The organism is Dysosmobacter sp. Sow4_B12, from assembly GCF_052116665.1.
Taxonomy (GTDB): domain Bacteria; phylum Bacillota; class Clostridia; order Oscillospirales; family Oscillospiraceae; genus Oscillibacter.
In genome coordinates, this window is sequence record NZ_JBQKKR010000014.1 from 1 (window position 1) to 56,345 (window position 56,345).

The following is a 56,345-nucleotide window of genomic DNA, read 5'->3' on the forward strand; positions in this document are numbered from 1 at the left end:
CTGAGCCAGGATCAAACTCTCTATAAAATGGTATCAACACGAACCGTAGTTCGAGCTAATCTTTTACAGAGCTATTTGTCATAGCTTCATGTTTTTTATAGTTACGGGCCCTGGTAATTGACTGAACCCGGCCCCGCAACTTTTTCGGTGCTCCTCTGCGATTTCTCACAGAAAAGCTTACCGTCTGGTGCTTTCTTTTCGTTACGTTGTTTAATTTACAAGGTACACGCCGTTCCCGGCGGAACATTGCTAATTTTACAAAATCTTTTCGAATTTGTCAAGTACTTTTTTCAAAAGTTTTTGATGTTTTCGACTCAATTTTGCACTTTCAGCAACTTTTTTAAGTTACCACAATCAGCTCGCTTTGTCAAGAACTTTTTCAGAAAGTTTTCAACATTGTTCGCTGTAAACTTGAGTGGCAACTTTCGATAAGTTACCACACTTTGTGGCTGCTGTCAAGTGTTTTTTCTTCCACTCTCTGGCGCAGTGCTTACCGCGCCGACAGCTTTGTTAGAATACCAAAGGCCGTCCAAAAAGTCAACCCTCTTTTTCGCGCTTTGTCTACTTTTTCTTTCGCCTTCTTGTTTTTTCCTATTTCCTGGAAATTATTCACCATATCCCTTAATGTTTCTGATATTTACTATTAGCAGATCTTATTGATTTATCTGTTTTTTCTCATTCCATTCGTCATTTTTACTGACTTGTCTCCTTTTTCTTGTTGCAAAAGGAGAGGGTTCCCCCTCTCCTTTCATCATCCATAGTTATGATCGCAGTAATACTGGCTGGAGCTGCTCCCCCCGCAGAGCTGCGTCCACGGTCTGCGGCAGCAATGTAAAGTCCGCCATTAAGGAGCAAGGTTTCAAAATAGCACTGTCCTGCCCAAAGGGGACAAAGTAGTAGTTTTTGCGCACCAATAGCTCGCCGATATTTTTCGCTCCCGCGGACAACCCGTCGTTGCTGGCCATGGCGATAACCACCGGCCGGCCATTGCGGAGATGGGCTTTGGCGGCCATGGTCACCGTCGTGTCCGTGATGCCGGCGGCTAATTTGGCGAGGGTGTTTCCCGTTGCCGGTGCGATGACCAGCACATCCAGCAATCCTTTCGGCCCGATGGGTTCCACCGAAGGAATATCCATCAAAGGCTCTCGTCCCGTTAGTTCCTGCAGCCGCTTTAACAGCGCATCCGATGCACCAAATCTTGTATCTGTGCTCCCTGTAATCTCCGATACGATAGGGATAATGGTTTCATATTCCTCTGTTAGTCCCTTCAGCGCCTCCAGGACCTTCGCGTGTGTACAGAAGGACCCGCACATGGCGAATCCGACTCGCTCCTTTCTCACACCAGGTCACCTCGTTCTTCCAGAATCTGATAGACCGTGTCCCGGATGATCTCCGCCGCAGCCAGGGGCACCAGCCGCCCCGGCAGGGACCGGGCCCACACCTGGGGCATGCCCCGGCGTTCTGCGGCCGCTAGGTCGATTCCCTGCACGGACGCCAGATCCACACACAGGCAATTCTCCGGCAGCTGCTCCAGCAGCCGCTCATCCAGGACCAGAGAGGGCACGGTGTTGAACACCGCCCGGAACCCAGACAGGTGTCCATCCAGCTTTCCGATCTCCAGGGCTTCACAGCCATAGGCCCGTATCCAGGCCAGGTCCTCCGGCTTTCTGGCGGCGGCTGTCACCAGCGCCCCCAGGCCCCGTAAACGAAAGGCCAGGAGCCTGCCGATGCGGCCGAAGCCCAAAACCAGACACTTTCCGCCCAACAGCAGCTGATCTGACTGCTCCATAGCCACCTGGATAGCTGCTTCCGCCGTGGCGGCGGCATTGGCTACCTTCAGTTCTTCCCTTGTAAAGTAGTCCACCACTTGTAAGCCTAGGCTTTCCGCCTCTCGGCGCTGCTCCGGCGGCACCTGTCCCGCAAGGACGGTCTGCCAAGGGGCCAGTTTTCGAAACAGCTCAGCGGTAGTCACCGGGTCCTCCCGGCAGTTGAGGACTTGCTCCCCTCTGCACAGCGGCAAAGGAAGAACCACGATCTCCTGGCCCGCCGCCTGGTCCAGTGTGGCCTCTCCGCCCGGCTTCCATTCCTGCAATCCGTATGTGACCACCCGGTGGCCGTCCCGGCGCAGGAGCCGTGCCAGTTCCGCCTGTCGCCGGTCTCCGCCGATGACGCCAAAGCGCTTGTTCATCCCCATCCCTCCCTGCTCCATGGTATGCTTTCACTCCAAGAGAGTGATTGCCTTTTCAGCCAGCGCATGATAAGATACATTATATAAATAAAAATGAAGGAGTCGTTTCATGAAATATCCCTATCTGCTCTTTGACGCAGACGATACGCTGTTTGACTTTCCGAAGGCCTCCGTCAGGGCCTTTACTCTCATGTGCCAGACCCATGGCATCCCCGATACACCCGAGGTCCGCCAGTTGTACCATGACATCAACCGGGAGCTGTGGGATGCCTTTGACCGAGGAGAGGTCTCCAAGGAGTATGTGACCCTGGAGCGGTACGTGCGCCTTTTGCGGGCTTTGGGGCTGGAGGACCGGGACCCCGCTCAGTGCAACGAGGACTACCTGTCCGCTCTGGGGGAAGGCGTCTATCCCCTGCCCCATGCGGAGGAGGTCTGCCGGGAGCTGGTTCACCGGGGGCATAAGCTGTACATCCTCACCAATGCCGTGGCATCTGTGCAGCGCAGCCGCCTGCGGGGCAGCGTATTCGCCGATCTCATCACCGCCGCCTTCATCTCCGAGGATGCCGGCGCCTCCAAGCCGGACAGGGCTTATTATGAATACGTCTGTGACAGAGTGCCGGAACTGACAGCGGAAAATGCCCTCGTCATCGGGGACTCCCTGGCAACGGACATCCGGGGCGCCAATAACGCCGGACTTCCCTGCTGCTGGTTCAACCCCAAGCGGCAGACACCGCCGCAGGGGTTGCGCATTGACTACATTGTTACAGACCTGCGGCAGCTGCTGGACATCGTGTAAAAACTCACCGCCGGAGGAACTCTCCTCCGGCGGTGAGTTTTGGATTCAAGGGATCTCCCAGGTGACAGTGGGTGCCGTACTGTCCTCCGTGGCGGTATACAGGTAACACTGGTTTTCCTGGAAGCTGAGGCGCATTTCGCCCCAGGAGTCTCCCTCCGCATAAGTGTCACGGAACACGCCGTCCTCCAGAACTTCTGTGCTGTCTGTGTAATTCAAGCAGTAGCCGTACACGGTGCCGCTTTGCTCGCTGAGGACCACAATGTACGCTCCGCCATAAGGGTCTCCCTGCGCCCGTTCCACCCACAACAGACATTCCCGCTGCCCGTCCCGGTCTGTGTCTACCCAGGCCAGCTTCGTCATACTGAGCGGTTGGTCCGCGTACTCCGTGATGCCGCCGGGCTGGAGGTAAGCCTCCAATGTCGTTTCCCCGGCGTCCCCGCCAAAGCCATCGGCAGTGACGGCGTAAAAGGGCCCTTCGTTTTCCAAGACCTCCCTAATAGCCGCCTGGGCCACATCATCCCGCTCCGGGTCCAGCGGTTCATCCAAAGGCACCTTTCCGTAATCCTGAATGGGCAGGGTCAGTGGAGACAGCTCCGGCAGCTGGACGGTGGTGGGTGTTTCCCGCAGATAGCGGCTGCCGGGTATCACATCCTCCGCCGCCGTATAGATTTGCACCGGCGCTTCTGTTCCCTCCTGGAAAAACTCCGTCTGCGCCAGCTCCCCATTCCCCAAGGTGATCTTGTCAATAAAATGTCCGCCCATATGGCCCCAGTCGTAGGCCAGGCCGTTTTCTCCCGGCCAGGTATAGAAGCTGGTGTGCCCAGTGGAAATATCTCCCAGCTCTGTCACGGTGCCGTCCCGGTAGCCGTACACCGTGGTGTGGTATCCCGCCTCTCCCAATCCGTAACGGATCAGCAGCTCCGGCGCAGCGTCCTGATCAATGTCATAGAGGACATACTGGCCGCTGACCTCTCCGATTTCCAAATCCACGTTATTGGGGTCGTAATCCGGCCGGTCTGTGTCCCGCAGTTCTTTTTCCCGCTGGCACAGGTCCTCCAAAAAGCCAATATAAGCCCCCCGCCAGGGCTCCGCCGGTTGGACAGGTTCTTCTGTTACAGGCTCTGCCTGTTTCCCGCAGCCGGACAGCAGCAGACACGCCACCAGGGTCAAAAGCACTTTTTTGTGCATAAATATACCACCTCTATTCTCGCTCTGCCGCCAGTATAGAGGTGGTATCATCATTCTTCAACCACAAAACGGTAACAGTCCCGCCGCCGTTTTCAGCAATATCTCCCGCTCATTGGGCACATCACCGTCCACCACCCGGTCCAGCAGAAGGTCCAGCATCCGCCCTATCGCCGGGCCGCGAAGCCCCAGGGCTGCCAGGTCGCCGCCCCGCACCGCCAGTTGCCCGAGGGACACACAGGCCCCCTCCGCCAGCAGGCGGTCCAAAATGGCCTCCGCTTTGTCAATCTCCCCCAGCAGGTCCTGGTGGGCCTGGGCCTGGTTGTCCGCCCGCTTCACCGCCAGTAAGCGCCGCAGGTCCGCCTCCCCCAGGTCCCGCAGGGCACGACGAAGGCCCTGGTCCGTCCGTGGGATGTTTCGGTCGTGCCATTCCACCAAACGCACCACGGTCTCCCGGGTAGCGTTATCCACCCGCAGGCGGCGGAGCATATCCTCCGTTAGGGCGGCACTCCGGGCGGGATGGCCCTTGAAATGGCCGTGGCCCCGGGCATCCAATGTGAAAGTCTCCGGTTTTCCCACATCATGGAGCAGCATGGTGCATCGCAGGACCACATCCGGCTCCACCGCCGCCAGGGCGTGGAGGGTATGCTCCCAAACATCATAGCAGTGGTGCCGTGTCCGCTGGTCAAAACCTATCATGGGCAGCAGCTCCGGCCAGAACACACCCACGACTTCCGGATACGCCCGCAGCACTTCATCAGCCCACCGCCCCGTCAGCAGGCGGGAAAGCTCTGCCCAGACGCGCTCCGGTGCGATGTCCCGCAGCAGCTCTTTTTTCTCTCGGATGGCAGACGCTGTTTTTTCCTCTAGGACGAAACCTAGGCAGGCGGAAAACCGCAGTCCCCGCAAAATCCGCAGGGCATCCTCATGAAACCGCCGCTCCGGTTCCCCCACGCACCGCAAAATTCCCCTCTCAAGGTCCCCAAGCCCCCCGAAGGGGTCCCGGAAGGTGCCCCGCAGGTCCAGGGCCATGGCGTTGACGGTAAAATCCCGGCGCCTCAGATCCTCCTCCAGAGAGTCCGTAAAAGTGACCGTCTCCGGCCGGCGATGGTCGCGGTACGCTCCATCCTTTCGGAAGGTGGTTACCTCTACCGGTTGGTCCTCCGTGCGGACGGTGACTGTTCCGTGCTTCAACCCCGTGGGGACAGCCCGTTCACCGAACAGGGCCATGGTCTCCTCCGGAAGGGCGGAGGAGGTCACATCCCAGTCCACCGGCGTCCTGCCCAGCCGCAGGTCCCGGACGCAGCCCCCCACGCACCAGGCCTGGTGGCCGGCGGACTCCAGGGTACACAGAAGATTTTTCACAAATTCCGGGATTTTTGCCATACTTCCTCCCGCTTTTAGTTGCATTTCTCTTTCACGTATACTATAATGAAGTGCTTAAATTATAGTATAGTGTCTCCGGTTTTGCAACCGGAAGGCCTTTTGAAAGGAAGTTCTTTCCATGATGAACAATCCCCTTCCCATCCGTGACCTCATCGTTCCCGGCAAGCGTGCCCATCTGGTGGGCATTGGCGGCGTGTCCATGTGCCCTCTGGCGGAGGTGCTCAAGGGCATGGGCCTGGAGGTCCAGGGGTCTGATATGAATGACAGCGACACCGTGGAGCATCTGCGCTCCCTGGGCATCCCCGTGGCCATCGGCCACAACGCCGATAACCTGGGAGACTGCGACCTGGTCATCCGCACCGCCGCCGTCCATGACGGCAATCCGGAGATCGCCGGTGCCGTGGCCCGGGGCATTCCTGTCTATGAGCGGGCCCAGGCCTGGGGCGCCATTATGCAGCGCTATCCCAACGCCCTATGCGTTTCCGGCACCCACGGCAAGACTACCACCACCTCCATGTGCACCCACATCTTCATGGCAGCCCAGCAGGACCCCACCGTTATGATCGGCGGGACCCTGCCCCTGCTGCACTCCGGCTACCGGGTGGGCAAGGGGGACACCATCATTCTGGAGTCCTGCGAATACTGCAACAGCTTTCTCAGTTTCTACCCCACTGTGGCCGTCATTTTGAACGTGGAGCCGGACCACCTGGACTTTTTCAAGGATTTGCAGGACATTGAGCACTCCTTCCACAAGTTCGCGGACCTGGTGCCCTCCACCGGCTCCGTCATCATCAACGCCGACAACCAGGGAGCACTGGACTCCGTGGCAGGTCTTTCCCATCCTGTGTTCACCTTCGCCCTGGACCACGAGGCCGACTGCACCGCCGCCAATCTGGGTGAGGAGGACGGCCGTCCCACGTTTGACATTATGATTCACGGAGAAGCATACGCCCACGTGAAGCTCCATGTCTACGGCCGCCACAATGTGCTCAACGCCCTGGCAGCCGCCTCTGCTGCATACGCCCTGGGCCTGCCCGGCGAGGCCGTAGAGGAGGGCCTGGCCGCTTTCACCGGAGCCGGCCGCCGCTTTGAGCACAAGGGCACCTACAACGGCGCCGAGGTCTATGACGATTACGCCCACCATCCCGATGAGCTCCACGCCCTGCTGGCCACCGCCCGTTCCCTGCCCTATAAGCGGCTCATTGTGGCCTTCCAGCCCCACACCTACTCCCGCACCGCCAAGCTGTTCGACCGCTTTGTGGAAGAGCTGAAGCTGCCGGACGTGACCATCCTGGCGGAGATCTTCGCAGCCCGGGAACAGAATACCCTGGGCATTTCCTCCTCCGACCTGTGCCGGAACATTCCCGGCGCGGTGTACTGCTCTACCCTGGATAAGGTAACGGAAGAGCTTCGCAAAGCCGCCCAGCCCGGTGACCTTATTCTGACTGTGGGCGCCGGCGACATTTACCGTGCCGGCGAGAAGCTGCTGAAGGAGGAATAAGTCCATGGAGATCTCCGGTATTTTCACGACCGCTCCTGCGGCGGACCGCTGCCAGGCGGAGATGGCCTCCTTCGCCCTGTTGGACCAACTGCACATTCCCTACCAGCGGGTGGAGCACTCCATTGCCAACACCATGGCGGACTGCGCCGCTATCAGCGACGTGCTGGGCATCCGCATCTGCAAGAACCTCTTTTTATGTAACCGGCAGAAAACGGACTTTTACCTTTTGACCATGCCGGAGGATAAGCCCTTCCACACCAAGGACCTCAGCCATCAGATCGGCTCCTCACGCCTGTCTTTCGCCCCGCCCGAGGCCATGGAGACGCTTTTGGGCTGCACCCCCGGCTCCGCCAGCGTGCTGGGGCTCATGAACGACACAGACCATCATGTCCGCCTTCTGATGGATCGGGAGGTCTATGAAGCCCAATGGTTTGGCTGCCACCCCTGCAAAAATGACGGCAGCCTCCGCATCGCCACCTCCGACCTGCTGAACGTTTTTCTCCCCCACACGGGACATCACGTCACCGTGGTAGACCTGTAAAAAAATGCGCGTGCCCTCCGGCACACGCATTTTTACACTTTATCCAGCAAGCTCCACTGTCAGTTGGACATCCTCCGGAAGGAGTTCCCCCACCATCAGCTGGACACTGCTTCGAGCCTTCTGCCCGGCCTCTTCCAGGAGTCCGCGGCTGACGGCTTTTTCTTCCACAATGGCTTTCTGCTCCGCTTGAAAGGCCGTGAAATCCTCCACGGTGAAGGGGTTGAAAATGCTGGCCTTTTCGTCAAAAATCTCTACGCTGTCCTCTTCGATCTCATGGGAGAGGACCTGCGCCTTTGGAAGCATGATTCGCACCGCTCCGCCGGAGACTTCCACCTGCGCCCGGCTCAAGTCGATTCCCGCTTTGATGGTCCCGTCATAGGTGAGAATGAACTTCTTCGTGGTAAAGGGAACCTTGACGCCGTAAAAGTCATTGCTGTTTTCAAATTGGGCCATATTGGTATAGCCATATGTCATGGTAGCCAGTTCGCTGATCTCCGCCAGGCGGCTCTCCAGCACCACGGCGGAAAGCTCCGGTGCCTTTTCGCTGTTTTCCGCGGCATACCGGCCTCCCAGGAAACCCGCCGCGCCGATGGCCGCGCAAAGCAGGATGGCCAGGCAGATGTACTTGATCGTTTTGCAGGGACGGAGCCTGTTTTTCTCCTGTGTCTGGCTCATTGTCATCTCTTCCTTCTTTGAATCGAATTGTTTTCGGCTTTTGCAAAAAGGAGCGGGCGAATGCCCGCTCCTTTTTCACGGTTTTTACTTGCTCAGCGCCTCGTCGATAGCCTTGGCAGCGGTCTTGCCGGCGCCCATGGCCAAAATAACGGTAGCAGCGCCGGTGACGGCGTCACCGCCGGCGTAAACATTCTCCTTGGAGGTTAGGCCGTCCTCGTTGACCACGATGCCGCCCTTCTTGTTGATCTCCAGGCCCTTGGTGGTGTCCTTGATCAGGGGGTTGGGGCTGGTGCCCAGAGCCATGATGACGCAGTCCACGTCCAGGTCGAACTCGCTGCCGGGGATCTCCACAGGGCGGCGGCGGCCGGAGGCGTCGGGCTCGCCCAGCTCCATCTGGATGCAGCGGATCTTGTTGACGTTATCGTTCTCGTCAGCCAAAATCTCCACGGGGTTGTTGAGGGTCTTGAAGATGATGCCCTCTTCCTCGGCGTGCTCCACCTCTTCCTTACGGGCGGGGAGCTCTTCCATGCCGCGGCGGTACACGATGTACACCTCGGCGCCCAGGCGCTTGGCGCAGCGGGCGGCGTCCATAGCCACGTTGCCGCCGCCAACGACCGCCACCTTCTTGGGATGGACGATGGGGGTGTCGGACTCGGGCTTGTAGGCCTTCATCAGATTGATGCGGGTCAAGAACTCGTTGGCGGAGAACACGCCCTTGTAGTTGACGCCGGGGATATTCATGAACATGGGCAGGCCGGCACCGGAGCCAATGAACACGGCCTCAAAGCCCTGCTCCTCCATCAGCTCGTCCACGGTGATGGTACGGCCCACCACGGTATCGGTGGCGATGGTGACGCCCAGGGCCTTCAAGCCGTCCACTTCCTTCTGGACGATGGACTTGGGCAGACGGAACTCGGGGATGCCATAGACCAGCACGCCGCCGGCCAGGTGCAGGGCCTCGAACACGGTGACCTCATATCCCTTGCGGGCCAGGTCGCCGGCGCAGGTCAAGCCTGCGGGGCCGGAGCCCACGATGGCCACACGGTGGCCGTTGGAGGCAGGCTTTTCGGGCGCCGTATGGCAGTTGGCATTGTGCCAGTCGGCCACAAAGCGCTCCAGACGGCCGATACCCACGGGCTCGCCCTTCTTGCCCCGGACACAGTACTTCTCGCACTGGTTCTCCTGGGGGCAGACACGGCCGCAGACGGCGGGCAGAGCGGAGGTATGGGAAATGATCTGATAGGCCTCCTCGAAGTTGCCCTTGGCCACCTCGGCGATAAACTCGGGGATATGTACCATAACAGGGCAGCCGGTCATGCAGGGCTTGGCCTTGCAGTTCAAGCAGCGCTGGGCCTCGTCCAGAGCCTGCTCCTCGGTATAGCCCAGTGCCACCTCCTGGAAATTCTTATTGCGGACGTTGGGGTCCTGGGAGGGCATGGGGTTTTTCACTAAAGACATATTGGCCATATTATTCGGCCTCCTTCTTGAACAGGTTGCAGGTCTCCTCGTGCTTGTGCATCTCGAAATCCCGATACATCTGGTTGCGCTTGACAGCCAGGTCCCAATCCACCTTGTGGCCGTCGAAGTCGGGGCCGTCCACGCAGGCGAACTTCATCTCACCGCCGACGCTGAGGCGGCAGCCGCCGCACATGCCGGTGCCGTCCACCATGATGGGGCTCATGGAGACGGTGGTGGGGATGCCGTAGGGTTTGGTGGTCAAGGAAACAAACTTCATCATGACCATGGGGCCGATGGCGAAGACCTCGTCATACTGGTTCCCGGCCTCGATGAGCTCCTTCAGAGCATCAGTGACCAGACCCTTGCGGCCGTAGGAGCCATCGTCGGTGCAGACGATCAGCTGATCGCTGGACTTCTTGAAGTCCTCCTCCAGAATCACCAGGTCCTCGCTGCGGAAGCCGACGATGGCGTGGACCTCGGCACCGTCATCGTGGAACTTCTTCAGCACGGGATAGGCGATGGCGCAGCCAACGCCGCCGCCCACCACGCAGACCTTCTTCTTGCCCTCGGTCACAGTGGCCTTGCCCAGGGGGCCTACAAAGTCCTGGAGGCAGTCGCCCTCGTTGAGGTGGCTCAGCTTCTCGGTGGTGGCGCCCACGGTCTGGACGATGATGGTAACGGTGCCCTTTTCGGGGTCGTAATTATTGATGGTGATGGGGATGCGCTCGCCGTTCTCGTCCACCCGCAGGATGATAAACTGGCCCGGCTGCGCCTTCTTGGCGATCAGGGGAGCTTCGATCTCATACAGCGTAACGGTGGGACGGAGAGCCTCTTTTCTCACGATGCGATACATATTTTTCCTTCTTTCCCAAAGTCTGAATTTTAGGAGTACGCAGACCTGCATCCTATGAAATGACACATTGTTTACATTTTAACATATGGATGTTCGTCCGTCAACGGATTTTTCCCGTTGTTTTGCCAAATTTTTAACGTTCCTTTTGGAATATTCGCTGACCAGCGCCGTTTATGTACAAAGTGTGATCTTCCGCCCCTCACTGCGGATGACCCCCTCCTCCCTTAGGCGCTTCAGCTCCCGCATCATGGCGCTGCGGTCCGTGGCGATATAGTCAGCCAGGGTGCTTAGAGAGAAGGGCAGCACGACGGTGTTGCTGCCCGCCTTTTCGCTGAGTTGGCGGAAGTAGCAAAGGAGCTTTTCCCGGATGGTGCGGCGGGACAGCACATCCACCCGCTGGCTGAGCTTCTGGGCCTTTTCTACCAAAAGGCCCAGCATGTTCTGCACCAGCAGGCTGTGGTGGGTGCAGGCCCGTTCGCACCGTTTCAGAATGTGATAGTAGTCAATAAAGAGCACCTCGCAGCCGGAGCGGCTGACCACCTCCAAGCTATCCCCGCCGGACACGGCAAAGGCCAGACTCCGTCCAAATACACTGCCGGGACCCAACTCCTCCAGCACGGTGGCCATGCCCTCCTCGTCGATGCGGATGAGGGCGGCACTGCCCCGTTCCACGATGCCCACCGCGTCCCCGGAGGAGGACGTGAAGTCGCAGATGAGCTCGTCAGCACGGAAGTTCTTTTGCGTTGCCCGGAAACAATCCATCATCCGCAGATACTCGTCATAGGTGATATTCCGGAACAGAGGGCTCTGCTCCATCTCTTTCTGCGTCAGCATCGCGATCACTCCTTACTTGTTGCATATACAACATCAATGCTATCATACCAGCCTCCGCAGCAAATGTAAAGAGGAGGAATTGGCAAATTTCATAGATTATTCACCATTTCACCAGGTCTTTCCTGTATACTGTAACCATAGACCGGGGTCGGTCAAATACGGGCGGTCTTCCGCCCCGAGAAATGAGGCATTGCAGTGAATATTGCTTATTTTCTGATCCCCAAGAGCAGTGTGGCCTATCTGTACGATGACTTCACCTTCCGCCAGGGTCTGGAAAAAATGCGGCATCACGGCTATACCGCCATTCCCGTCATCACCCGGGACGGTCAGTACGTCGGTACCGTCAGTGAGGGCGATTTTCTCTGGCAGCTCCTCTCCGAGGAGCAAAGCTCCCAGCATCCCTGTTCCATGCGGGACTTGGAGCGGCTGCGGGTCCGGGACCTTCTTCGGAAGGACAGCTATCCCCCTGTCCGGATCACCGTCAGCATGGAGGAGCTTCTCCACAGCGCCATGAACCAGAATTTCATCCCCGTGGTGGACGATTTCGACTGCTTTATCGGCATCGTGACCCGCAAGGACATCATTCGCTATTTCGCCGGTGAAACCAAGGCGGAACAGCCTGGCTTTCTTCGAAAGATCGTATAAATCCGTACATGACTTTCTCACCTGGATAGACGCGGAAGGACCCCGGCAGCAGCCGGGGTCCTTCCGTGTCTGTTTTCTATAAGTTTAAGATGTGTATCACAGCAGCTCCTCTAGGCACAGCCGCCGCACCTCCCGACGCAGCCGCCCTTCAAAGGCCACGCAGGCAGCACATCCCGGAATTGTCTCCGGAAACCAGAGCCGCTCCTCCGGCGCCAGGGGACTTTCCGCTCCCAACTCCACCGGAGTGCCTGTTCGTTTGGCTCGTGCCTCCCGGCGGACCCAGCTTTCAAAAAACGCCGCCTCGGAGGAAGCGCCGAAACGCTTCATGAGCCCGGGCGAGGCCGGGCGGATTCGCTGAATGTCCACGCCGATGTCCCGCCTGCTCAGTCCCACCAGCACCGCCCCCTCCGTATGGCTGAGGTTGAAAGCCACTTCCGGGAAATCCGGGAAGCAGGGCTTTCCCAGGGGGCCGTATCCCATAGGCGGCAAAGCATCCCAACCCAATTCCTCCGCCAGGGCCAACGCCAGGAGACGGTAGGCGCAAAGCGGCTCCCGCCGCTGCTCCCTCTGGGGCAGACGCAAAAGCCGCTGATGCCGCTCCGGCGGCAGCACCGCCAGCAGATACGCTTCCTCCGCCTCTGTCAGCGGCCGGTCCAGCCGGGCCGCCCAAACTCCACCCTCCATGTCCGTTCCCTCCCCAGCCGTATGCTTGAATATTTATTGTACCCACCTATTGGAAGCCTTGTAAAGCACTTCCTACAAAATTTTTTTATTTTTTTGTGAAAAAAAAGAGGAAATTCAAAAGTTAGGGGGTATAAGTAATTAGTCTGCTCTGAAATGCCCTGTTTTTTTGGTATGAGAGACGGGAAAGATGGCAAAACTGACCGAAAGGAGGGGCCATTCCATGGCGTTTCCCCAGAATTTTCTGGACGAGCTCATTGCCCGCAGCGACATTGTGGATGTGGTGGGCAGTTATGTGCAGCTGACACGGAAGGGCTCCAACCTCTTTGGCCTCTGCCCATTCCACAGTGAAAAGACGGGTTCCTTCTCTGTCTCCCCGGATAAGCAGATCTATTACTGCTTCGGCTGCAAAAAGGGCGGCGGCGTAGTGAACTTTATTATGGAGGAGGAAAATCTCACCTTCCCCGACGCGGTGCGGTTTCTGGCCAAGCGGGCCGGTATGGAGGTCCCCGAGGAAGAGGGGGACCGGGAGGCCGGCCGCCGCAGGCAGCGTCTGCTGGATCTGAACCGGGACGCCGCCCGCTTTTACTATCAGCTGCTCCAACAGCCGGAGGGCCGGGCCGTCCAGGACTACCTGGACCGGCGCCAGATCAAAAAGTCCACCGCCGTCAAATTCGGCATGGGCGCCTCCCTGGATTCCTGGGACACCTTGCTCACCGCCATGACAAAAAAGGGCTATACCAAGGCCGAACTCCTGGAGGCTGGGCTGGTGGTGCAGAACAAAAACGGCGGCCTGTACGACAAATTCCGCAACCGCCTCATGCTGCCGGTCATCGACACACGGGGCGATGTGGTGGCTTTCGGAAGCCGGGTGCTGGATAAGTCAGAGCCCAAGTATATGAACTCCTCGGAAACGCCGGTATACTCCAAGCGGCGAGTGCTGTACGGACTGAATCTGGCAAAGAAGACCAAGCGGCCCAATATCATCCTCTGCGAGGGCAATCTGGATATTGTCACCCTCCACCAGGCGGGCTTTGACAACGCGGTGGCTTCCATGGGCACCGCATTGACAGTAGAGCAGACCCGCCTGCTCTCCCGCTTTACCAAGGAGCTGGTGCTGTGCTACGACAACGACAACGCCGGCAAGATCGCCACGGAGCGGGCACTGCAGCTTTTGAACAACTCGGAGTTTACCGTCCGGGTCCTGCAGCTGCCCCGGCGGTTGGTGGACGGCGAGTATGTGAAGCAGGACGCTGACGATTTCATCAAGTTCCAGGGACCGGACGCCTTTGAGCGTCTGCTCAGCGGCAGTGAAAACGGCATTGAGTTCCGCATGGCCCAGGTGGCCGGGAAATACGACCTGGCCGACGACCAGGCCCGTGTGGCCTACTGCGAGGAGGTCAGTGACCTTCTCGCAGGCCTCAGCAGCGCGGTGGAGCGGGAGATCTACACCGCCCACGCCGCCGAAGCCGCCAAAATCACGCCAGAGGCCATGAAGCTGGAGGTCCAGCGGGCCTTCAAGCGCCGTCTGGCCCACGAAAAGCGGGCAGAGCTGCGGCGGGACCTAAACCCCGCCGCTCAGATGCAGCCAAAGGAGCGGTCTTTCCGCTACGACAACCTCCGTTCCGCCCGGGCGGAGGAGGGTGTTTTGCGGCTGCTGACCATGGACGAATCCCTCTTCGGCATCCAGCCGCCTCTGCGGTCGGACCAGTTCTCCTCTCCCCTGCTGGGAAAGGTGTTTGGGCTTTTGTGGCAGGCCCACGAAGAGGGGCGGCAGCCCTCCGTGGCAGCCCTCGCCGGAGCGCTGGACCAGGAGGAAATGAATCACATCACAGCCATCTGCCAGCAGCCGGAATCCCCGCAGAACGCCCGGCAGGCGCTGGCGGACTACATACGCATCATACAGACAGAGGCTGAAAAACGTGCCGGTGGGACTGTTGATCCCCTGCTGGCGGCCACAGAAAAATATAAGAACAAAAAGGGTACTGGAGGAAAGCAGCATGGCTAAAGAATTGGAAGAAATGACTCCCGCGGAACTGAAGGCGCAGGCAGACGCGCTGCTGGCGTCTGCGGACGCGGAGGTGGAGGCCCCGGCTGCAAAGCCTGCCAAAAAAGCCGCGAAGAAAAAGAGCACGGAGGCAAACGCCGCCCAGGAGCCGCCCCGTGTAATGACAGATGAAGAGGCCAAAAAGGCCGGTATTGTCCGCCTGGATGACAAGCAGGTGGCCGCTCTGCCTGCTGCCAGCTGGCTTATCAACAACGAAAAGCTGCGGGAGCTGCTGGCCAAGGGCAAGAAAAAGGGCAAGCTGGAATCCGCGGAGCTGATGGAGGCTGTGGACGACTTGAATCTGGAGAGCGAGCAGATGGACCAGCTGTATGACTCTCTGGAGGCGCTGAACATCGACATCAGCACCGATGACGACCTGCTGCCGGACCTGCCGGATGACGAGCCTGCCGCCGAAGAGATCGCCGATGTGGAGGAGGAAGAGCTGGTCGACCCCAACACTCTGGTGAACAACTTCTCCATCGACGACCCCGTCCGCATGTACCTCAAGGAGATCGGCAAGGTGCCCCTGCTGTCTCCCGATGAGGAGATCAACCTGGCCCAGGCCATGTCCGCCGGCAACGAGGCCTCCCGCCATCTGGCCGAGCTGAAGCGCCAGCGGGAGGCAGGCGAAGAGGTCACCGCTACTGCCGAGGAGGAAGCTGCCTGGCAGGCGGATTATAAAAAGGGTGAGGCCGCCAAGCAAAAGCTGGCGGAGGCAAACCTCCGTCTGGTGGTTTCCATCGCCAAGCGGTACGTGGGCCGCGGCATGCTGTTTCTGGATCTGATCCAAGAGGGCAACCTGGGTCTGATCAAGGCCGTGGAGAAGTTTGACTACACCAAGGGCTACAAGTTCTCCACCTACGCCACCTGGTGGATCCGGCAGGCCATCACACGTGCCATCGCCGACCAGGCCCGCACCATCCGTATCCCCGTCCACATGGTGGAGACCATCAACAAGGTCATCCGTGTCAGCCGCCAGCTCCTCCAGGAGCTGGGTCACGATCCCACCCCCAATGAGATCTCCGCTGAGATGGGGATGCCCGTGGAGAAGGTCCGCGAGATCTTAAAGATCGCCCAGGAGCCCGTTTCCCTGGAGACACCTATCGGTGAGGAGGAAGATTCCCACCTGGGCGACTTTATCCCCGACGAGGGTGCCAGCGAGCCCAGCGAGGCCGCCTCTTTCACTTTGCTGAAGGAGCAGTTGATGGATGTACTGTCCACGCTGACGCCCCGGGAAGAAAAGGTTTTGAAGCTGCGTTTCGGTATCGAGGACGGCCGCACCCGCACCCTGGAGGAAGTGGGCAAGGAGTTCAATGTCACCCGTGAGCGTATCCGCCAGATCGAGGCCAAAGCCCTCAGAAAACTGCGCCATCCCTCCAGGAGCAAGAAACTGAAGGACTTCCTAAACTGAGGAAGCAAAAACTTTAAGTAAGTTAAGTAAAAAAGAGACCATCCCAAATTTTGTGTAAAGCTCCGATGTGGTGTAGAATAGAAGCACCACATCGGAGGTTTTACATAGGAAGAAAGCGGAAACACCACCGAGGTCTGGTATCTCTCTGACCCCGGACAATGGGCGGCCGCGGCCCAGGCCTTCACCGCCCATGACAACATTCTCATCGCCCTGCCGCTGTATATGGAAAACATTCCCGGCATCCTGCTGGAGTTTTTGTCGGGTCTGAAGCCCAAGACGGCCCTCGGCACAAAGCTGGCGTTTTTGCTGCAGGGCGGCTTCCCGGAGGCCTCCCAGAGCCGGTGCTGTGAGAAGTATCTGGAGACCTTGCCCGCGCAGCTGGGATGCTCTTACGGCGGCACGCTCATCAAGGGCGACATTTTCGGTCTCAGCCTTATGAACGACAAAAACCGCCGGAAGCTGCTAGTTCCCTTCACGGAGATGGGCCGGTATTACGCCCGGACCGGGTATTTCGACAAGGCCGCTGTGAACCGCTTTGCCGGCCCGGAATATCTGCCAAAAGCCCAAATTCGAATGTTCCGCCTCATCGGACAGCCCGTTCAGCGTCTCTTTATGGGGCATATGGCCGGGAAGATGGGCTGCCAGACGCGGCTGGACGCAAAACCCTACGGTGCCTTTGTCCGCAGGTAAGCGGTCTTTTTCAGAAATCAACATAAAAGTCCCGGGGCATGACTTGCGTCGTCCCCCGGGACTTTACTTGCCGAGACGGAAGCGGTCACTCCCGGTACTGCTGCATCCGCCAGACGATGGCGGAGATCTGGCCCCGGGTCAAGGTGTTGTTGGGCTTGAAGGTGCTGGTGCCGTTGGAGAAATAGCCCTCCACGATACCGGCGGCGTTCAGCGCCCGCACATAGGGGTCGGAGGTGTCCGTGAAGGGATTCACGCTGGACAGGTCGGAGATGCTCAAGCCCAGGGCCTTGGCGGCCAGCTGCGCCATCTGCTGGCGGGTGATGGCGGCGTTCAGGTTCACGCTGCCGCTGACCAGGCCGTCAGCCTTCGCGGCGGCCAGATAGCCGCTGAACACGTTGGAGTCCGTGGGCGCCTGGGTCTGGTATCCGGCGGCCAGCATAATGAGCTTCAGCGCCTGTCCCCAGGTGACCGACTTGTTGGGCTGGAAGGTGCCGTTGCTGTAACCGTCGATAACGCCGGCATCAGACAGCTCCGTCACGTACTTATAGCACCAGGTGGCGGAGGTGACATCAGAGAAGGTCTTGACCTTGTTCACCACGCCGATGGAGAACACACCGCTGGCCACAGGGCTGCCGCTGCTGCCGTAGGCCACATAGGGGATCTCCACAGAGCCGGTGAAGCCACTGGCGGGCACGAACTGCAAAGAGCTGATTTCCGAATAGCTGTACAGGCTCGTGGTGGTGGCCTTCTTGCTGGAGCCGGCATACACGGTGCCCTTGGAGGAGGCGGGCAGCTGCAAAAGCTGGATGCAGTCAACGCCGTCACCGGTGGCGCCGGCCACCGCGATGGAGATGGATGCCGCCGGGAAGGTCACGGAGCTACCGGAGGTGGTGGTGCCGTAGATTTCGGACATGCTCTTGGAGGTAACGCTGATGAGAACGCTGCCGGAGGCGGAGCCGCCGTCCGTGCTGTACGCGGTGAAGGGGATCTCCTCGCAATAGTTGCTGCCGCCGGGGATGTAGGTCAGCTCACTAAGAGCGTAATCACTCTTGGAAGAGGGGCTGAAATACAGGGAAATGCTCTTGCAGGTGGAGTCTGTGATCCGCTCCGAAGAGGTCCCGTAGGAACTGGCGCCAAAGAAGTTATAGTACAGGCTGCCCACGGCAGGCGCATCCGTGATGCGCACATACGCCAGCGTGCTGCCGGGGCGCGTTTTCTTCATGAAGCGGGCAAAGTCGTTGGCGTTCAGCTGGACGGAATTGCCGGAGGTGATGCGGTAGATGATGTCGCCTGCGGCGGCGCCATCAGAGGAAGAGCCGGAATCCGCCTCGCCGATGCGGATGACCAGCTTGCCGTCGGCGTAATCGTCGTCGCCGCAGGCACGGAACTTCATCGTCACCGTGCTGCCATCGGCGTCATCGTCCGCCACGAAGGAAAGACCCTTGATGGGATAGTCGCCGTAATCGTCGCTGCTGTAATAGAAATCGTAGTCCTCCAGTTCGCTCTTGCTGAAGGATTCCTCTCCCTTTTCATCATAATCGTAATACAGCACACCGTTGGAGGTCTTATAGGAGCTGTCGGGATAGAAGGTCACATACCGGAAGGTATCGTCACACTCGTCCTCGTAAAACTCCTTGAAGTCCGAGCGGTCAAAGGCCACCTCGTCACCGGCGTCCACATCATAAGTGATGTCGCCCTTACTGCTACTGCTGCTACTGCTGGAGCTCACTTTGCCGATGCGGATCTTCAGCACGCCGTCAGCGTAATCATCCTCGCCGCAAGCGCGGAACTCCAGTGTCACCGTGCTGCCGTCGGCGTCGTCGTCCGCCACGAAGGACAGCTTGTTGAGGGGATAGTCGCCGTAGGCGCTCTTGCTGTAATAGAAGTCGTAATCCTCCAGGTCGCTCTTGCTGAAGGATTCCTCGTCCTTTTCGTCATAGGCGTAATACAAAACACCGTTGGCGGTCTTATAGGAGCTGTCGGGATAGAAGGTCACATACAGGAAGGTGTCATCGCACTCGTCCTCGTAGAACTCTTTGAAGTCAGCGCGGTCAAAGACCACTTCCTCTCCGGGGTCCACATCATAGGTGATGTCGCCCTTACTGCTACTGCTGCTCTTGGTATCCGCCTCGCCGAGCCGGATCTCCAGCACGCCGTCGGCGTAATCGTCATCGCCCCAGGCGCGGAACTCCAGCGTCACCTTGCCGCCGTCGGCATCGTCATCCGCCACGAAGGACAGCTTGTTGAGAGGGTAGTCGCCGTAGGAGCTTTTGCTGTAATAAAAGTCGTAATCCTCCAGGTCGCTCTTGGTAAAGGATTCCTCGTCCTTTTCGTCGTAGGCGTAATACAAAACGCCGTTGGAGGACTTGTAGGAGCTGTCGGCCTCAAAGGTCACATACCGGAAGGTGTCGTCGCACTCATCCTCGTAGAACTCTTTGAAGTCCGCGCGGTCAAAGACCACTTCCTCTCCGGGGTCCACTTCATAGATGATGTCGCTGGAGGCCGCCGACGCCGCCGGGACCATGCCCACCACCAGAGCCGCCGCCAGCACACACGCCGTCAGCTTCTGCTTTACAATGCCTTTCATTTTGACTTGATTCCTCCGTTCCTGGATACTTCAGCCAACGGACAAGCCACTGGCTGATAGCTGGCTTTTATTATACATCAACCGCCTATGGACTGTCTTGCGAATTTGTAAATTTTTTTCATTTCTTTTCCCGGCGCTTGACTTGCCCGTTTCCATACGTCTGTAACCGCCGTGCCTCCCGCGCTTTTTTCCGCTAAATCCCCAACAGCCAGGAGGCCATCTGGAAATAGACCAGCAGGGACAGGGCGTCCACCACCGTGGTGATGAGGGGGCTTGCCATCACCGCCGGGTCAAAGCCCAATCTCTTGGCCAGGATGGGCAGCAGTCCGCCCACCAGGTCCGCCAGGATGACTGTGACCGCCAGCGTCAAGCTGACGGTAGCCGCCACAGCGGTGCCGACGCTGCTCATCACCAGCAGCCGAAGAAAATTCACCGCCGCCAGCGCCAGGGCGCACAGGCCGCTGACCCGCAGCTCCTTCCACAGGACCCGCAGCCAGTCGGCAAAGCGGACCTGGCCCAGGGATAAGCCACGGATGACAGTCACCGAGGACTGGCTGCCGCAGTTGCCGCCGGTGTCCATCAGCATGGGGATAAAGGCGGTCAAGGCCACCTGGGCGGCCAGCGCATCCTCAAAGTGGGAAATGATGCCGCCGGTGAGCGTGGCGGAGAGCATCAGCAGCAAAAGCCAGGGGATGCGGTCCAGGAAGAGCCGGGCCGCCTTGCTCTCCAGGTACGGCTTTTCCGAGGGCATCATGGCGGCCATGCGCTCCATATCTTCCGTGGCCTCCTCCTGCAAAACCGCCATGGCGTCGTCAGCGGTGACCACGCCCACCAGGCGGTTCTCTCCGTTTACCACCGGCAACTCCAGCAGATCGTACTCCTCCATCAGCTGGGCGGCCAGCTCCTGGTCATCCTCCGGCTGGAGGGTGACAAAGGGGTGGGACATGACGCTCTCCACCAGGATGCCGCCCCGGGTCAGCAGCAGGTCCCGCAGCGCCACCTGGCCCAGGAGGGTGTAATCCTCCCCCACCACATAGCAGTGGTTCATATTGGCATCCGGCAGGCCCACCTGGCGGATGCGCTCAATGGCCTCGTTCACCCGGCAGCGGGGCGGCAGTACCACCGGCTCCGTCCACATGATGACAGCCACAGTGTCCTCCCCCACGGGGCGGACAGATTCAAACAGCTTCTCGTTTTTCAGCATGATCGTACCTCCTTGTTTTCCGGGAGCCGCAGCTCCATTCGACAGGGAGGCCGGACAAACCGCGCCTAACCGGGACAGACGCCTGGGGGCAGACTGTCCTGACGGCTGTTCCGGTCAAGGGCTTTCCAGTTGTCTGGCCTTCGACTGCCCGCGTCCATCTCGTTCACCTCACTTGTTCTTAACATCAATCAAAAAGACGCATGCCCCAACGGTGGGCATGCGTCTTGCTTCTGCGCTGTCTTTGACCTGCCACCGTTCAAGCTTCAGCTTCGCCGGGCGGTGAAATCGCATTAGGTCATGCCTTGCTTTCGACAAGCCCTGTTCAAACCATCGCGTGATGTCTCCATCACTTTGCGGCAGCGATCCATATCCCTGCGGTAGCCTTACCTACCGGACGCATTTTGATTGTAAAAACACTATATCCGAATTTTCTCCCGCTGTCAACCCACAGCCGTTTTAAAACTTTCGGATCTCCTCCAAGAACTGTTTTCCATACCGCTCCGCCTTGGCGCTGCCCACGCCGCCCACGGCCCGCAGCTCCGCCATGGTGGCGGGACGGCGGACCGCCATCTCCCGCAAGGTCTTGTCGCTGAACACCATATAGGCCGGGATGCCCTGGAACCGGGCGGTCCTGGCCCGCAGGCTCCGCAAATGCCGGAACAGCTCCGCGTCCTCCCCCTCCAGCTCCATAGGGATGGGACGGGAGGCAGGCAGTTTCTCCCGGTCGGACCGCATCAGCAGCGGCGCGGCGCCGTACACCACGTCCTCCGCCTTCTCCGTCAGCCGCAGCACGGGATAGGGACCGGCACTGGCCTCCAGCACCCCCGCCTCCAGCAGGCAGCGGATGCGCTCCCGGACCTCTGCCTGGGTCAGTTCCTTTAAAGCACCGTAGGTGGCCTCCCGGTCCATGTGGTACTTGCGGACCTTGTCCGTCACAGCGCCGCAGAGGGTCTCCGCGATGACGCCGGCGCCGAAGCATTGGCCTGTCTCCGCGATGCAGCGGACGATGAGCTTCGCTTCCCGGGAGATGTCCACCTCCTCAAAGTTATGCAGGCAGTTATAGCAGGTGCCGCAGTAGTCCGGAGCGGATTCCCCGAAATACTGCAGGATGTACTGCCGCAGGCAGTGGCGGGTCTGGCAGTAGCCCGTCATCTGCCGCAGGCGCTCCCTGTCCCGCTCCCGCAGACGGGCCGCCGTCACGGCGTCCAGATCCTCCCGGGGCTCACTGTGCTCGATGAGGTACTGGGCCGTCCGCACGTCCTGGCTGCTGTACAGCAGGATGCAGCTGGAGGGAGCGCCGTCCCGGCCGGCCCGGCCGGCCTCCTGGTAATAGCTCTCCATGTCCTTGGGCATGTTGTAGTGGATGACATAGCGGACATCGGACTTGTCGATGCCCATGCCGAAGGCGTTGGTGGCCACCATGACCGCCGCCCGGTCATAGAGGAAATCCTCCTGGTTTTGCAGACGCTCCTCCGGCTCCAGTCCCGCGTGGTAGCGGGTGGCGGCGATGCCCTCCTCCCGCAGAAAATCGCAGACCTCCTCCACAGTCTTCCGGGTGGCGCAGTACACGATGCCGCACTTGCCGGGCCGGCTGCGCACCAGCTCCAAAAGCGCCGCCCTCTTGCCGGAGGGCTGGCGCACCTCGAAATACAGGTTCTCCCGGTCAAAGCCGGTAGTGACGGACAGCGGTGATCTCAGCTCCAGCAGCTTCAGAATGTCCGACCGCACATCCGGCGTGGCGGTGGCGGTAAAGGCCCCCACCGGCGGCCGCTTGGGCAGGGCGTTCACAAAGGCGGGGATGTTTAAATAAGACGGGCGGAAATCCTGGCCCCACTGGGAGATGCAGTGAGCCTCGTCCACCGCCACCAGGGAGATGTCCGCCGTTTCCGCAAAGGCCCGGAATCCCTCTGTTTCCAGCCGCTCCGGCGCCACGTAGATGATCTTGTACCGCCCGGCCTTGGCCCGGTCCAAGGCCAGCAGATACTGGCGAAAGGTGAGGCTGCTGTTGAGATAGGCTGCCGGCACCCCCATCTGCACCAGAGCCGTCACCTGGTCCCGCATAAGGGACACCAGGGGCGAGACCACGATGGTGATTCCCGGCAGCAGCAGGGCCGGGACCTGGTAGCACACAGACTTTCCCGCTCCGGTGGGCATGACGGCCATCACGTCCCGGCCGGAGAGCAGGGCGTCGATCACTTCCTTCTGGCCGCCCCGGAAGGCGTCGTATCCGAAATAGGTTTTTAAAGCTTCTTCCTTGGTCATGGTTCTGATTCCTTTCTGTTTCCGTGCCATTGTACCACAGGCGGCGGCAAAATGATACCGCCGCTCCCGTTTTTCCCGGAGCCGCTGTTGCATTTGGTACATTTCTGTGATACTGTAACATATGTAACCAAGGAGGTGGAAACCATGCAGGACAAGACGGACAAGCTGCGGCGGCTGGCACTGGTGGCAAGACGCTATTATTTGGAGGACAAAAAGCAAAGCGACATCGCCGCGGAGCTGGGCGTTTCCCGCCCTCTCATCAGTAGGATGCTCAGTGAGGCCCGGGAGCTGGGGGTAGTGGAGATCACCATTCACGCTCCCGGTGAGACCGCCAACGCCCTTTTGCGCCGCTTGGCGGAGACCACCTTCCTCCACGGCGGTGCCCTGGTCAGCGACGGCGGAGACGACGGCCAGACCAATCTCGCCCTATGCCGGGAAACACTGGCACTGCTGGAGCGACTGGAGGCCCGACAGGTGGGCATCGGCTGGGGGCATTTCATCGGCCAGCTGGTGTCCTTGGTGGAGGCGGAACCGCCGAAGCACAGCGGCGTGAAGCACCTGTTCCCCCTCCTGGGCAACGCGGGCTTTCCCATCCGCAATTACCACTCCAATGAAAATGTCCGCATCCTGGCGTCGGCCCTGGGGGCGGAGCCTCACTTCCTGTACCTGCCCGCCCTGGCGGAAAGCTGCGAGGAAAAGGAGGTCCTCTGCGCCACGGAGCTGTACCGCCAGATGGACCAGCAGTGGCGGCAGATGGACACCGCCTTGGTGAACATCGGCAACTATCCCTCCACACCGGATTTCGCCTCCGTGGCCCGGTACGGTCCTCTGCTGCAGCGGCAGCGGGCCTGCGGCCGTCTGCTGGCGTACTTTTTCAACGAAAGCGGCCAAATCATCCGCTCCGACCACGATTTTGCCATTCAGCTGCCCATTGAGCACCTGGCCCAGTGCCGCAACGTGGTGGGGCTATGCTCCGCCAACACCAGCGTGCGGGCCCTGCGGGGCGCCCTGCGGACCGGGCTGTTCACCCATCTGGTGGCCCGGGAGCAACTGGTATCCCAGCTTTTGGAGTAAAGTAACATATGTAACGCTCTCACAGACGTACTGCTCTGTGAGAGTGTTTATTTTTTGTGCTTTTTTACATAGAATATTGATTTTTACTTTATCGATATGTAGAATTTGATTGTCATTTATTAACTTTTGTAACTATTTTGTTATGCTGCGAACAGATGTTAACAGTATAGGAGGCGTATGCACATGACCTTGGACCGGGCCGCTGTGGCGGCCATGCTGACCAGCGCCGCCAAATTGCTGGCGGACAACGCGACCGTCTCAGCGAGATCGACTCCCGCTTCGGTGACGGTGACCACGGCGTCACCATCAACAAGATCGCAAAGCTCCTTCTAGATCGGGTGCCACAGTGGGGCGACGAGAGCATCCAGGACTTCCTGGACGATCTGGGCACCGCCATTATGGAGGTGAAGGGCGGCTCCGCCGGTCCTCTGTACGGCACCATGATCGGCGGTCTCGGCGTGGAACTGGGCCCCGATGAAAGCGAGCTGGATGCCGACGGCGTGAAGCGGATGTTTGCCGGATGCCTGTCCGAGATGGAGGACATCACCACCGCCAAGGTGGGCGACAAAACCATGATGGATGCCCTCATTCCCGCGGTGGAGGCTGCCCAGGCGGCGGAGGGTTCTCCCAGGGACATCCTGTTGGCTGCCGCTGCCGCCGCCGAGGCCGGCGCCGTGGCCAGTGAGCAGTTCGTATCCAAATTCGGCCGTGCCCGCAGCTACAAGGAGCAGACCATCGGCACGCCCGACGCGGGTGCCGTATCTACCTCCCTGTTTATTCGCGGTTTAGCGCAAGGACTATAAAGCAAAAATACTTTATTTAAAATCTTAATATAACAGGAGGACTCCCGCCATGAAAATGAAGAAGTTCATCAACAGCCCTGACAATCTGACCGACGAGCTGCTGGACGGCCTGGTAGCCGCCAACCGCTCCCTCATCCACCGGGGTGAGGAGAACATGATCATCAATAACGCCTTGGAAAACGCCGACCGGGTCACCATCGTCACCCAGGGAGGCTCCGGCCATGAACCCGCCATCTCCGGCTTCGTAGGCGAGGGCATGGTGGACATCTCCGTGGTGGGTGACATCTTTGCCGCTCCCGGCCCCCAGGCCTGCGTGGACGCCATCAAGCTGGCGGACAAGGGCAAGGGCGTTTTGTACATCGTGCTGAACCACGCCGGCGACATGCTCACCGGCAACTTGACCATGAAGCAGGTGAAAAAACAGGGACTCCACTGCGTGAAGGTAGTCACCCAGGAGGACGTATCCAACGCTCCCCGTGAGAACGCCGACGACCGCCGGGGGGTGGTTGGCTGCATCCCCACCTACAAGATCGCCGGTGCCGCCGCTGCCGAGGGCAAGAGTCTGGAGGAAGTTGCCGCCATCGCCCAGCGCTTTGCCGACAACATGGCCACCCTGGCCGTGGCCGTCCGGGGCGCCACCCATTCCTCCACCGGCGCGGCCCTGGCCGACCTGGGAGAGGACGACATGGAGATCGGCATGGGCCAGCACGGCGAGGGCGGCGGCGGACGCCAGCCCTTGAAGAGCGCCGACGAGACCGCCGAGATCATGGTCAACGCCCTGGTGAAGGACATCGGCATCCAGCCCGGCGAGAAGGTCATGCTCATCATCAACGGCTCCGGCGCCACCACCCTCATGGAGCAGCTCATTATCTACCGCAAGTGTGAGCAGGTGCTGAAGGAGCAGAACATCGAGATCGTGGCCAACTATGTGGGTGAGCTGCTGACCGTTCAAGAGCAGGCCGGCTTCCAGATGTTCATGGCCCGCATGGACGACGAGCTGCTGCGGCTGTGGAACGCCCCCTGCAAGACGCCGTATCTCACGAAGTAAGGAGGCCCTCCCATGGCAGACAACATCGGCAACAAGGCCGCCCACGACTATCACCTGGACGTTCCCCCTGCCCAGGAGGGCTTTTACGTCAAGGGCAACGCCCACTGTGACTGGGGCATGAAAAACCGGCTGGCCCGGATGTTCGACCCCAAATCCGGCAACACCGTCATGCTGGCTTTTGACCACGGCTACATCATGGGCCCCACAGCGGGCCTGGAGCGCATCGACCTGGTGATCCCGCCCCTGGTCCCTTACGTGAATGTGCTTATGGGCACCCGGGGCGTCATCCGCTCCTGTATCTCCCCTGCTGCCCCGGTGGCCAAGTGTGTCCGGGTCACCTACGACTCCACCGTCCTCTATGACGACATGTCCAACGGCGGCGGCAAGAAGCTGCCGGAGCTGGAGGCCCTTGAAATGGCGTACCGCGCCATCGCCGAGGGCGCCCACGGCGTAGACATGGGCCGGAATATCTTCCAGTCCGACTGCCCCGCCGGTATGGCCGCCGCCATCGGCAAGGTGGTCCACGAGGGCTACACCGCCCAGCAGGCCTACGAGGTCTACGAGGAACTGAGAAACACCAAATAAGAGGAGGATATCCCAATGGCCGCCACTTACATGCACATCGGCATCCCCATCACCAATAAAAAGCCCGGCATGGTCTACAACGAGGGCGCCAAGTTCTGGGTCAGCAATGTGGATGGCTATGACTACAAGATCGAGTACCTAAAATTTGAGGAAGGCACTCCCTTCCCCGAGGTGCTCCACCGGAATCCCCATGTGGCCTACAAGGTGGACGACCTGGAAAAGTACGTGGCCGACGCCGACAGCGTTATATGCGGTCCCATGATGGACAATGAGACTGACCGGCTGGCTTTCGTCTGGAAGGACGGCGCCATTTTGGAGCTTTATCAAGAGGGCTGAACTTCTTCTGCCGCCGCGCCCAATGGGCGCGGCGGTTTTTGGCAAAAGGCAGGACCCGGCGCAAGCCAGGTCCCGCACCGCTTTATTGTCCCAGCCAGCTCAAAAGCCGCCCAGCCTCCAAAGCCGCTTGGGCCCGGACACCGTCAAAGTCCACGTAGGGGTTATAGACAGCTTCCAAAGCATCGTGGGCGGTTTTAGCCTCCCGGAGTGCCAGGATACCCTCCTCCCGCAGCAGTGCTGCCATTCGGACCTGGAACCGCAGCCGTGCCCGGCCATCCGCCTCTGTCATAGCATCCAAACGGATGCGGCGGTAGGGGCGTTTTTCATACTCCATACCCGGGCGGGTGGTGACGAAGGCCAGCCCCAGAGCGGGGATCAACAGGTGCTCCGGGCGGCTGGGGTCCTCCGGTGCCAGGCAGAGAATCGTGTCCCAGCCCCGGCCGACCGCCGCTTTGTGGAGATAGGAAAGAAGCTCCCCCGCCAGCTCCCAGCTGTCCGCAAAGGCGTATACCTTGGGGCACAAAACGTCCACGCTGTCAAACCGCCAGATGTATCCCCTGTGGGTGATGCTGCCCAAAAAACGTAGAGTCGTCCGCCCCCGCTGTCCGCCCCGTCCCCGAAGCTCCCGGGAGGCGATGCCTTCCACACGGCGTCTGGCCCGCTGGCTGTCAAAGCTCTTGGCTACCGCGCCCACAGCGTCCAACTCCACCTGGCGGGCGGCTTTCAAATGGCGGTACGCCCGGGCATATGCCGCCTGATAGGCCGCCGTGTGGGCCTTCACCTCCGCCGCGGACGCCTTGGCTGCCGTTAGGTCATAAAACCGCCCCAGGTCCACGTAACGGTCCACCGCCGCCGGATACCGGGGCTCTACCACATGGGGACTGGTGCCATCCACCACGGCGCAGCGGAGCTCCGGCAGCACTACGCCATCCAGAGAATCCGGGTCTCCGGAGCACCACAGATACTCCACCGGCGTGCCCGCTGCCTCCATGGTGCGGCCGATCTCCCGCATGAAGGTGTTCTTCCCGACACCGGGTCCTCCCTTCAGCACCATCAGATCGTATGTATCCTCCAGATCCACCACCTGGGAAAACAGGTCACGGAATCCCTCGCCGCTGTTGGCTCCCGCAAAAAAGTTGGTAACGATCGCCATATTGAATCCCCCTTAAAGCATTTACCACAGGCTATGCAAAAACAGCCCCGCTTGACAGTGATTTGAGGGAATATCCCGCCATATCCCCGGTCACAAATCTTTTCTTTCATTTTCAAAATCCGGTGGTGCAAATATCCATTTCGTCTGTTATAATGATGAAAAAAGCACGCAAAAGACAGGAGAGCGAACATGGACGGCGAATACACCTCCCCACTGACAGAAGAAGAGCGGGCCGCCCGGCGCAAAGCGCGCATGGCAGTCCGTAAAAAAAAGCAGCAGGCCCGCCGCAGGCGGCAGTTTTTGCAGCTGTTTCCCTTTTTCCTGCTGCTGATATTGATTTTGCTCCTGCTGAGCGCCTGGGTGGCCAAGCGGGAGCCCAAGCAGGCCGAAACACCGGCGGACCAGCCCCAGGCCATGCCGGCGGAGGTCACGCCCCAAGAGCCGGAGCCGCCGGCAATTTACACCGCCGGTGAGACAGCGGACACCATCCAGTTGGGGGAAGAGCTCCCCAGCGCCTATGCCGTGGTGGTGGATGTGGAAAACGGCACCATACTGGCGGAAAAGGATGCCAGGGCTGTGATCAGCCCCGCATCCATGACCAAGATCCTCACGCTCCTGGTGGGTGCCGAGCACGTCACCGACCTGGATGACACTTTCACCATGACCATCGACATCACCGACTACTGCTACGTCAACGACTGCAGCGTGGTGGGGCTGGAGGTGGGCGAGACCGTTTCCGTCCGGGAACTGCTGTATGGCACCATCCTCCCCTCCGGTGCCGACGCCGCCCTGGGTCTTGCCACCTACGTGGCCGGGTCCCAGGAGGCCTTTGTTGTGCTGATGAACGAAAAGCTGGAGGAGCTGGGCCTCAGCGAGACCGCCCACTTCACCAACTGCGTGGGACTGTACGACCCGGAACACTTCTGCACCGTTTACGACATGGCCATGCTCCTGCGGGCCGCCATGGAAAACGAGCTGTGCCGGGAAGTGCTCAACGCCCGCACCTATGAGACCGCTCCCACGGAAGAACACCCGGAGGGGCAGATCCTCTCCAACTGGTTCTTGCGGCGCATTGAGGACAAGGACACCGGCAGTATCAAGGTCATCGGCGCCAAAACCGGATACGTGGCCCAATCCGGCAGCTGCGCCGCCAGCTGTGGCCGGGATGCCGCAGGCAAGGAGTATATCTGCGTCACCGCAAACGCATACAGCTCCTGGCGGGCCATCTACGACCACGTGGACCTGTACAGCAAATACTGCAACTGAAAAATACCAGGTCGGCGCTTAGCCGGCCTGGTATTTTTTAATATCCGCGGTTTTTTAAATTTGCCACAAGGTTTACATAAAATTCCCGCACATCGAAGCCCGGGATGTTCTCCCGATTTAAGTCCACCACATCGCCGTGGGAGATGCCCCGCTTCCCCGCCGACTCCAGCAGCGTGAATTTACTGCCCCATTTTGCGGAGTCTACAGATACCAGCCCGTCATTTTTCCCGTCGAAGTGCTTCACAACGGGATACGTGGCGTTCAGAGGAAATTTTCCGTGGCGGGCTTTTTTGCAGTAGGACATGACGCTCTCATACACCACGCCGGGCATATCCGGTGTGGCCTCGTTCCGGGCAAGGCAGGCGCTCTCCGTCAAATCTGACACCGCCGCCAGGAAGTCTGGATTCTCGTCGCCCAGCCGCCGCAGCGTGGCATTATAAGCGGCGGCCACCTTCTGCCGGGCGGCCTGCGGCACCTTGTTCAGCAGGTATTCCGCGTAAATGCAGCCCCGGTGAGGGGTATTGATGGTGGTGAGGGTCGCCACATAGGGCGCCATACCCGCGTGGGCGATGGCGGAACGGCTGTCCAGTCCCCCCTTGGAATGGGCGATGATATTCACCTTTTCGCAGCCGGTCTCCGCCAGGATACTTTGGATACGGGCGGCCAGCTCCTTGCCGCTTTCCTCCACGGAGGCGGCGGACTGCTGCTGTCCGTAGTAGACCGCAGCACCATTGCGCTTGAGCTCCTTTGGGATACGGCCCCAGTAGTTGAGATAGCGGAAATCCCGGAAAAACACGCCGTGAACCAGGAGGATGGGGTATTTCGTCCTGCAGACCTCACTCTCGGCCCGGACCTCATCCAGCTCCCATTTCTCTGTTTCAAATTCCACCTCATCAGAGGTGATGCGGATGATCTTCGCCAAGTACCAGATGTTCAAAAAGGGTATCCAGCCGCAGAGGGCCGCCAGAACACGGTGCTTCAAGCCCAGCTGAACGGAGGTCACATAGACCCGGAGCATGCCGTTCCAGAACAGGATGGCCTCCAAAACCGCCATGGGAATGGCGCAGATCATCCAAATCACCAGCAGAAGCCCGGAAAAAAAGCCGCCGCCTTTCGCCATGCGAATGGCAGAGGGAAGCCACAGCAGCATCCAGACCACATTGATGGTCACAGTGATGAGGAACAGCCGCAGCAGCTCGCAGCCGGCGGCCAATTGATGGATGCGTTTCGTGGGAGCTGTCTGCGGGATGGGCCGCAGGTTCACATACGCAAAGCCCGCTAAAAGCAGCAGGCAGGCTTCGATACCCAGGGGCGTCGACCCCAGCAGCATCAGCACGAAAGCGCCATTGGTGGCTGCCAGCAGCACCAGCACAAAAAGAAGGCGGCGGAGAAAATTCACAAAAACACCTCATTCTCTTTGGGCGCAGCGAAGGTCTGCTCCAGCATTTTCACATGGGACAAAAAGGCCTCGTCATCAAAATACTTGGCCTGCTTCGTACACTTGCGGACACAGGCCTGGCACTTGATGCAGGTGCCGGGGACGTGGGCCGGGTCCTGGGGATCGATGGCACCCATGGGGCAGAAGCGGACACAGGCGCCGCAGCCGTTACACCTTGCCGCCTTCGTTTTGGGCTTGGCCTTTAGGAATTTGGTGGGCTGGCCGTCGGTGCCCTTGGGCACGTAATAGGGAGCCGCCGGGTCGCCAGGGACCCGGGCCGGAGCCGGAATATCTGTCAAGTTATTTACCTTGTCAGCAACTCTCTTCGCAAATTCCTTCATCTCAAACTGGTCGCTCCAGCCGGGACGGCCATAGGCCAGCTCGTCCGTGAAAGCATGGCGGCCCACAAAAGCGCCGGCGGCCACGGTACGGAACCCGTCCGCCTCCAAAACCGCGCACAATTCCGCCAGGGAATTATCGTAATTCCGGTTGCCAAAGGTGACGGCCGCAACTGCCAGAGCTCCATTTCCATGGAGGCGGGTCTGGAAATCCGGCAGCAGCTTATTGGGCATCTTGCCGGCGTAGGTAGGTGTGCCCACTACTACGATGTCCCTATCTGTAAAGGTATATTCCTTTTCGCGTTCCAGAGGTTTTGTAAAGCCGATCCGCTCCAGCGGCAGCCCCAGCTTTGCCGCCAGCTCCCCGCCGATGGTATCCACTGTTCTCTCCGTGTTGCCGGTGGCACTGTAACACAGGGTCCAAACCTTTTCCAGTTTCATGAAAAAACCTCCTCCTTTGTAAAAACAGGCACCCTGTGGCGCAGGGTGCCTGTTGCCGGTTCTGTCAAAGAGAAAAATCCGCCTCGCTGAGCTTTTCCGTATCCAGAGACACGGGGCGGGGCGGCACCCGTTTTAGGGGGTCATACCGGAAGGAGCGGCAATGGTCCTCCACCATCATGATGCCCCGCTTGACGCAGGCCACCTCCCGCTCGTTGATCTGCTGGCCCCGCTGGCAATAGGCGCAGCGGGGGTCCATGTCCTTGCGAAAGAGTTTCACGTCTTCCCCCTCCATTCTTTCCGTTTACAGCGTGTAAAGCCGGACCTTCTCATCCTCCACAGTGGCCTTTACCTGGGTAATAGGATGTTCATAGCTGTCGATAATCTTGGTGGCCATGGGGTCCTCCACCTCTTTCTGGATGGTGCGCCGCAAGTTCCGGGCACCGTAGGTGAGCGAGTAGGACTTGTGAGTCAGCCAGGCCACCAGAGCGTCGTCATAGGTGAAGGCGATGCCCTTTTCTTTCAAAGAGGCTGCCAGCTCCTCCAGCATAATACGGGCGATGCCCTGGAAGTGCTCCTCCGTCAAGCGGTTGAAGCAGATGACGGCGTCCACCCGGTTGATAAATTCCGGCCGCAGGAACTGCTGCAGTGCCTTCATAGCCCGCTCTTGATCCTGCTGGCTGACAGAGCGATCAAAGCCCACCGTGCCCTCCTTGGTGGCGCTGCCGGCGTTGGAGGTCATGACGATGATGGTGTTCTCGAAATTCACCTTGCGGCCATGGGCGTCGGTGATCTCACCGTCATCCAAAATCTGCAGCAGGACATTCAGCACGTCGGGATGGGCCTTTTCGATCTCGTCAAACAAAATGACGGCATAGGGCTTGCGGCGAATTTTTTCCGTCAGCTGTCCGGCCTCGTCATAGCCCACATAGCCGGGAGGAGAGCCCACGATGCGGGAGACGGAGTGCTTCTCCATAAATTCGGACATGTCCAGCCGAATCAAGGCATCCGGCGTGTTGAACAGGTCACAGGCCAGCTGCTTGACAAGCTCCGTCTTACCAACGCCGGTGGAGCCCACGAAAATGAAGCTGACAGGCTTGTGCTTGGGAGAAATACCCACCCGGTTGCGGCGGACGGCGGCGGACACGGCCTCAATGGCCTCGTCCTGGCCGATGATGTGGCTTTTCAGCCGCTGCTCCAACTGGGAAAGCCGCTGGAACTCCTGCTCCCGGATGCGTGCTGCGGGAATCTTGGTCCACAGCTCGATGACGTGGGCCAGATTTTCCATGGAGAGCTGGGGGTCACCCTTTTCGCACAGGGCGGTCAGCTCCGTCGTCAGCTGGAGCTCCCGGCTCTTGAGGAAGGCCATGCGCTCATAGTCGGGCTCGCCGCCCTCCTCCTGCTTTTCCTCCAGCATGGCACGCTCTTTTTCGTAATCGTCCAGCTCCCGCTGGATCTGCATCCGCCGGGAGATATCCGGGTCCTTCAAATTCAAATCGGAGCAGGCCTCGTCAATGAGGTCGATGGCCTTGTCCGGCAGGAAACGGTCCGTGATGTACCGCTCAGAAAGCAGCACCGCCTGGCGGAGAATGCCGTCGGAGATCTTCACACCGTGGAATTTTTCGTAATTGGGTGCCAGGCCCTTCAAAATGGCAATAGAATCCTCAATGGAAGGCTCATTCACCGTCACCGGCTGGAAGCGCCGCTCCAGAGCGGTGTCCTTTTCGATGGATTTGCGGTACTCATTGAAGGTGGTGGCGCCGATAACTTGAATTTCTCCCCGGGACAGGGCGGGCTTCAAGATATTGGCGGCGTTCATGCTGCCCTCGGCGTCGCCGGCGCCCACGATGTTGTGTACCTCGTCGATCATGAGAATGATATTGCCCAGGCGCTTCACCTCATCGATAAGGCCCTTCATGCGGCTTTCAAATTGCCCCCGGAACTGTGTGCCGGCCACCAAAGCCGTCAAATCCAGGAGGTAGACCTCCTTTTCCCGCAGCTTGAAGGGCACATCCCCATTCACGATCCGCTGGGCAAGGCCCTCGGCGATGGCGGTCTTACCCACGCCGGGCTCGCCGATGAGGCAGGGGTTGTTCTTCTGCCGCCGGTTGAGGATCTGCACCACCCGCTCGATCTCCTGGGTCCGCCCAATGACCGGGTCCAGCTTGCCGTCCTTGGCCCTCTGGGTCAGGGAGATGCAGTAATTTTCCAAATACTTCCGTTTTCCGCCCTTGGGGTCCTTGCGGATTTCCTTCTCCCGGCCGCCCCGGGCACCGCCGGAGGGCTCTTCACCGCCGGTACTTTCCCGGCCGGTATCGCCGCTGGAAAACAGGCGGTTCAAAAACGGGAAGGTAGCGGTCTTGCCGTCCTCTTCCTCGCCGCTGTCCTCATCGCCGCCGGGCAGGTCCTCGATGTTCTCCACACCGTTGAAGGCCTGCATCATCTCGCTGTTGAGGGTCTCCAGATCCTCGTCAGAGATCCCCATCCGCTTCATCATATCATCCACCTGGGGCAGTCCCAGGTCCTTGGCGCACTTTAGGCACAGGCCCTCGTTGACCGTTTTGTCGCCGTCCAGCTTGGAAATGAACACCACAGCGACGTTCTTTTTACATCTTGAGCAAAGTGTAGGCTGCATCGTATACCTCCGAGTTTATTGCAAATGCGACAGCACGCCCAAAGGCGTGTTCGCCGTGAAAATACGCAGGATGTGAGCTTCCGCCAGGGCCTCCGTTTCAAAGGAGACTCCCATCCGCCGCAGTACCCACACCACCAAAAACAGCAGCAGGGCGCCTTCCAGCAAGCCCACGGCACCGCCGCCCAGGGCGTTAAGACCTCGCAGCAGCGGCAGCTTCAAAACCAGGCCCATGGCCCCCACCAGCACCTTCATCAGCAGCAAAAGCGCCGCGAATGAGAGAATGTACAGCACCCCGTATATAAACGACTGTGCCAGACTCTCCACCACAGCCGCGGCAAGGGATGCCCCGGTGTCGCGGACCTTTTCTTGTACCTTCTCTGTCAGAGAGCCGCGCACATCGTCATCCAGTCCTAAAATGGAAAGAAGCTCTCCGATGGCAGAGGAGTCCTCTGCCTCCGGCATGTGCACGCCGGCATCCGCCTGGACGGCCATGGCCTCCTCCACCTTTTCCTCAATGCGTTGGGTGATAAAGGGCGACACCAGTTTGGCCGCCGGCGGCGCGAAGGTGGCGGCGATGATGCCGGCGCCAACCAGGGCCACGATCACCGACAGCAGTCCCGCCAGGGCCTGCAGAAGCCCCCGCTTCGCGCCGAATATGGTGAAGCCCACCAAAATCACTACCACGATCGCATCTATTATAACAGGTGTCGTCATGCTTGCCTACCTTTCCTCCTGTAAACGTTTTGTAAACACCCGGCCAATGTTCCCCTTTTAAGGCAGGAACAACCGCGCGGACTCCGACGCGATCAGCAGTGCGGAGCCGTCGGCACGCACCAGTGCCTCCTTGGCGTAGCCGGTGCCCTTCAATGTTGCATATGCCTGGAGGTCCGGATTATAGACCACCAGACTGTCCGTATACAAAACGGCGATATACCGGCCCACAGCGGAAACGCTGAGGACCTCCTCGTGGACGTCCAGGGAGGCGAGCTCCTCCCCGCCGGTCCCCACCGTCACCAAACGGCCCACACTGCCGGACTGGTAACGGTTCAGCAGCAGCACCGCGTAGCCGTCGCCGCCGCAGTCGTATTCCCGCAGATAGGAGCTGGTGTAATCATACTCTCCGGCGATCTGGCCGCCGGTGTCCGCGAAGGTCAGCTTATTGTCGGAGACCGTCACCAGCGTGCCGTTCTGCTGGGTGATGCACATGACCAAGCCGTCCCGCACGCTGTAATCCGCCACGGGCTCCGTCTGCGTCAAATCGTACAGCACCACATTGCTGACGAAGGTGCCGTCCTCCTGGCCCAGCGTCACCGCCGCCAGGAAGGCGCAGTCGTCTGTCACGCAGGCGTCCGCCACAAACCGGCGGGAGGAGTTGAAATCAAACACCTTTTCCAGCTTGGCATTGTAGACGGAGACACAGGCCTTGTAATTCTGCTTTTCCGCCGTCACCGCCATCCAGCCCTTTTCGTTGAGAGAGGCGGCAATGAAGGGCTCTTCCTCCTCCGCCCGGAGCTCGCTCACCAGTCCCTCCGCATCCAGCACATACAACTCCCGGCCTCCCACATCGTAGGCCACGGCCCGACCGCCGCCGGTGGACAGAGCGGGAGACTCCATTTGGACGTTGGCGGACCAGACCTCTTCCCCACCCTGGCCCAGCAGACGCAAAGACGTGTTGGACAGCACCACCAGGGTGTCCCCCAGGGCGGCAAAGCGGTTGCTGGCGGAGGCGTCGTAATCGTATCCGGCGTTGCCGCTGGTTTTTTCCTCCCGGCTGTATGAAAAATAACGGCGCAGCACATCAAAGCCAGTGCCGTCCCGGTAGGCCGCCACCAGCACGATGCCCAGAACCGCTGCCAGCGTTAGGAAAAACAGCAAAATGCCAGGCAGCTTCCGCCGTTTTTTGGGCTTTTGTTCCTCGCCGTCGTCGTCATTCCAGATGTCTTTCGTCGTATCAGCCATTGTTCAGTCGCTCATCCTCATACCAAAGTTTCGTTAGATACAATCCCCCGGGCGGCACCGTCGGCCCGGCGGCGGTTCGGTCCCCTCCCTCCAAAATGGCGGGGATGTCCTCCGGGGCGAATTTCCCCTCCGCCGCGTACAGCACCGTGCCGGTAATGGCACGGACCATGTTATACAGAAATCCGTTGGCGCAGACCTTCAGTTCCAAAAGGTCTCCGTTCCGGGCCACGTCGCAGTAATAAATGGTGCGGACGGTGGACTTGGTCTCCGTGCCCACGGAGCGGACCGCCCGGAAATCGTGGGTGCCCACGAACATGTGGGCCGCCCGGTTCAAAAATTCCTCGTCCAGGCGCTTGGGGTAGAAATAGGACCGATTAACATAAAATGGGTTTTTGAACCGGGAGTTATAGATGCGGTAGGTATACTCCTTTTTGATGCAGGAGCCGATGGCGTTGAAATCCTCCGCCACCTCGAAGGCCTCCTTCACGGCGATGTCCTCCGGCGTGTGGGTGTTGACGGCAAAGGGCAGCCGCTCCACGGGGATGCGGCTCTCCGTGCGGAAGTTGGCGATGTAGTGCTCGGCGTGGACGCCGGCGTCGGTACGGCCGCAGCCGGTGAGATGCACCGGGGCCCCGGTGATCTGCTCCAGGGCCTTTTGCAGCGTCTCGCAGACGGTGACGGCGTTTTTCTGTACCTGCCAGCCGTGATAGGCGGTACCGTTGTACATCAGTTTTAAGGCGATGTTGCGCATAGTTGATAAAACTCCTTATTCCGGCCAAGTCAGTGCGGGGTAAATGTCTTGCTTAAGTTCCGGGACTTCCTCCACTTTACCGCTGGTTGTGACTTTCCACCGTCCGATGGTGAATTCATACGCCACACCGTCGGCATCCTGGCATAAAAGCGTGATCCGCAGGGTATCTCCCAACTTACAGGGCACTTCCAAGACTCCGGTACTGTAAAGGCCACTATCCGGGTCCCATTCTCCCGAAATTGCCTGCGCCAAAGTACCACCGCAATAGCCTCTCAGTTCAACCGTGCCGCTGCCGCCCTCCATACCTGCCACATTCAAATCATAGACCTGCATAGTCAGCGTGCCATTGCGTATACCCAATGAATTCTCCTGATACTTCGGTCCCTCTCGCCAGAACTTCTGGACCCGCACCGGCAGAAGGCTGAAAATATCTTCATAGGTGCGCAGTGTTTGCCGCCGCGTAGCACCATCCTGCGTGATGACAGCCTCCACAGCGCACGCTCCCCGCTGGTCCAGTGGGAACGATAAGTGGCCCGTATAACGGCCGTCACCCTCTGCGCTCAGCTCTGTTGTATCCGTGTTTTCCCCCATCATGGTTTCTATGGATACGACCGTATCCTTACTGTCCTTCCGCAGAGTCAGCGCCAGATTCGCCTCCAACGCATGCACGGACACATCAACACGCACCGGTTCCAAGTCAATACTCTCTATCGGTTTTCTGTCCTCGTTCCACCTCAGCAGCCCCATTCCCAAAGTTAGGACCAAGGTCCACCTCATCAGCGCAATCAAGGACTTTTTCATAACGAAATGCCCCTTTTTTCGTCCTTTTTCTGAAGTTCCTGTTCTCAAACGGCCTCAAATGCCAAAGTGCCGCAGCACCAGCACAGCGGCCACCACCAGCACACCCAAAAGCAGGGCGATATAGTCCCGCCGCTCGTATTTCAAAATGTGCAGCTTCGTGCGGCCCTCGCCGCCGTGGTAGCAGCGGCACTCCATGGCAACGGCCAGCTCGTCCGCCCGGCGGAAGGCACTGATGAACAGGGGCACCAGGATGGGGATGAGGGCCTTGGCCTTCTGCATCAAATTGCCGCTTTCAAAATCCGCGCCCCTCGCCTTCTGGGCGGACATGATCTTGTCCGTCTCCTCGATGAGGGTGGGGATAAACCGCAGGGCAATGGACATCATCATGGCCAGCTCGTGGACCGGCACATGGAAGCGCTTCAAACCACCCAGCAACTGCTCCAGGCCGTCTGTCAGGCTGATGGGGCTGGTGGTATAGGTCATGAGGAAGGTGCCCATGATGAGCAGCATGATGCGCACCACCATAAAAACGGCGTTGCGAAGGCCCGTGTCAGAGACCTTCAAAAAGCCCAACTCCAGGAGGTAGTGGTCCCCAGGCGTGAAAAACAGGTTCAAAATGCCGGTGAAAATGATGATGAACAGCACCGGCTTCAATCCCCGGACCAGGGCCTTGAGACCCACCCGGGAAATGCGGACGCAAACCGCCAGGCACAAGGCCAAAAGAGCATAGCCCACCGCGCCTCTGGCAGAGAACAGCGCGGCGATATACAGTACCACCAGCGAAATTTTCGTGCGGGGGTCCAGCTTGTGGGCCACGGTGTCTCCAGGGAAATACTGGCCCAGGGTAATATCCTTCAGCATGACGCCCCTCCCTTCCGCAGGGCCAGGAGCTGCCGCTCCAGGTCCCGCACCGTATACACGGCGGGGTCGATGGCAAGTCCCCGGTCCCGCAGGGCCATGGCGATGCGGGTCACCTGGGGCACGTCCAGTCCGGCGGCCAACAGCTCCTGCCCCCGGGCGAACACCTCCGCCGGGGCGCCGCTCATGAGCACATGGGCGCTTTTCAGCACCAGGATGCGGTCCACGTTCTGGGCGATCTCGTCCATGCTGTGGCTCACCAGAATGACGGTGGTTTGCTTGTTTCGGTGGTAGTCCCGAATATTGGCCATCAAATTCTCCCGTCCGGCGGGGTCCAGTCCGGCGGTAGGCTCGTCCAGCACCAGCACCTTCGGCTCCATGGCGATGACGCCCGCCAGGGCCACCCGGCGCTTCTGACCGCCGGAGAGCTCAAAGGGGGACTTTTCCAGCTGGTCGTCCCGGATGCCCACCAGGCGGGCGGCCTCCCGGACGCAGCGGTCCAGCTCCTCGCCCCGCTTGCCCATATTGGTGGGGCCGAAGGCAATGTCCTTGTACACAGTTTCTTCAAACAGCTGGTATTCCGGGTACTGGAACACCAGGCCTACCTGGAAGCGCACATCCCGGATCTTCTTGGGCTCCGCCCAGATGTCCTTCCCCCGCAGCAGCACCTGGCCGCTGGTGGGTTTCAGCAGGCCGTTGAGATGCTGAATGAGAGTCGACTTTCCGGAGCCGGTATGGCCGATGATGCCTAAAAATTCGCCGTCATAGACGTCAAAGCTCATATCCTCCACGGCACTGCGCTGGAAGGGCGTGCCGATACCGTAGGTATGGGTCAGATTTTTGATTTGCAGAATCGGTTCCAAATCGTTTACGTCCTTCCTGTCAGTTTGCCCGGAGGGCGGCGGCAATGGCGCCGGCGCAGTCGTCCACGGTCAAGGCGTCCAGAGGCACATCCATTCCGTCCTTCCGCAGCCGGTCCAGCAGGTCCACGGTATCCGGCACCGTCAGTCCCATGGAGCGCAGGGCGTCCACCTGGGTGAATACCTGCCGGGGGCTTCCGTCCATAGCCACCACGCCGTCGTCCATGACGATGACGCGGTCCGCTTCCTCCGCCTCGTTCATATGGTGGGTGATGAGCACCACGGTGATGCCCTTCTCCCGGTTCAGCCGGTGGACGGTGGACAGCACCTCCTGCCTGCCGATGGGGTCCAGCATGGCGGTGGCCTCGTCCAGCACGATGCACGCCGGCTCCATGGCAATGACGCCGGCAATGGCGATGCGCTGCTTCTGGCCGCCGGAGAGCAGATGGGGCGCGTGACGGACGAACTCGCTCATGCCAACGGCCTTCAAAGCCTCGTCCACCCGCTTTCGGATCTCCTCCGTGGGAACGCCCAGGTTCTCCGGAGCAAAGGCCACATCCTCCTCCACCACGTTTGCCACGATCTGGTTATCCGGGTTCTGGAACACCATACCCACCCGCTGGCGGATCGCCAGCAGCAGGTTTTCGTCGCAGGTATCCATATCTTCCACATACACCCGGCCGCCTGCCGGCAGCAGCACACCGTTGAAGGTCTTGGCCAGGGTGGATTTGCCGGAGCCGTTGTGGCCCAGCACCACTACGAAGGAGCCCTTCTCAATGCGAAGGTCCACACCCCGCAAGGCAAGAGTCTGCTTCTCCCCCTCCTCCGCCGGGTAGGCATATTTCAAATTTTCCGTTTTGATCATCGTTGCCATAAGCTTCTCTTTTCCTGTTATTCGCTGAACCACCGGCCCGTGGCGCCGCAGGGCAGGGCCAGTCCGGTCTCTGTCACGGGAAGGCCCAGCTCATCCCATGTGCAGTGTCCGCCGTATTTCTCCGCCACCAGAATATTCAGAAGATACCCCAGCACCGAGGGGGCCAGGCCTGTGGTGTAGGAGTTGATAAGGACGAACAGGGGCTTGTCCGACAGCACGCCGGCACACAGCTTCACGAAGGGGTACAGGTTCTCTTCCAGCTTCCACACTTCGCCGCCGGGGCCCCGTCCGTAGCTGGGCGGGTCCATGATGATGGCGTCGTAGGTCTTGCCCCGGCGGATCTCCCGCTCCACAAACTTGGCGCAGTCATCCACGATCCAGCGGATGGGCGCGTCGGCCAGGCCGGAGAGGCGGGCGTTGTCCTTGGCCCAGGCCACCATGCCCTTGGCCGCGTCCACGTGGCACACGCTGGCGCCGGCCTTGGCGCAGGCCACCGTGGCGCCGCCGGTGTAGGCAAACAGGTTCAGCACCCGGATGGGCCGGCCGGCATTGCGGATCTTGTCCATGACAAAGTCCCAGTTCACCGCCTGCTCCGGGAACAGGCCCGTGTGCTTGAAGTTCATGGGCTTTACCTGGAAGGTCAGCTCCCCGTAGTGGACCTGCCAGCTCTCCGGCAGGGCTTTTTTCTCCCAGTGGCCGCCGCCGGTCTGGGAGCGGAGATACCGGGCGTTTGCCCGTTTCCAGGCGGGATTTTTATGGGGCGTCTCCCAGATGGCCTGGGGGTCCGGCCGCACCAGGAACTGCTTGTCCCAACGCTCCAGCTTCTCGCCCCCGCCGCAGTCCAGAAGCTCATAGTCCTGCCATTTCTCCGCGATCCACATAAGCTGCTCCTCCGTGTATATAGTAAATCATGTTATTATACCTCTGAAATGAAGGATTCGTCAATCATTTCCGGCGGAAGAGGGACAAGAAGGGACTGCTTCTTGGAAGCAGTCCCTTCTCCTGTTATCAAACCGTTTGCAGCAGCTGACGGGCAAAGGCCCGGGTCCGGGCCTCCTTGTCCGGGTCCATGAACACGGAGTCATAGCCCAGGTGCCGCTCGGCATGGCTGCCCAGATACCGCAGGCCTGCGTGCTTGCAGTAGCGGCGCATGCCCTCTTCAAAAAGGTCGCAGCCCTTCTCCGGCCGGTAGCCGCAGGTCATAAGCAGGGCCATGGCCTTCCCCTGCCACAGAGATGGGCCCTTCTTTGCGCCGTAGAACTTATTCATGCCGTACACCAGCCGGTCCAGCAGGGCCTTCATGGGCGGCGTGCAGTACCAGGCATAGATGGGTGTCGCCAGAACGACGCAGTCACTCTCCAGAACCTTGTCAAAAAGTTCCTGTACATCGTCCTGCTGGCCGCAGCCAAACGCCGTCCAGTCCTCCTGGCACCGGCGGCAGGCAAGGCAGGGACGAATGTCCCGGTCATAGAGCCAGACAGTCTCCGTCTCCGCCCCGGCGGAACGCAGCTCTTCGCAAAAGGGCGCCAGCAGCGCGGCGGTGTTGCCGCCCTTCCGGGGACTGCCCATCAATACCAGGACTTTCATACCGGCACTGCTTCTTCAGTGGAGGCGGTATCGGGATCGCCTCCATCCTCCCGCTGCCGCTCCGCCAGACGCTCCCGGGCCACTGCCAGCATCAGCTTGATGCGGTTTTCCTGGTTGACGCGGGTGGCGCTGGGGTCATAGTCGATGGGGGTGATGTTGGCCTGGGGATACAGCTCCCGGAGCTTGTTGATCATGCCCTTGCCGCAGATGTGGTTGGGCAGGCACCCAAAGGGCTGGGCACAGATGATATTCTCATATCCCGCCCGGATGAGCTCCGCCATCTCAGCGGTGAGGAGCCAACCCTCACCCATCTTGTCGCCGGTGGAGATGAGGCCTTCCGTCAGCTTCACCAGCTCCTTAAAGGGCAGAGGCGCGTGGTAGCCGTTGTCCTTCAGAACGGCGATCATTACCTTTTCCATGCTCTCGATAAAGGCCAGCAGCACGTCGGAGACATGTTTTTCCAGGAAAGTTCCGCCGTACAGCCGGGCGTTGTCGGAGAGATTGTAAATACAGTACTGCACAAAGCCCATAAGGCCCGGCAGGTTCACCTCGCAGTCCTGGGTGGCCAGGAACTTTTCCAGGTCGTTGTTGCCTAGGGGTGAGTATTTCACATAGATCTCGCCCACCACGCCGACCTTCACCTTGGGTACACGGTGGACGGGGATGGATGCGAAATCCGCCGCGATCTTGGGCATGGCGGCTTTCACCTCCCGGCCGGACCAACCCTTGTCCGCCCGGACCCAGCCGCAGATGGTGTCCAGCCACTTTTCCTGGCAGGCAGCCGCGGCGCCCTTTTCAATCTCGTAAGGCTCCGTCTGGGCGCGCAGAGCCACCAGCAGGTCGCCGTAGTAGATGACCGCCAGGAGCTTACGCATGAAAGGCAGCGTCATGGGGAAGCCGGAGTCCTTCTCCAGGCCGGAGAAGTTTAGGCTCACCACCGGCACCTGGGGATACCCGGCCTTTACCAGGGCCTTGCGCAGCAGGTGGATATAGTTGGAGGCCCGGCAGCCGCCGCCGGTCTGGGTGATGATGAGGGCGGTGTGGTCCAGGTCGTATTTCCCGGAGCCCAGAGCATCCAGGAACTGGCCGATGACCAGCAGCGCCGGATAGCAGGTATCGTTGTGGACGTACTTGAGGCCCAGCTCACACACCTGGCTGCCGCAGTTTTCCAGCAGCTCGCACTGGTAGCCCGCCTGCTCCATGGCGGCGGCCAGGATGCGGAACTGCACGGGAGCCATGTTGGGGATGAGGATCTTGTGGGTCGTTTTCATCTCCGGGGTGAATTTGGGATAGTTCTGAAATTCCAGCTCCATGCCTCACGCCTCCTTTCGCTTTTCGTCCTGCTCATCCAGAGCGGCGAACAGGCTCCGCAGGCGGATGCGCACGGCGCCCAGGTTGGTGATCTCATCGATCTTCAGCTGGGTATACAGCTTGCCGCCAGCCTGCAAAATCTCTCTCGTCTCATCGGAGGTGATGGCATCCACGCCGCAGCCGAAGCTCACCAGCTGTACCAGGTCCATATCGTGGTGCTGGCAGCAGTACTTGGCCGCCGCGTACAGTCGGGCGTGGTAGGTCCACTGGTTCAGCACCGTGGTGGGGAATTTCTCCACCCGGTTGGAGATGGAGTCCTCCGTCACCACCGCCGCGCCGGCACGGGTGATGAGGGTATCGATGCCGTGGTTCACCTCTGGGTCCACGTGGTAGGGACGGCCCGCCAGCACGATGATGCGGCGGCCTGACCCCCGGGCCTGCTCCATGATGCGCTCCCCCTCCTTCCGGATGAGGGACATATGGTGGGCATACTCGGCGTAGGCGGTGTCAGCCGCCTCCTGGACCTCTTTTTTGGAGATGTCCGGGAAGTAGCCCCGCAGAATGGTGAAAATCTTCTTGGTAAAGTCCTTGGGACGGTGGAGGCCAACGTAGTCGTAGATGAACTTGGTCTCCTTTACCTCCGGGCAGTTGCCGGCAATGACCTCCGGATAATAGGCCACCACGGGGCAGTTATAGTGGTTGTCCCCCAATCCCTCGTCCAGGTTGTAGGTCATGCAGGGATAGAAGATAGCGTCCAACCCCAGCTTGGAGAGGAACTGGATGTGGCCGTGGGCCAGCTTGGCCGGGAAGCAGGCGGTGTCACTGGGGATGGTGCCCTGGCCCTTCAGATACAGGTCCCGGCTGGAGAGGGGGCTGTGGTACACGGCAAAGCCAAGCTTTGTGAAAAACGTGTGCCAGAAAGGCAGCAGCTCCCACATGTTTAGGCACAGGGGGATGCCGATCTTGCCCCGCTTGCCGGGGCTGGGCTTATAGTCCAGAATCAGCTTGCGCTTGTAGGCGTACAGGTTCCCCTCCCCGGTGTCCGCCTTGCCGGTGACAGGCCGGTCACAGCGGTTGCCGCTGATGAACGTGGAACCATCGGCGAAGGTGTTGATGGTCAGCTGGCAGTTGTTGCCGCAGCGGCCGCAGACCTCGCTGCGGTTCTCCTGACGGAAGGATGCCAGGCCCTCCCGGCCCAGGAGCGAGCTGGTCTGATTGGCAGACGCCTTGCCCCGGCCGTACAGGGCCGCGCCGAAGGCGCCCATAAGGCCGGCGATGTCCGGTCGGATGACCTCCACGCCCATTTCCTTCTCAAAGGCCCGGAGGACGGCTTCGTTGTAAAACGTGCCGCCCTGGACCACGATGTTCCGCCCCAGCTCCTCGGGAGAGGCGGCGCGGATGACCTTGTAAATGGCGTTTTTCACCACGGAGATAGAAAGGCCGGCGGAGATGTTCTCAATGGTGGCGCCGTCCTTCTGGGCCTGCTTCACGCTGGAGTTCATGAAAACCGTGCAGCGGCTGCCCAGGTCCACAGGCCGGTCCGCGAACAGGCCCAGAGCGGCAAACTCCTTCACATCATAGCCCAGCGCCTGGGCAAAGGTCTGGAGGAAGCTGCCGCAGCCGGAGGAACAGGCCTCGTTGAGGAAGATATTGCTGATGGCACCGTCCTCGATCTTGAAGCACTTCATGTCCTGGCCGCCGATGTCGATGATGAAATCCACGTTGGGCAGGAAGTGGCGGGCGGCGGTGAAATGGGCCACGGTCTCCACCACGCCGTAATCAGCGTGGAAGGCGGCCTTGGCCAGGTCCTCGCCGTAGCCGGTGGTGGTGACGGAGGCCACATGGAGGGCCGGATGCTCGTCATACAGCTTTTGCAGCACCTCCCGGATGAGGGGAACGGGATTGCCCAGGTTGGGCCGGTAATCCGTAAAGAGGATGCGGGCCTCCTGGTCGATGACCACCAGCTTCACAGTAGTGGAGCCGGAGTCGATGCCGATGTGCACCGGAGCGGCATAGTCCGGGCCGAAGGGCACACGGGGCACCGTGGCCTTGGCGTGGCGGGCAAGGAAGGCCTCGTATTCCTCCCGGCTTTCAAACAGAGGCGGCTGAGAGCGGTAGGTCTCCGCCGCGCCGTGGAGCTGCAGCTGGTCCGCCACCTCCCGCAGGTCAAACTCCTGGTCGGAGTAAAAAGCGGCGCCCAGGGCCACGAACAGCAAGCTGTTCTCCGGGCAGGTGCCCTTCACCCCCAGGGTCTTGTCAAAGCTGGCGCGCAGGCAGCGGGAGAAGGTCAGCGGCCCGCCCAGGTACAAAACATTTCCGCGGATGGGCCGGCCCTGGGCCAGGCCCGCGATGGTCTGGTTTACCACCGCCTGGTAAATACTGGCGGAGATGTCCTCCGCCTTGGCGCCCTGGTTGATGAGAGGCTGCACATCGCTCTTGGCGAACACGCCGCAGCGGGAGGCGATGGTGTACGTCTTTTCGGCCCGCTGGGCGGCGGCGTCCATCTCGTCAGCGGTCATTTTCAGCAAGGTTGCCATCTGGTCAATGAAGGCGCCGGTGCCGCCAGCGCAGGAGCCGTTCATCCGCACCTCCGTGCCGCCGGTGAGGAAGAGGATCTTGGCGTCCTCACCGCCCAGCTCGATGATGACATCGGAGCCGGGCACCAGACGGTTGGCGGCCACCCGGGTGGCGAACACCTCCTGCACGAAGGGAACATGCACGCTCTCCGCCATACCCATGCCGGCAGAGCCGGAAATGGCGCACAGCGCCCGTCCGCCGGGCACATACCGCTCCGCCACCCGCCGCAGCAGCTCCTCGGATTTTTCCAGGATGTGGCTGAAGTGCCGCTCATATGTACTGTAAACGATTTGGTCCGCGTCGTCCAGAACCACGCATTTAATGGTGGTGGACCCCACGTCAAGTCCTACTTTCAAAGTCATGCCTCCTTCAGGAAAACGGTTACGTGCCCTTTTCAGCCCGTACCCGATACGATACCACATTAGTTCGTATCTTACTCTTTTTCGACAGAATGTGCAATTGGAAATCCCACCGAAGGCTGTAAAGAATTTGTTAAAAATCTTTGATGCTTTTCATTTATCCAATCTTATGATATACTTGTCCCACTTTAGAATGAAAACGAGGTCGACCCCTATGGATACCGTTTTGCTCCACTGCTGCTGTGCACCGTGCTCTCTCAGCTGTATCGACCCCCTTAGGGCCGAGGGCATTGAGCCGGTGGCCTTTTGGTACAACCCCAACATCCACCCCTGGAAGGAATACCAGGCCCGGCGGGACTGCCTGCTGGAATACGCCCCCACCATCGGCATGGAGGTGCGGGTCCGGGAGGATTACGGCCTGCGGCAGTTCGTGGAGCATGTGGCGGGAGACATCGACCACCGCTGCGCCTACTGCTATGAGCACCGCATCGAGGGCACGGCCCGTTACGCTGCTGAGCACGGCTTCACCCACTTTACCACCACCCTGCTGGCAAGCCTTTACCAGGACCACGAGGGGATCATCCGGGCGGCGGAAAAATACGCCAGGCAGTACGGCGTGGAATTTTTGTACCGGGATTTCCGCCCCAATTTCCGGGCTGGGAATCAAAGGGCCCGGGAGCTGGGCTTCTATATGCAGAAGTACTGCGGCTGTGTGTTTTCCGAGGCAGACCGCTATCAAAAGCAGATTGACCGGGACAAGGCAAGGTTTTCAGAATAAGGAAAAGGCAGGCACCGCCTGCCTTTTTGTATGTTCCCTGGGCCGCCATCATCCGGCGGCTGGTGCGGATATACAGCACGGCCACCAAAGCGGTGGACAGTATGTCCGCCGCCGGCTGGGCCCACAAAAGGCCGTTCATACCCAGCAGTGCCTCCAGCAAAAACAGCGCAGGAATGTAAATGATGCCCTGCCGGCTGAGATTGACGACCAAAGCCGCCGTAGCGGCGCCCATGGCCTGTAAGGCACTGCCCAGCACATAAAACACGCCGAAAAGGCAACTGGTGGTCAGCAGGATGCAGGCAAAAGCCACCGCGTATCCAAACGCCGCCGGGTCTGTGAGAAAACCGCATGGATGCTTTCAGCCGCTCCCAAAGCCCCGCGCCCACACAGTATCCGATCAGCGGTTGGATGCCCTGGCCAAAGCCAATGCAGATCATGCCGGTCATCATGGTCACCTTCATGGCAACGCCGATGCCTGCCACCGCCATATCGCCGTAAGCGGTCATCCGGGCATTGACCACGATCTGGGAAACGCTCATCAGCAAGGAGCCCAGGGAGGCCGGGATGCCGATGGCCAGCACTCCGGTGCACACCTTCTCTCCTGCTTGAAAGTCCCGCGGATGGATGCTGAGGGTGGATTTTCCCCGCAGGAAGTAGAGAATGTAGTAGCCCGCGCCCACCACGTTGCCGATGACGGTGGCAATGGCCGCGCCGGCGATCTCCCAACCGAAGGCCAGGATCATAATGGGGTCCAACACCACATTCAAAAGATTGCCCAGGAGTTGTCCCATCATGGCCGTGCCGGAGCGTCCCTCTGCCCGGATGACATTGGAATAGCAGTTGGCAATAAGCACAAAGGGTCCGGACAGTGACACAATGGTGAGATCCGTCCTGGCGAAGTGCCAGGTATCCGCGCTGGCGCCCACCAGCCACAGGATCTGGTCCATGAAAATGAGGAACAGTGCGGACATCACCAGTCCCACGGCCACACAGCTCCACATGCAGAAGGAGCAGACCCGTTTGGCATACTCTGGTCGTCCCTCCCCCATGGCCCGGGAGATGACCGAGGTGCCGCCGATGCCGAAAACAGTTCCCACCGACATGAAGATCAAAAAGACCGGCGTGGCCAGAGATACCGCCGCTACCTGCAGGTCGTCATGGGTCTGGCCGATAAAAAATGTATCCGCCAGGTTGTACACCAGCACCATCAGCATGGCCGCCATGGCGGGCACCGCGTTTTTCAGCACCGCCGTGGAGACAGGTGCCTTTTCAAAAATGTCCATGGACTGTTTTTCATTCATAGTTTGTTCCTTTTTCAGTATGCCTTTCTAAATTTAATACTACGCTATTAATATCATGCTATTAATTCGACCTATAAAATGTCCGCCTGTGAGCGGACATTTTATTGCAAAGTATCCCGTACCTTTCGCAGCAGCACCAGCAGGATACCCCGCTCGGCCTCCGTCAGTCCGGAGAGAAGCTCCGTTTCTGTCTGGGCCATGTTTTTTTCCGCCTGCCGGCAGCACGCCTCGCCCGCCGCCGTAATGCGGACCAGCTTTACCCGGCGGTCCGCCGGGTCTCCAAAGCTCTCTACAAATCCCTTCTGTTCCAGCCGGACCGTAATGCCCGCCGCTGTGGACTGCGCCACCCGCAGCGACTGCTCCAGAGACTTCAAGGGAAGCGTTCCGCCCTCTTCGCAGTGCAGAGCCAGCAGAACGCCGAACTGCGCCATCGTCATTCCCATGGGCCGCATGGCGTTGTTGGCGTTGCGCTCCAGCGCGTCGTGGATCTGCTTGATGAGCCCACCGCAGGAATCCTGTGGATGCATTCTGCCGTCTCCTTTCTTTTTAAAAAAATAGCATGCTTTCATTTTCTTGTCAAGTAGTATCGAGACATTTCCTGGTTTCAAGCGTGCGGCCCTGCCGGCAGGCAAAAAATAAGCGCCTGCTTTGCAGGCGCTTATTTTCAGTTCTTCAAGCTGTGCAGGGGTGCGGGGATACGGCCTCCCCGGGCGATGAACGCGGCGCTGGACTCCGGATGCACCGGCATGACGGGAGCACTGCCGAACAAGCCGCCGATCTCCACCGTGTCACCCACGGTCTTGCCGGGAGCGGGGATCAACCGGACAGCGGTGGTCTTGCAGTTGACCATGCCGATGGCCGCCTCGTCGGCGATAATGGCCGCCAGGGTCTCGGCGGAGGTATCGCCGGGGACAGCGATCATATCCAGGCCCACAGAGCACACGCAGGTCATGGCCTCCAGCTTGTCAAGGCACAGCACGCCGCTGCGGGCGGCGGCGATCATGCCCTCGTCCTCACTGACGGGGATAAAGGCGCCGGACAAGCCACCCACAGAGGAGGACGCCATAACGCCGCCCTTTTTCACGGCATCGTTCAGCATGGCCAAAGCCGCTGTGGTGCCGTGGGTGCCGCAGACTTCCAGGCCCATCTCCTCCAGGATGCGGGCAACGCTGTCGCCCACGGCGGGAGTTGGAGCCAGACTCAGATCCACGATGCCGAAGGGCGTGTCCAACCGGCTGCTGGCCTCCCGGGCCACCAGCTGGCCCATGCGGGTGATGCGGAAGGCGGTCTTTTTGACAGTCTCCGCCACCACGTCGAAGGGCTGACCCTTCACGGCCTGGAGAGCGTGGTGGACCACACCGGGGCCGGAGACGCCCACGTTGATAACCTTCTCCGCTTCACCCACACCGTGGAAGGCACCGGCCATGAAGGGATTGTCCTCCACAGCATTGCAGAACACCACCAGCTTGGAGCAGCCAAGGCCATCCTGGTCCGCCGTGGCCTGGGCGATCTCCTTGATGATCCGGCCCATGAGAGCAACCGCGTCCATATTGATGCCCGCCTTGGTGGAGCCCACATTGACGGAGGAGCAGACATAGCTGGTAGAGGCCAAGGCCTCCGGGATAGAGCGGATGAGCTTTTCGTCCGCCAGGGTCATGCCCTTCTGGACCAGGGCGGAATAGCCGCCGATGAAGTTGACGCCACAGGCGGCAGCGGCCCGGTCCATGGCATGGGCGAAGGGTACGTAATCCTCCGTCTCGCTGGCACCGGCTACCAGGGCCATGGGCGTGACGGAGATGCGCTTGTTGACGATGGGAATGCCGAACTCCCGCTCGATGTCCTCGCCGGTTTTCACCAGCTTTTCCGCGTAGCGGGTGATCTTGTCGTAGATTTTATCGCAGGCCCGCTTCGGGTCCGGGTCGCAGCAGCTGAGCAGCGAGATGCCCATGGTGATGGTGCGGATGTCCAGGTGCTGCTGGTCGATCATTTCGATGGTGGAGAGGATCTCCTTTTGATTGAGCATGGTCTCCCCTCCCCTTTAAATGCGGTGCATGGCGTCGAAGATCTCCTCCCGCTGGATGCGGATGGACAGGTCCATCTTCCCGCCCAGCTCCGCCAGGGCGGTGCCCAGCTCGCCGATGGTGGCGGTGGACTTACTGACATCTACGGCCATGACCATGGTGAAAGCACCCTGGAGAATGGTCTGGGAGATGTCCAGAATGTTGACGTTGTACTCGGACAGCAGGATGCAGATGGCGGCAATGATGCCCACCTTATCCTGGCCCACGACGGTGACGATGGCGTTCATAGTGTTCCTCCTTGATGTGCCGCGGGGTTGCGGCCCTTTTTCAGAAATCGGTTTATCTTACCACAAACCCTGCTTTAAGTAAAGGGCGCACTCCTTGGAGTGCGCCCCATTGCGCCGTTTGGACCGGACCGGCCGGTTTACAGCTCGTCAAAGAACTTGGCGTGAATGGCCTTCACAGCCTTGTTCACATCCTCCTCGTCCAAAAGAACGGAAACACGGATCTCGGAGGTGTTGATCATCTGGATGTTGATGCCCGCCTCGTACAGCGCCTCAAACATCTTGGCGGCCACGCCGCAGTTGCTCATGAGGCCGGCGCCCACGATGGACACCTTGCCGATGGCTTCATCAGACTCGATATGGTCGAATTTCAGGACCTCCTTGTGGTCGTTGAGGACGGTCTCCGCCTCCTCCAGGTCCTTTTTGTGGACGGTAAAGGTAATATCCTTCGTATCCTCACGGCCAATGGACTGCAGGATCACGTCCACGTTGATGTTGTGCTTGCTCAGCAGGTCAAAGACCTGGAACGCGACGCCGGGGTTATGCTGCAGCCCCACCAGAGCGATGCGGGCGATGCTGACGTCCTTTGCCACGCCGGCAATGTTGGTTTTTTCCACTTTGGTGACCTCCTTAACTTTCGTGCCGGGCTTACGCTCCAGACTGGACACGACTTCCAAATTCACTCTGAACTTCTTCGCCAGCTCCACGCTGCGGTTGTGGAGCACCTGGGCGCCCTGGGATGCCAGCTCCAGCATCTCGTCGTAGGTGATCTCCTCCAGCTTGCGGGCATTGGGCACGATGCGGGGGTCGGTGGTGTACACGCCGTCCACATCCGTGTAGATCTGGCAGAGCTTTGCCCGGAAGGCCGCCGCCAGCGCCACGGCGCTGGTATCGGAGCCGCCCCGGCCCAGGGTGGTCACATCGCCCACCCGGTCCACGCCCTGGAAGCCGGTGACGATGACGATGCGGTGCTGGTCCAGCTCCGCCTGGATGCGTTCGGAATCGATCCGCTTGATGCGGGCGTCGGAATGGACGCCGGTGGACTGGATGCCCACCTGCCACGCCGTCAAGGACACGCAGGGCAGGCCCATGGCCTCCAGCGCCATGGCGCACAGCGCCACGGAAACCTGCTCTCCGGTGGATAGCAGCATATCCATCTCCCGCTTGGAGGCGTGGGGATTGATCTCCTGGGCCTTGGCGATGAGCTCATCCGTGGTGTCTCCCTGGGCGGAGAGAACCACGATCAAGTCATTTCCCTCCAGATACTTCTCCGCGATGATACCGGCGACATTCCGGATGCGCTGCGCGTCCCTCACGGAGCTGCCGCCGAATTTTTGTACGATCAAACTCATAGTGTTTCCTTCTTTGCCTCAGATTGGTTCTTGCTATCATACGCCGGACAGCGCCGGTCCGTACCGCCTTACGGGAGGACCCGCATACAGGCCAGCACCCGCAGGTTCCCCGCCTGCTGCCGGGCCTCCAGGCCGCTGATGCGGTCTGTCAAAAACGCCGTCTCCCCGTCCTCGGACAAAACCTCCACCTGTCCGAAGCTCATGGCCGCGTCGGCCAAGCTCCCCTCAATGCGGAAGTAATACCGGGTGTGGAGCTCCGCCGGGTCTTCAAAGCCCGCGGCATCCGGCGACCAGCCGATCTCCTCCCGCCGGGGACTGGCCTGCAGAGCCTCCATCACATCCGCCACGCAGGCGGAGGCGGTGGGCATCTCGCCGGCGCCCTTGCCGTAAAACATAACGTCGCCGGTGGCGTTGCCACGGATGACCACGGCGTTGAATACATCCTCCACATTGGCGATGGGATTGTCCTCGGGAATGAGGTGCGGCGCCACATACGCCGTCCGTCCGCCCCCCGGCAGGCGCACCGCCCGGCCCAGCAACTTGATGCGGTAGCCGGCCCGCTCCGCCAGCTTCACATCCCGCAGGGACAGCTTGGAAATGCCCTCCATGGGCACTTTGTCCGGGTCCACCTGGTGCCCGAAGGCCAGGTCCGCCAGGATACAGGTCTTGCGGCCGGCGTCGATGCCCTCAATGTCGGCGGTGGGGTCCGCCTCCGCATAGCCCTTGGCCTGGGCCTCCCGCAGGGCGTCCGCGAAAAAGGCCCCGGTGCGGACCATGCGGGTCAAAATATAATTCGTGGTTCCGTTGAGGATGCCGTACACCTCGTCGATACGGTTGGCAGCCATGCACTGGGTCAAGGGATGCAGAACGGGGATGCCTCCGCCCACGCTGGCCTCAAACAGGTAGTTGACGTTTTTCTTTTTAGCCAGAGCCAACAGCTCGTAGCCCTTTTCCGCCACCAGCTGCTTATTGGCGGTGACCACGTGCTTGCCCGCCATCAGCGCCCGCTTCGTATACTCGTAGGCCGCACCCACGCCGCCGATGGTCTCCACCACCACGCGGATGCTGTCGTCCTCTTCAATCTTTTTAAAATCATCCGTCATCAGCTGGCGGTAGGGACCGTCTTTAAAATGGCGGACCAGAATGGTCTTGACCTGCAGCGGCTCTCCCAGCTTCCGCTCGATCTGCCGGGAATTTTCCGCCACCACTTTGGCAACGCCGGTGCCCACCGTGCCAAGACCCATGATCGCGATCTGAATCATTTGTACGCTCCTTCTTATCAGCCTGCCAGGATCTCAAATTTCACGACACCCTCCAGGCCCTCCACATCCATCAAAAGCTGCTCCAGGGATTCCGCCATCTCGGAGGTCTCCGCGGAGATGGTCACCGCCGCGCAGCCGTTGGTGGGAATACTCTGGTTGATGGTGAGGATATTGGCGCCGGAGGACGCGAACACCGCCAGTACCCGGGACAATACGCCGGTATTGTCCTTCAGCATGGCATAGAAGGTGATGATATGCTCGGACTTCATGTCGTTGAAGGGCTGGACGGAGTCCTTGTACTTATAGAACGCACTGCGGCTGATACCGGCCAGCTTCGTGGCCGCGCCCACAGTGTCCACCTCGCCGGTCTGCATCATGCGCTTGGCCTCCGCCACCTTGATGAAGATCTCCGGCAGAGCGTCTGCCGCCACGATATAATATTTGATCTCTCTTGCCATTTTGTCTGCCTCCTACGGTCAAATGTCTTTCCATATGGCTCATCTTAACAAAAAACAGTCGCACATGCAACGGAAATGTCAAAATTTCTTTTGGGGAAAACAGGGAAAGTTATGTTCTTTTGTCCGCCTATCGTGGGCAAAATGCCAAGAAGGAAAAAAACGCCCGGCGGACCGCCAGGCGCTTTTTTCCCTCAAACATTTTATTTTTCCGCCTCATAGACCGCTTTCATGGCCTTATAGGTCTCATAGCAGTCCAGCTTTGCCACTGTCTCAAAGGGGGCGTGCATGCTGAGCACCGGCACGCCGGCGTCCAGCGTGGTGATGTTGCGGTTGGCCATATACATGGCCACGGTGCCGCCGCCGCCGGCGTCCACCTTGCCCAGCTCCGCGATCTGCCAGACCACGCCCGCCCTGTCCAGCAGGCCCCGGACATAGGCCACTGTCTCCGCGTCGGCGTCGGAGGCGCCGGACTTGCCCCGGGCGCCAGTGTACTTGCAAAGGCCGATGCCGTAGTTCAGATAGGCGGCGTTGCGCTTTTCATACACCTCGGCGAAATCGGGGTCGTAGGCCGCCGTCACATCGGCGCTGAGGCAGAAGGAGTTCTCGTAGCACACCCGCAGGGCGGCGCCCTGGGCCTCACACAGGTCCTCCAGGAACGTGTCGAAAGCCGCGGACTGCATGCCCGTCACACCGTCGGAGCCGATCTCCTCCTTATCCGCCAGCATGCAGACAGCGGTCTTGGCAGGGGTGCCCTCCAGGTCCAGCAATGCCCGCAGGGCGGCGTAGCCGCAGACCCGGTCATCGTGGCCGTAGGCACCGATCATGGAGCGGTCCAGGCCGATGTCGCAGGCGTTCACGGCGGGGACAGCCTCCAGCTCCGCAGAGGTAAAGTCGTCCTCCGTAATGCCGTACTTCTCGTTCAGCAGCTTCATCACCGCCAGCTTCACCCGTCCGGTGTCCTCCTCATCGCCGATGGGGCGGCTGCCCAGCAGAAGGTTCAGCGTCTCGGCGGGGATGGCGCTGGCCAGGGGCTTTTTAGCCTGCTCCTGGCCCAGGTGGGGCAGCAGGTCCGTGATGACCAGCTTGGGGTCTCCCCTGTCGGCGCCGATGTTCACCTGCACCGCGGTGCCGTCCTTCAGCGCCACCACGCCGTGGAGCTCCAGGGGAATGGTCACCCACTGGTACTTGCGCAGGCCGCCGTAGTAGTGGGTCTTGAAAAAGGCCAGCTCGCTGTCCTCATACAGCGGATTGGGCTTTAGGTCCAGCCGGGGAGAATCGATATGGGCGGCGGCGATTTGGACGCCCTCCGCCAGACCCTTGGCGCCGATATGGGCCAGCATGACGGCCTTGCCCCGGTTGCAGCGGTACAGCTTGTCCCCGGGCTTCACAGCCATGCCCCGGACAAAGGGCCGGTAGCCCCTGGCCTCCGCCAGGCGGACAGTCTCCGCGGCGCACAGCCGCTCCGTCTTGCCGGCGTCCAGATACGCCATATAGTCCCGGCAGTAGTCCTCCATGGCGGAAAGCTCCTGGCCGCCGACCTTGTCATAGCCGTTTTTCTGGGTGGAAAACAGCTTTTTCTTCAGTTCCTTCATATCATTTGTTTCCATGTGCCTTTTCCTCCTTGATGGTCTCCACGAGGCGTCCGAAAAATTCCTTGGCCTCCGCCTCAAAGGCCTCCGCCGTGTCGGCGCCGTTATTCAGTTCAAAGTCGCACCGGCCCCGGTAATACTCGTCGGGCTTCTGGGCGGAGATGCGCAGGCGGGCATACTGCTCCGGGATATTGTCCCGTGCCATGATGCGCCGGACCCGCAGCTCCAAGGGCGACGTAATGGCCACCGTTTTGTCACACAGCTGGTCCACGCCGCTTTCCAACAAGTTGATGGCGTCGATGGCGAACAGGCGGTAATCCTCATCCGCCAGCAGGTGGCTGACCTCCGGCTTCATGAACTGATAGACGATGCTGTTGAGCTGCGCCATGCGGTCCTTGTCGCCAAAGACCTCCTCCCCCAGCCGCTTCCGGTCCAGCTTGCCGTCCAGGCTGAATACGCCGGGGAAGGTGGTGTGGATGGCGGTGCGCAGGCCCTCGTCGCTCTCCAGCATCCGGTGGTACACGGCGTCACAGTCGATGACCTTTCCGCCCAGAGACTCAATGGCCCGCAGGGCGCTGGTCTTGCCGGCGCCGGTGCCGCCGGTGATGCCCACCACCACTTGAGTGCTGTCCGCCTCAATGATGTGGAAGCCGGCGGCCTTTTTCAGCCGGTTTCCCACCGCCAGGCCCAGGCCGCGGTTGTCCGGGCACTGGGCGTAGATCTCCTTCACGGCACTGCTGTCAAAGGTCCGCAGGGCGTCGAACACCCGCTGGGAATGGGCCAGCTTATCGGCGCTGGGGCCCAGGGAATGGACCTCCTGGGCCGAAAACAAGTGGACGTACTCATCAAAGCAGATGACGCCGTCACCGGGCTTCACCCGCCGCAAAATCTCCTGGGCGGACTTGTCCGGTGCGCCGGTAACCACCGTCACAGGCGCCTTGGGAGCGTAGTGGCGGTACTTCATGCCGGGGGCCTTGGGCTGCTCGCCGGCGCTCAGGGCACGGGTGACGGCCTTGTCCACGTCAATATGGCCGATGAGCCGCTCCAAATCCTCCAGGGGCAGTCCGCCGGGACGCAGCAGGCGGGGCGGATCGCAGGTCAAGTCCAGGATGGTGGACTCCACACCCACGGAGCAGGGACCGCCGTCCACCACGCCCTCAATCTTGCCGTCCATATCCTCCAGCACGTCCTGGGCCGTGGTGCAGCTGGGACGGCCGGAGGTGTTGGCGCTGGGCGCCGCCACAGGCACGCCGGCCTCCCGGATAATGGCGGCGGTAACTGGGTGGGCGGGGCAGCGCATGGCCA

Annotated in this window: 52 protein-coding genes and 1 riboswitch (1 of these 53 running past the window's edge); of the genes, 15 read left to right on the forward strand and 37 right to left on the reverse strand. The window is 60.1% G+C overall.

Annotated features, from left to right (window positions below):
- Window positions 1-761: 761 nt before the first annotated feature.
- Complete coding sequence (locus ACTQ4R_RS10955; RefSeq protein WP_441628600.1) at window positions 762-1,340, reverse strand: dipicolinate synthase subunit B; 579 nt, start codon at window positions 1,338-1,340, stop codon at window positions 762-764.
- Entirely contained in the window at window positions 1,337-2,188 is an 852-nt protein-coding gene (locus tag ACTQ4R_RS10960; protein ID WP_441628602.1) for a dipicolinate synthase subunit DpsA, read from the reverse strand. Before ACTQ4R_RS10960 ends, ACTQ4R_RS10955 begins: the two co-directional genes overlap by 4 nt.
- A gap of 109 nt (window positions 2,189-2,297) precedes the next feature.
- On the opposite strand from ACTQ4R_RS10960, the gene ACTQ4R_RS10965 reads away from it, so the two are divergent.
- On the forward strand, window positions 2,298-2,984 hold the full coding sequence (locus ACTQ4R_RS10965; protein ID WP_441628604.1) for a YjjG family noncanonical pyrimidine nucleotidase: 687 nt from the start codon (window positions 2,298-2,300) through the stop codon (window positions 2,982-2,984).
- A gap of 45 nt (window positions 2,985-3,029) precedes the next feature.
- On the opposite strand, the gene ACTQ4R_RS10970 is transcribed toward ACTQ4R_RS10965, so the two are convergent.
- Both ACTQ4R_RS10970 and ACTQ4R_RS10975 read right to left on the reverse strand, forming a co-directional pair.
- On the reverse strand, window positions 3,030-4,172 hold the full coding sequence (locus tag ACTQ4R_RS10970) for a hypothetical protein (protein WP_441628606.1): 1,143 nt from the start codon (window positions 4,170-4,172) through the stop codon (window positions 3,030-3,032).
- A 57-nt stretch (window positions 4,173-4,229) separates the two neighbouring features.
- Window positions 4,230-5,555, reverse strand: a complete 1,326-nt coding sequence (locus ACTQ4R_RS10975; protein WP_441628608.1) for a CCA tRNA nucleotidyltransferase — start codon at window positions 5,553-5,555, stop codon at window positions 4,230-4,232.
- A gap of 118 nt (window positions 5,556-5,673) precedes the next feature.
- On the opposite strand from ACTQ4R_RS10975, the gene murC reads away from it, so the two are divergent.
- Both murC and ACTQ4R_RS10985 read left to right on the forward strand, forming a co-directional pair.
- Window positions 5,674-7,056, forward strand: a complete 1,383-nt coding sequence (gene murC, locus ACTQ4R_RS10980; protein WP_441628610.1) for a UDP-N-acetylmuramate--L-alanine ligase — start codon at window positions 5,674-5,676, stop codon at window positions 7,054-7,056.
- A gap of 4 nt (window positions 7,057-7,060) precedes the next feature.
- Window positions 7,061-7,597 (forward strand): prolyl-tRNA synthetase associated domain-containing protein, encoded by a 537-nt coding sequence (locus tag ACTQ4R_RS10985; protein WP_441628612.1) that lies wholly within the window; start codon window positions 7,061-7,063, stop codon window positions 7,595-7,597.
- A gap of 39 nt (window positions 7,598-7,636) precedes the next feature.
- Here the strand turns inward: ACTQ4R_RS10985 and ACTQ4R_RS10990 are convergent, their stop codons facing one another.
- The 4 genes from ACTQ4R_RS10990 to ACTQ4R_RS11005 all read right to left on the reverse strand — a co-directional run bounded on the left by ACTQ4R_RS10990 (window position 7,637) and on the right by ACTQ4R_RS11005 (window position 11,417).
- Window positions 7,637-8,272, reverse strand: coding sequence for a DUF4230 domain-containing protein (locus ACTQ4R_RS10990; RefSeq protein WP_441628614.1), 636 nt, complete (start codon window positions 8,270-8,272; stop codon window positions 7,637-7,639).
- Window positions 8,273-8,356: 84 nt separating this feature from the next.
- Entirely contained in the window at window positions 8,357-9,739 is a 1,383-nt protein-coding gene (gene gltA / locus ACTQ4R_RS10995) for an NADPH-dependent glutamate synthase (protein WP_441628616.1), read from the reverse strand.
- A 1-nt stretch (window position 9,740) separates the two neighbouring features.
- A complete protein-coding gene (locus tag ACTQ4R_RS11000) occupies window positions 9,741-10,583 on the reverse strand; it encodes a sulfide/dihydroorotate dehydrogenase-like FAD/NAD-binding protein (RefSeq protein WP_441628618.1) in 843 nt (280 codons plus the stop codon).
- A gap of 171 nt (window positions 10,584-10,754) precedes the next feature.
- Entirely contained in the window at window positions 10,755-11,417 is a 663-nt protein-coding gene (locus ACTQ4R_RS11005) for a Crp/Fnr family transcriptional regulator (RefSeq protein WP_441628620.1), read from the reverse strand.
- Window positions 11,418-11,612: 195 nt separating this feature from the next.
- Between ACTQ4R_RS11005 and ACTQ4R_RS11010 the strand changes: the two genes are divergently transcribed.
- Window positions 11,613-12,062: a CBS domain-containing protein gene (locus ACTQ4R_RS11010; RefSeq protein ID WP_441628622.1), complete on the forward strand. Its 450-nt coding sequence runs from the start codon at window positions 11,613-11,615 to the stop codon at window positions 12,060-12,062.
- 96 nt (window positions 12,063-12,158) lie between these two features.
- On the opposite strand, the gene ACTQ4R_RS11015 is transcribed toward ACTQ4R_RS11010, so the two are convergent.
- A complete protein-coding gene (locus ACTQ4R_RS11015) occupies window positions 12,159-12,746 on the reverse strand; it encodes a 4'-phosphopantetheinyl transferase family protein (RefSeq protein WP_441628624.1) in 588 nt (195 codons plus the stop codon).
- A gap of 187 nt (window positions 12,747-12,933) precedes the next feature.
- Between ACTQ4R_RS11015 and dnaG the strand changes: the two genes are divergently transcribed.
- The 3 genes from dnaG to ACTQ4R_RS11030 all read left to right on the forward strand — a co-directional run bounded on the left by dnaG (window position 12,934) and on the right by ACTQ4R_RS11030 (window position 16,891).
- Complete coding sequence (gene dnaG / locus ACTQ4R_RS11020) at window positions 12,934-14,751, forward strand: DNA primase (protein ID WP_441628626.1); 1,818 nt, start codon at window positions 12,934-12,936, stop codon at window positions 14,749-14,751.
- Between the two features lie 160 nt (window positions 14,752-14,911).
- A complete protein-coding gene (gene rpoD / locus ACTQ4R_RS11025) occupies window positions 14,912-16,201 on the forward strand; it encodes an RNA polymerase sigma factor RpoD (RefSeq protein WP_441628709.1) in 1,290 nt (429 codons plus the stop codon).
- A 222-nt stretch (window positions 16,202-16,423) separates the two neighbouring features.
- Window positions 16,424-16,891 (forward strand): hypothetical protein, encoded by a 468-nt coding sequence (locus ACTQ4R_RS11030; RefSeq protein ID WP_441628628.1) that lies wholly within the window; start codon window positions 16,424-16,426, stop codon window positions 16,889-16,891.
- Between the two features lie 85 nt (window positions 16,892-16,976).
- Here the strand turns inward: ACTQ4R_RS11030 and ACTQ4R_RS11035 are convergent, their stop codons facing one another.
- The 3 genes from ACTQ4R_RS11035 to recQ form a co-directional block, all read right to left on the reverse strand.
- Entirely contained in the window at window positions 16,977-19,478 is a 2,502-nt protein-coding gene (locus tag ACTQ4R_RS11035) for an S-layer homology domain-containing protein (protein WP_441628630.1), read from the reverse strand.
- Window positions 19,479-19,671: 193 nt separating this feature from the next.
- A complete protein-coding gene (gene mgtE, locus ACTQ4R_RS11040) occupies window positions 19,672-20,682 on the reverse strand; it encodes a magnesium transporter (RefSeq protein ID WP_441628632.1) in 1,011 nt (336 codons plus the stop codon).
- A 240-nt stretch (window positions 20,683-20,922) separates the two neighbouring features.
- Window positions 20,923-21,084, reverse strand: a riboswitch (M-box (ykoK) riboswitch).
- Window positions 21,085-21,138: 54 nt separating this feature from the next.
- The gene (recQ, locus tag ACTQ4R_RS11045; RefSeq protein WP_441628634.1) at window positions 21,139-22,944 is read right to left on the reverse strand and encodes a DNA helicase RecQ; all 1,806 of its coding nucleotides are present in this window, start codon (window positions 22,942-22,944) and stop codon (window positions 21,139-21,141) included.
- A 144-nt stretch (window positions 22,945-23,088) separates the two neighbouring features.
- On the opposite strand from recQ, the gene ACTQ4R_RS11050 reads away from it, so the two are divergent.
- The 6 genes from ACTQ4R_RS11050 to ACTQ4R_RS11075 all read left to right on the forward strand — a co-directional run bounded on the left by ACTQ4R_RS11050 (window position 23,089) and on the right by ACTQ4R_RS11075 (window position 26,790).
- Window positions 23,089-24,018, forward strand: coding sequence for a sugar-binding transcriptional regulator (locus ACTQ4R_RS11050; protein ID WP_441628636.1), 930 nt, complete (start codon window positions 23,089-23,091; stop codon window positions 24,016-24,018).
- 183 nt (window positions 24,019-24,201) lie between these two features.
- On the forward strand, window positions 24,202-24,351 hold the full coding sequence (locus ACTQ4R_RS11055) for a hypothetical protein (RefSeq protein WP_441628638.1): 150 nt from the start codon (window positions 24,202-24,204) through the stop codon (window positions 24,349-24,351).
- A 5-nt stretch (window positions 24,352-24,356) separates the two neighbouring features.
- Complete coding sequence (locus ACTQ4R_RS11060) at window positions 24,357-24,821, forward strand: DAK2 domain-containing protein (RefSeq protein WP_441628640.1); 465 nt, start codon at window positions 24,357-24,359, stop codon at window positions 24,819-24,821.
- A 49-nt stretch (window positions 24,822-24,870) separates the two neighbouring features.
- The gene (locus ACTQ4R_RS11065; protein WP_441628642.1) at window positions 24,871-25,869 is read left to right on the forward strand and encodes a dihydroxyacetone kinase subunit DhaK; all 999 of its coding nucleotides are present in this window, start codon (window positions 24,871-24,873) and stop codon (window positions 25,867-25,869) included.
- Between the two features lie 12 nt (window positions 25,870-25,881).
- Entirely contained in the window at window positions 25,882-26,454 is a 573-nt protein-coding gene (locus ACTQ4R_RS11070) for a hypothetical protein (RefSeq protein ID WP_441628643.1), read from the forward strand.
- A gap of 15 nt (window positions 26,455-26,469) precedes the next feature.
- Window positions 26,470-26,790, forward strand: coding sequence for a hypothetical protein (locus ACTQ4R_RS11075; RefSeq protein WP_441628645.1), 321 nt, complete (start codon window positions 26,470-26,472; stop codon window positions 26,788-26,790).
- Window positions 26,791-26,872: 82 nt separating this feature from the next.
- Here ACTQ4R_RS11075 and ACTQ4R_RS11080 read toward each other — a convergent pair whose 3' ends face one another.
- Window positions 26,873-27,943, reverse strand: a complete 1,071-nt coding sequence (locus ACTQ4R_RS11080; protein ID WP_441628647.1) for a hypothetical protein — start codon at window positions 27,941-27,943, stop codon at window positions 26,873-26,875.
- A 189-nt stretch (window positions 27,944-28,132) separates the two neighbouring features.
- On the opposite strand from ACTQ4R_RS11080, the gene ACTQ4R_RS11085 reads away from it, so the two are divergent.
- Window positions 28,133-29,209 carry a D-alanyl-D-alanine carboxypeptidase family protein gene (locus tag ACTQ4R_RS11085; protein ID WP_441628649.1) on the forward strand — a complete coding sequence of 359 codons (1,077 nt, stop codon included), beginning with the start codon at window positions 28,133-28,135 and terminating at the stop codon, window positions 29,207-29,209.
- Window positions 29,210-29,246: 37 nt separating this feature from the next.
- On the opposite strand, the gene ACTQ4R_RS11090 is transcribed toward ACTQ4R_RS11085, so the two are convergent.
- From ACTQ4R_RS11090 to ACTQ4R_RS11160, 15 genes are all read right to left on the reverse strand, one after another.
- Entirely contained in the window at window positions 29,247-30,608 is a 1,362-nt protein-coding gene (locus tag ACTQ4R_RS11090) for an esterase/lipase family protein (protein ID WP_441628651.1), read from the reverse strand.
- A complete protein-coding gene (locus ACTQ4R_RS11095; protein WP_441628653.1) occupies window positions 30,605-31,426 on the reverse strand; it encodes a 4Fe-4S binding protein in 822 nt (273 codons plus the stop codon). Before ACTQ4R_RS11095 ends, ACTQ4R_RS11090 begins: the two co-directional genes overlap by 4 nt.
- 64 nt (window positions 31,427-31,490) lie before the next feature.
- Entirely contained in the window at window positions 31,491-31,703 is a 213-nt protein-coding gene (locus ACTQ4R_RS11100) for a hypothetical protein (RefSeq protein WP_441628655.1), read from the reverse strand.
- A 24-nt stretch (window positions 31,704-31,727) separates the two neighbouring features.
- Window positions 31,728-34,058 carry an ATP-dependent Clp protease ATP-binding subunit gene (locus ACTQ4R_RS11105; RefSeq protein WP_441628657.1) on the reverse strand — a complete coding sequence of 777 codons (2,331 nt, stop codon included), beginning with the start codon at window positions 34,056-34,058 and terminating at the stop codon, window positions 31,728-31,730.
- A gap of 15 nt (window positions 34,059-34,073) precedes the next feature.
- Entirely contained in the window at window positions 34,074-34,772 is a 699-nt protein-coding gene (locus tag ACTQ4R_RS11110) for a CvpA family protein (protein ID WP_441628659.1), read from the reverse strand.
- A gap of 57 nt (window positions 34,773-34,829) precedes the next feature.
- On the reverse strand, window positions 34,830-36,017 hold the full coding sequence (locus ACTQ4R_RS11115; protein WP_441628661.1) for a DUF5711 family protein: 1,188 nt from the start codon (window positions 36,015-36,017) through the stop codon (window positions 34,830-34,832).
- Entirely contained in the window at window positions 36,010-36,768 is a 759-nt protein-coding gene (truA, locus tag ACTQ4R_RS11120; protein WP_441628662.1) for a tRNA pseudouridine(38-40) synthase TruA, read from the reverse strand. Before truA ends, ACTQ4R_RS11115 begins: the two co-directional genes overlap by 8 nt.
- Before the next feature lie 15 nt (window positions 36,769-36,783).
- Window positions 36,784-37,569, reverse strand: a complete 786-nt coding sequence (locus tag ACTQ4R_RS11125) for a hypothetical protein (protein ID WP_441628664.1) — start codon at window positions 37,567-37,569, stop codon at window positions 36,784-36,786.
- Window positions 37,570-37,623: 54 nt separating this feature from the next.
- Window positions 37,624-38,430, reverse strand: coding sequence for an energy-coupling factor transporter transmembrane component T family protein (locus ACTQ4R_RS11130; RefSeq protein ID WP_441628666.1), 807 nt, complete (start codon window positions 38,428-38,430; stop codon window positions 37,624-37,626).
- On the reverse strand, window positions 38,424-39,290 hold the full coding sequence (locus ACTQ4R_RS11135; protein WP_441628668.1) for an energy-coupling factor transporter ATPase: 867 nt from the start codon (window positions 39,288-39,290) through the stop codon (window positions 38,424-38,426). The genes ACTQ4R_RS11130 and ACTQ4R_RS11135 overlap by 7 nt, the downstream gene beginning before the upstream one ends.
- A gap of 19 nt (window positions 39,291-39,309) precedes the next feature.
- Window positions 39,310-40,161: an energy-coupling factor transporter ATPase gene (locus ACTQ4R_RS11140; protein ID WP_441628670.1), complete on the reverse strand. Its 852-nt coding sequence runs from the start codon at window positions 40,159-40,161 to the stop codon at window positions 39,310-39,312.
- A 17-nt stretch (window positions 40,162-40,178) separates the two neighbouring features.
- On the reverse strand, window positions 40,179-41,042 hold the full coding sequence (locus ACTQ4R_RS11145; protein ID WP_441628671.1) for a class I SAM-dependent methyltransferase: 864 nt from the start codon (window positions 41,040-41,042) through the stop codon (window positions 40,179-40,181).
- Window positions 41,043-41,169: 127 nt separating this feature from the next.
- The gene (locus ACTQ4R_RS11150) at window positions 41,170-41,748 is read right to left on the reverse strand and encodes a flavodoxin family protein (RefSeq protein ID WP_441628673.1); all 579 of its coding nucleotides are present in this window, start codon (window positions 41,746-41,748) and stop codon (window positions 41,170-41,172) included.
- On the reverse strand, window positions 41,745-43,055 hold the full coding sequence (locus tag ACTQ4R_RS11155; RefSeq protein ID WP_441628711.1) for a 2-hydroxyglutaryl-CoA dehydratase: 1,311 nt from the start codon (window positions 43,053-43,055) through the stop codon (window positions 41,745-41,747). Before ACTQ4R_RS11155 ends, ACTQ4R_RS11150 begins: the two co-directional genes overlap by 4 nt.
- A 9-nt stretch (window positions 43,056-43,064) precedes the next feature.
- Window positions 43,065-45,992, reverse strand: a complete 2,928-nt coding sequence (locus ACTQ4R_RS11160; protein WP_441628675.1) for an acyl-CoA dehydratase activase — start codon at window positions 45,990-45,992, stop codon at window positions 43,065-43,067.
- Window positions 45,993-46,209: 217 nt separating this feature from the next.
- Between ACTQ4R_RS11160 and ACTQ4R_RS11165 the strand changes: the two genes are divergently transcribed.
- Window positions 46,210-46,773, forward strand: a complete 564-nt coding sequence (locus ACTQ4R_RS11165) for an epoxyqueuosine reductase QueH (RefSeq protein ID WP_441628677.1) — start codon at window positions 46,210-46,212, stop codon at window positions 46,771-46,773.
- Here ACTQ4R_RS11165 and ACTQ4R_RS11170 read toward each other — a convergent pair.
- The 9 genes from ACTQ4R_RS11170 to ACTQ4R_RS11210 all read right to left on the reverse strand — a co-directional run.
- On the reverse strand, window positions 46,731-48,074 hold the full coding sequence (locus ACTQ4R_RS11170; RefSeq protein ID WP_441628679.1) for an MATE family efflux transporter: 1,344 nt from the start codon (window positions 48,072-48,074) through the stop codon (window positions 46,731-46,733). The two genes, ACTQ4R_RS11165 and ACTQ4R_RS11170, sit on opposite strands and share 43 nt — an antisense overlap.
- A gap of 101 nt (window positions 48,075-48,175) precedes the next feature.
- Window positions 48,176-48,601 (reverse strand): MarR family winged helix-turn-helix transcriptional regulator, encoded by a 426-nt coding sequence (locus ACTQ4R_RS11175; RefSeq protein ID WP_441628681.1) that lies wholly within the window; start codon window positions 48,599-48,601, stop codon window positions 48,176-48,178.
- A 137-nt stretch (window positions 48,602-48,738) separates the two neighbouring features.
- Window positions 48,739-50,097 carry a PFL family protein gene (locus ACTQ4R_RS11180; protein ID WP_441628683.1) on the reverse strand — a complete coding sequence of 453 codons (1,359 nt, stop codon included), beginning with the start codon at window positions 50,095-50,097 and terminating at the stop codon, window positions 48,739-48,741.
- Window positions 50,098-50,112: 15 nt separating this feature from the next.
- Window positions 50,113-50,382 carry an ACT domain-containing protein gene (locus ACTQ4R_RS11185; RefSeq protein WP_441628685.1) on the reverse strand — a complete coding sequence of 90 codons (270 nt, stop codon included), beginning with the start codon at window positions 50,380-50,382 and terminating at the stop codon, window positions 50,113-50,115.
- Between the two features lie 137 nt (window positions 50,383-50,519).
- On the reverse strand, window positions 50,520-51,731 hold the full coding sequence (locus ACTQ4R_RS11190) for an aspartate kinase (RefSeq protein ID WP_441628687.1): 1,212 nt from the start codon (window positions 51,729-51,731) through the stop codon (window positions 50,520-50,522).
- Window positions 51,732-51,799: 68 nt separating this feature from the next.
- Window positions 51,800-52,993 carry a homoserine dehydrogenase gene (locus ACTQ4R_RS11195; protein WP_441628689.1) on the reverse strand — a complete coding sequence of 398 codons (1,194 nt, stop codon included), beginning with the start codon at window positions 52,991-52,993 and terminating at the stop codon, window positions 51,800-51,802.
- A 17-nt stretch (window positions 52,994-53,010) separates the two neighbouring features.
- Entirely contained in the window at window positions 53,011-53,451 is a 441-nt protein-coding gene (locus ACTQ4R_RS11200) for an ACT domain-containing protein (RefSeq protein WP_441628691.1), read from the reverse strand.
- Window positions 53,452-53,651: 200 nt separating this feature from the next.
- Window positions 53,652-55,058, reverse strand: coding sequence for an aminopeptidase (locus ACTQ4R_RS11205; protein WP_441628693.1), 1,407 nt, complete (start codon window positions 55,056-55,058; stop codon window positions 53,652-53,654).
- On the reverse strand, window positions 55,045-56,345 hold the 3' portion of the coding sequence (locus ACTQ4R_RS11210; RefSeq protein WP_441628695.1) for an L-threonylcarbamoyladenylate synthase. Its footprint extends 373 nt past the window's final position; the window shows 1,301 of its 1,674 coding nt (coding positions 374-1,674); the start codon falls outside the window, past its right edge; the stop codon is at window positions 55,045-55,047. Before ACTQ4R_RS11210 ends, ACTQ4R_RS11205 begins: the two co-directional genes overlap by 14 nt.

What these genes read in the sequence shown, in the direction of transcription:
- dnaG (WP_441628626.1), top strand. Translation starts at nt 12,934, where the DNA reads ATGGCAAAACTGACCGAAAGGAGGGGCCATTCCATGGCGTTTCCCCAG.
- ACTQ4R_RS11205 (WP_441628693.1), bottom strand. Translation starts at nt 55,058, where the DNA reads ATGGAAACAAATGATATGAAGGAACTGAAGAAAAAGCTGTTTTCCACC.
- ACTQ4R_RS11030 (WP_441628628.1), top strand. Translation starts at nt 16,424, where the DNA reads ATGGAAAACATTCCCGGCATCCTGCTGGAGTTTTTGTCGGGTCTGAAG.
- ACTQ4R_RS11070 (WP_441628643.1), top strand. Translation starts at nt 25,882, where the DNA reads ATGGCAGACAACATCGGCAACAAGGCCGCCCACGACTATCACCTGGAC.
- ACTQ4R_RS11110 (WP_441628659.1), bottom strand. Translation starts at nt 34,772, where the DNA reads ATGACGACACCTGTTATAATAGATGCGATCGTGGTAGTGATTTTGGTG.
- ACTQ4R_RS10960 (WP_441628602.1), bottom strand. Translation starts at nt 2,188, where the DNA reads ATGAACAAGCGCTTTGGCGTCATCGGCGGAGACCGGCGACAGGCGGAA.
- ACTQ4R_RS11125 (WP_441628664.1), bottom strand. Translation starts at nt 37,569, where the DNA reads ATGAAAAAGTCCTTGATTGCGCTGATGAGGTGGACCTTGGTCCTAACT.
- ACTQ4R_RS10965 (WP_441628604.1), top strand. Translation starts at nt 2,298, where the DNA reads ATGAAATATCCCTATCTGCTCTTTGACGCAGACGATACGCTGTTTGAC.
- ACTQ4R_RS11005 (WP_441628620.1), bottom strand. Translation starts at nt 11,417, where the DNA reads ATGCTGACGCAGAAAGAGATGGAGCAGAGCCCTCTGTTCCGGAATATC.
- ACTQ4R_RS10990 (WP_441628614.1), bottom strand. Translation starts at nt 8,272, where the DNA reads ATGAGCCAGACACAGGAGAAAAACAGGCTCCGTCCCTGCAAAACGATC.
- ACTQ4R_RS11145 (WP_441628671.1), bottom strand. Translation starts at nt 41,042, where the DNA reads ATGTGGATCGCGGAGAAATGGCAGGACTATGAGCTTCTGGACTGCGGC.
- ACTQ4R_RS11085 (WP_441628649.1), top strand. Translation starts at nt 28,133, where the DNA reads ATGGACGGCGAATACACCTCCCCACTGACAGAAGAAGAGCGGGCCGCC.
- ACTQ4R_RS11200 (WP_441628691.1), bottom strand. Translation starts at nt 53,451, where the DNA reads ATGGCAAGAGAGATCAAATATTATATCGTGGCGGCAGACGCTCTGCCG.
- rpoD (WP_441628709.1), top strand. Translation starts at nt 14,912, where the DNA reads ATGACAGATGAAGAGGCCAAAAAGGCCGGTATTGTCCGCCTGGATGAC.
- ACTQ4R_RS11095 (WP_441628653.1), bottom strand. Translation starts at nt 31,426, where the DNA reads ATGAAACTGGAAAAGGTTTGGACCCTGTGTTACAGTGCCACCGGCAAC.
- ACTQ4R_RS11000 (WP_441628618.1), bottom strand. Translation starts at nt 10,583, where the DNA reads ATGTATCGCATCGTGAGAAAAGAGGCTCTCCGTCCCACCGTTACGCTG.
- ACTQ4R_RS11115 (WP_441628661.1), bottom strand. Translation starts at nt 36,017, where the DNA reads ATGGCTGATACGACGAAAGACATCTGGAATGACGACGACGGCGAGGAA.
- mgtE (WP_441628632.1), bottom strand. Translation starts at nt 20,682, where the DNA reads ATGCTGAAAAACGAGAAGCTGTTTGAATCTGTCCGCCCCGTGGGGGAG.
- ACTQ4R_RS11035 (WP_441628630.1), bottom strand. Translation starts at nt 19,478, where the DNA reads ATGAAAGGCATTGTAAAGCAGAAGCTGACGGCGTGTGTGCTGGCGGCG.
- ACTQ4R_RS10975 (WP_441628608.1), bottom strand. Translation starts at nt 5,555, where the DNA reads ATGGCAAAAATCCCGGAATTTGTGAAAAATCTTCTGTGTACCCTGGAG.
- ACTQ4R_RS10970 (WP_441628606.1), bottom strand. Translation starts at nt 4,172, where the DNA reads ATGCACAAAAAAGTGCTTTTGACCCTGGTGGCGTGTCTGCTGCTGTCC.
- ACTQ4R_RS11190 (WP_441628687.1), bottom strand. Translation starts at nt 51,731, where the DNA reads ATGAGTTTGATCGTACAAAAATTCGGCGGCAGCTCCGTGAGGGACGCG.
- ACTQ4R_RS11195 (WP_441628689.1), bottom strand. Translation starts at nt 52,993, where the DNA reads ATGATTCAGATCGCGATCATGGGTCTTGGCACGGTGGGCACCGGCGTT.
- ACTQ4R_RS10985 (WP_441628612.1), top strand. Translation starts at nt 7,061, where the DNA reads ATGGAGATCTCCGGTATTTTCACGACCGCTCCTGCGGCGGACCGCTGC.
- ACTQ4R_RS11105 (WP_441628657.1), bottom strand. Translation starts at nt 34,058, where the DNA reads ATGCAGCCTACACTTTGCTCAAGATGTAAAAAGAACGTCGCTGTGGTG.
- ACTQ4R_RS11065 (WP_441628642.1), top strand. Translation starts at nt 24,871, where the DNA reads ATGAAAATGAAGAAGTTCATCAACAGCCCTGACAATCTGACCGACGAG.
- ACTQ4R_RS11075 (WP_441628645.1), top strand. Translation starts at nt 26,470, where the DNA reads ATGGCCGCCACTTACATGCACATCGGCATCCCCATCACCAATAAAAAG.
- gltA (WP_441628616.1), bottom strand. Translation starts at nt 9,739, where the DNA reads ATGGCCAATATGTCTTTAGTGAAAAACCCCATGCCCTCCCAGGACCCC.
- ACTQ4R_RS11015 (WP_441628624.1), bottom strand. Translation starts at nt 12,746, where the DNA reads ATGGAGGGTGGAGTTTGGGCGGCCCGGCTGGACCGGCCGCTGACAGAG.
- ACTQ4R_RS11175 (WP_441628681.1), bottom strand. Translation starts at nt 48,601, where the DNA reads ATGCATCCACAGGATTCCTGCGGTGGGCTCATCAAGCAGATCCACGAC.
- ACTQ4R_RS11080 (WP_441628647.1), bottom strand. Translation starts at nt 27,943, where the DNA reads ATGGCGATCGTTACCAACTTTTTTGCGGGAGCCAACAGCGGCGAGGGA.
- ACTQ4R_RS11170 (WP_441628679.1), bottom strand. Translation starts at nt 48,074, where the DNA reads ATGAATGAAAAACAGTCCATGGACATTTTTGAAAAGGCACCTGTCTCC.
- ACTQ4R_RS11050 (WP_441628636.1), top strand. Translation starts at nt 23,089, where the DNA reads ATGCAGGACAAGACGGACAAGCTGCGGCGGCTGGCACTGGTGGCAAGA.
- ACTQ4R_RS11055 (WP_441628638.1), top strand. Translation starts at nt 24,202, where the DNA reads ATGACCTTGGACCGGGCCGCTGTGGCGGCCATGCTGACCAGCGCCGCC.
- ACTQ4R_RS11140 (WP_441628670.1), bottom strand. Translation starts at nt 40,161, where the DNA reads ATGGCAACGATGATCAAAACGGAAAATTTGAAATATGCCTACCCGGCG.
- truA (WP_441628662.1), bottom strand. Translation starts at nt 36,768, where the DNA reads ATGCGCAACATCGCCTTAAAACTGATGTACAACGGTACCGCCTATCAC.
- ACTQ4R_RS11165 (WP_441628677.1), top strand. Translation starts at nt 46,210, where the DNA reads ATGGATACCGTTTTGCTCCACTGCTGCTGTGCACCGTGCTCTCTCAGC.
- recQ (WP_441628634.1), bottom strand. Translation starts at nt 22,944, where the DNA reads ATGACCAAGGAAGAAGCTTTAAAAACCTATTTCGGATACGACGCCTTC.
- ACTQ4R_RS11180 (WP_441628683.1), bottom strand. Translation starts at nt 50,097, where the DNA reads ATGCTCAATCAAAAGGAGATCCTCTCCACCATCGAAATGATCGACCAG.
- ACTQ4R_RS11130 (WP_441628666.1), bottom strand. Translation starts at nt 38,430, where the DNA reads ATGCTGAAGGATATTACCCTGGGCCAGTATTTCCCTGGAGACACCGTG.
- murC (WP_441628610.1), top strand. Translation starts at nt 5,674, where the DNA reads ATGATGAACAATCCCCTTCCCATCCGTGACCTCATCGTTCCCGGCAAG.
- ACTQ4R_RS11185 (WP_441628685.1), bottom strand. Translation starts at nt 50,382, where the DNA reads ATGAACGCCATCGTCACCGTCGTGGGCCAGGATAAGGTGGGCATCATT.
- ACTQ4R_RS11150 (WP_441628673.1), bottom strand. Translation starts at nt 41,748, where the DNA reads ATGAAAGTCCTGGTATTGATGGGCAGTCCCCGGAAGGGCGGCAACACC.